Source organism: Marinicella marina (assembly GCF_030065545.1).
In the GTDB taxonomy this organism is placed as follows: Bacteria; Pseudomonadota; Gammaproteobacteria; order Xanthomonadales; family Marinicellaceae; genus Marinicella; species Marinicella marina.
In genome coordinates this window covers 173015-230685 of sequence record NZ_JASJNC010000004.1, presented here as the reverse complement: position 1 = coordinate 230685, position 57671 = coordinate 173015, and the positions used below count along the sequence as shown (strand labels likewise).

52 protein-coding genes (1 of these 52 cut by a window edge) are annotated in these 57671 nt (G+C 42.6%); 28 read left to right on the top strand and 24 right to left on the bottom strand.

Features of this window, described 5'->3' with window-relative positions; genetic code table 11:
• Nucleotides 1-1033 carry the 3' portion of an amidohydrolase gene (locus QNI24_RS08070; RefSeq protein ID WP_267176053.1) on the top strand. The gene continues 602 nt to the left of window position 1, outside the view, so only the last 1033 of its 1635 coding nucleotides appear in the window; its start codon lies off the left edge, out of view; its stop codon occupies nucleotides 1031-1033.
• Here the strand turns inward: QNI24_RS08070 and QNI24_RS08065 are convergent.
• Nucleotides 1011-1367, bottom strand: a complete 357-nt coding sequence (locus tag QNI24_RS08065; RefSeq protein WP_267176052.1) for a YbaN family protein — start codon at nucleotides 1365-1367, stop codon at nucleotides 1011-1013. The two genes, QNI24_RS08070 and QNI24_RS08065, sit on opposite strands and share 23 nt — an antisense overlap.
• A complete protein-coding gene (locus tag QNI24_RS08060) occupies nucleotides 1364-1816 on the bottom strand; it encodes an SRPBCC family protein (RefSeq protein ID WP_267176051.1) in 453 nt (150 codons plus the stop codon). Before QNI24_RS08060 ends, QNI24_RS08065 begins: the two co-directional genes overlap by 4 nt.
• Nucleotides 1817-1896: 80 nt before the next feature.
• Between QNI24_RS08060 and QNI24_RS08055 the strand changes: the two genes are divergently transcribed.
• Nucleotides 1897-3369, top strand: a complete 1473-nt coding sequence (locus QNI24_RS08055; RefSeq protein WP_267176050.1) for a WS/DGAT/MGAT family O-acyltransferase — start codon at nucleotides 1897-1899, stop codon at nucleotides 3367-3369.
• Entirely contained in the window at nucleotides 3366-4145 is a 780-nt protein-coding gene (locus QNI24_RS08050) for an esterase/lipase family protein (protein WP_283708612.1), read from the top strand. The genes QNI24_RS08055 and QNI24_RS08050 overlap by 4 nt, the downstream gene beginning before the upstream one ends.
• A 70-nt stretch (nucleotides 4146-4215) precedes the next feature.
• Here QNI24_RS08050 and QNI24_RS08045 read toward each other — a convergent pair whose 3' ends face one another.
• Both QNI24_RS08045 and QNI24_RS08040 read right to left on the bottom strand, forming a co-directional pair.
• Nucleotides 4216-6402 carry an OsmC domain/YcaO domain-containing protein gene (locus QNI24_RS08045; protein ID WP_267176048.1) on the bottom strand — a complete coding sequence of 729 codons (2187 nt, stop codon included), beginning with the start codon at nucleotides 6400-6402 and terminating at the stop codon, nucleotides 4216-4218.
• 58 nt (nucleotides 6403-6460) lie between these two features.
• Complete coding sequence (locus QNI24_RS08040) at nucleotides 6461-8062, bottom strand: ABC-F family ATPase (protein WP_267176047.1); 1602 nt, start codon at nucleotides 8060-8062, stop codon at nucleotides 6461-6463.
• Between the two features lie 223 nt (nucleotides 8063-8285).
• Here QNI24_RS08040 and QNI24_RS08035 point away from each other — a divergent pair, with 223 nt between their 5' ends.
• Together QNI24_RS08035 and QNI24_RS08030 are read left to right on the top strand one after the other, a co-directional pair.
• Complete coding sequence (locus tag QNI24_RS08035) at nucleotides 8286-8861, top strand: reeler domain-containing protein (RefSeq protein ID WP_267176046.1); 576 nt, start codon at nucleotides 8286-8288, stop codon at nucleotides 8859-8861.
• Between the two features lie 121 nt (nucleotides 8862-8982).
• A complete protein-coding gene (locus tag QNI24_RS08030) occupies nucleotides 8983-9804 on the top strand; it encodes a DUF2189 domain-containing protein (protein ID WP_267176045.1) in 822 nt (273 codons plus the stop codon).
• A 56-nt stretch (nucleotides 9805-9860) separates the two neighbouring features.
• Here the strand turns inward: QNI24_RS08030 and QNI24_RS08025 are convergent, their stop codons facing one another.
• Complete coding sequence (locus QNI24_RS08025; RefSeq protein ID WP_267176044.1) at nucleotides 9861-10631, bottom strand: SDR family NAD(P)-dependent oxidoreductase; 771 nt, start codon at nucleotides 10629-10631, stop codon at nucleotides 9861-9863.
• A gap of 25 nt (nucleotides 10632-10656) precedes the next feature.
• A complete protein-coding gene (locus QNI24_RS08020) occupies nucleotides 10657-11670 on the bottom strand; it encodes a M14 family metallopeptidase (RefSeq protein ID WP_267176043.1) in 1014 nt (337 codons plus the stop codon).
• A gap of 432 nt (nucleotides 11671-12102) precedes the next feature.
• Between QNI24_RS08020 and QNI24_RS08015 the strand changes: the two genes are divergently transcribed.
• The 7 genes from QNI24_RS08015 (at nucleotide 12103) to QNI24_RS07985 (ending at nucleotide 20313) form a co-directional block, all read left to right on the top strand.
• The gene (locus tag QNI24_RS08015) at nucleotides 12103-13044 is read left to right on the top strand and encodes an ABC transporter ATP-binding protein (RefSeq protein ID WP_283708609.1); all 942 of its coding nucleotides are present in this window, start codon (nucleotides 12103-12105) and stop codon (nucleotides 13042-13044) included.
• Nucleotides 13041-13775, top strand: coding sequence for an ABC transporter permease subunit (locus QNI24_RS08010; RefSeq protein ID WP_267176041.1), 735 nt, complete (start codon nucleotides 13041-13043; stop codon nucleotides 13773-13775). The genes QNI24_RS08015 and QNI24_RS08010 overlap by 4 nt, the downstream gene beginning before the upstream one ends.
• Nucleotides 13776-13778: 3 nt before the next feature.
• Nucleotides 13779-15623 carry a GldG family protein gene (locus QNI24_RS08005; protein WP_267176040.1) on the top strand — a complete coding sequence of 615 codons (1845 nt, stop codon included), beginning with the start codon at nucleotides 13779-13781 and terminating at the stop codon, nucleotides 15621-15623.
• Nucleotides 15616-16608, top strand: a complete 993-nt coding sequence (locus QNI24_RS08000; protein ID WP_267176039.1) for a DUF4340 domain-containing protein — start codon at nucleotides 15616-15618, stop codon at nucleotides 16606-16608. Before QNI24_RS08005 ends, QNI24_RS08000 begins: the two co-directional genes overlap by 8 nt.
• Nucleotides 16601-16999 (top strand): DUF423 domain-containing protein, encoded by a 399-nt coding sequence (locus QNI24_RS07995; protein WP_283708606.1) that lies wholly within the window; start codon nucleotides 16601-16603, stop codon nucleotides 16997-16999. Before QNI24_RS08000 ends, QNI24_RS07995 begins: the two co-directional genes overlap by 8 nt.
• A gap of 190 nt (nucleotides 17000-17189) precedes the next feature.
• Nucleotides 17190-19016: a DUF1800 domain-containing protein gene (locus QNI24_RS07990; RefSeq protein ID WP_267176037.1), complete on the top strand. Its 1827-nt coding sequence runs from the start codon at nucleotides 17190-17192 to the stop codon at nucleotides 19014-19016.
• A gap of 13 nt (nucleotides 19017-19029) precedes the next feature.
• A complete protein-coding gene (locus tag QNI24_RS07985) occupies nucleotides 19030-20313 on the top strand; it encodes a DUF1501 domain-containing protein (RefSeq protein ID WP_267176036.1) in 1284 nt (427 codons plus the stop codon).
• Nucleotides 20314-20368: 55 nt separating this feature from the next.
• Here QNI24_RS07985 and kbl read toward each other — a convergent pair whose 3' ends face one another.
• From kbl to QNI24_RS07970, 3 genes are all read right to left on the bottom strand, one after another.
• A complete protein-coding gene (kbl, locus tag QNI24_RS07980) occupies nucleotides 20369-21538 on the bottom strand; it encodes a glycine C-acetyltransferase (protein WP_267176035.1) in 1170 nt (389 codons plus the stop codon).
• 7 nt (nucleotides 21539-21545) lie between these two features.
• Nucleotides 21546-22568: an L-threonine 3-dehydrogenase gene (gene tdh / locus QNI24_RS07975; protein ID WP_267176034.1), complete on the bottom strand. Its 1023-nt coding sequence runs from the start codon at nucleotides 22566-22568 to the stop codon at nucleotides 21546-21548.
• Nucleotides 22569-22667: 99 nt separating this feature from the next.
• The gene (locus QNI24_RS07970; RefSeq protein WP_267176033.1) at nucleotides 22668-24326 is read right to left on the bottom strand and encodes an AMP-binding protein; all 1659 of its coding nucleotides are present in this window, start codon (nucleotides 24324-24326) and stop codon (nucleotides 22668-22670) included.
• Nucleotides 24327-24622: 296 nt separating this feature from the next.
• On the opposite strand from QNI24_RS07970, the gene QNI24_RS07965 reads away from it, so the two are divergent.
• Complete coding sequence (locus tag QNI24_RS07965) at nucleotides 24623-26467, top strand: SLC13 family permease (protein WP_267176032.1); 1845 nt, start codon at nucleotides 24623-24625, stop codon at nucleotides 26465-26467.
• Nucleotides 26468-26490: 23 nt separating this feature from the next.
• Nucleotides 26491-28416 carry a CBS domain-containing protein gene (locus QNI24_RS07960; protein WP_267176031.1) on the top strand — a complete coding sequence of 642 codons (1926 nt, stop codon included), beginning with the start codon at nucleotides 26491-26493 and terminating at the stop codon, nucleotides 28414-28416.
• 8 nt (nucleotides 28417-28424) lie between these two features.
• On the opposite strand, the gene QNI24_RS07955 is transcribed toward QNI24_RS07960, so the two are convergent.
• Nucleotides 28425-28886, bottom strand: coding sequence for a GNAT family N-acetyltransferase (locus QNI24_RS07955; RefSeq protein ID WP_267176030.1), 462 nt, complete (start codon nucleotides 28884-28886; stop codon nucleotides 28425-28427).
• Between the two features lie 58 nt (nucleotides 28887-28944).
• Here QNI24_RS07955 and QNI24_RS07950 point away from each other — a divergent pair, with 58 nt between their 5' ends.
• From QNI24_RS07950 to QNI24_RS07935, 4 genes are all read left to right on the top strand, one after another.
• The gene (locus QNI24_RS07950) at nucleotides 28945-30054 is read left to right on the top strand and encodes an SPFH domain-containing protein (RefSeq protein WP_267176029.1); all 1110 of its coding nucleotides are present in this window, start codon (nucleotides 28945-28947) and stop codon (nucleotides 30052-30054) included.
• Nucleotides 30055-30069: 15 nt separating this feature from the next.
• Nucleotides 30070-31155, top strand: a complete 1086-nt coding sequence (locus tag QNI24_RS07945; protein ID WP_267176028.1) for a TFIIB-type zinc ribbon-containing protein — start codon at nucleotides 30070-30072, stop codon at nucleotides 31153-31155.
• A 92-nt stretch (nucleotides 31156-31247) separates the two neighbouring features.
• Nucleotides 31248-32093, top strand: coding sequence for a CorC family transporter (locus QNI24_RS07940; RefSeq protein WP_267176027.1), 846 nt, complete (start codon nucleotides 31248-31250; stop codon nucleotides 32091-32093).
• A gap of 4 nt (nucleotides 32094-32097) precedes the next feature.
• Entirely contained in the window at nucleotides 32098-33210 is a 1113-nt protein-coding gene (locus tag QNI24_RS07935; protein ID WP_267176026.1) for a lipoprotein N-acyltransferase Lnb domain-containing protein, read from the top strand.
• Here QNI24_RS07935 and QNI24_RS07930 read toward each other — a convergent pair.
• From QNI24_RS07930 to xseA, 3 genes are read right to left on the bottom strand one after another with little or no spacing between them, the layout of a single operon-like run.
• Complete coding sequence (locus QNI24_RS07930; protein ID WP_267176025.1) at nucleotides 33142-33732, bottom strand: IMPACT family protein; 591 nt, start codon at nucleotides 33730-33732, stop codon at nucleotides 33142-33144. The two genes, QNI24_RS07935 and QNI24_RS07930, sit on opposite strands and share 69 nt — an antisense overlap.
• Nucleotides 33725-34162, bottom strand: a complete 438-nt coding sequence (locus QNI24_RS07925; RefSeq protein ID WP_267176024.1) for a hypothetical protein — start codon at nucleotides 34160-34162, stop codon at nucleotides 33725-33727. Before QNI24_RS07925 ends, QNI24_RS07930 begins: the two co-directional genes overlap by 8 nt.
• A gap of 45 nt (nucleotides 34163-34207) precedes the next feature.
• Nucleotides 34208-35548, bottom strand: coding sequence for an exodeoxyribonuclease VII large subunit (xseA, locus tag QNI24_RS07920; RefSeq protein WP_267176023.1), 1341 nt, complete (start codon nucleotides 35546-35548; stop codon nucleotides 34208-34210).
• A 249-nt stretch (nucleotides 35549-35797) separates the two neighbouring features.
• Here xseA and guaB point away from each other — a divergent pair, with 249 nt between their 5' ends.
• Genes guaB through tadA form a run of 3 tightly spaced genes read left to right on the top strand, consistent with a single transcriptional unit; the run spans nucleotide 35798 to nucleotide 39327 of the window.
• Nucleotides 35798-37258 carry an IMP dehydrogenase gene (guaB, locus tag QNI24_RS07915; RefSeq protein WP_267176022.1) on the top strand — a complete coding sequence of 487 codons (1461 nt, stop codon included), beginning with the start codon at nucleotides 35798-35800 and terminating at the stop codon, nucleotides 37256-37258.
• A gap of 12 nt (nucleotides 37259-37270) precedes the next feature.
• Nucleotides 37271-38824 (top strand): glutamine-hydrolyzing GMP synthase, encoded by a 1554-nt coding sequence (gene guaA, locus QNI24_RS07910; RefSeq protein WP_267176021.1) that lies wholly within the window; start codon nucleotides 37271-37273, stop codon nucleotides 38822-38824.
• Nucleotides 38815-39327, top strand: coding sequence for a tRNA adenosine(34) deaminase TadA (gene tadA, locus QNI24_RS07905; RefSeq protein WP_267176020.1), 513 nt, complete (start codon nucleotides 38815-38817; stop codon nucleotides 39325-39327). Before guaA ends, tadA begins: the two co-directional genes overlap by 10 nt.
• Here tadA and QNI24_RS07900 read toward each other — a convergent pair.
• Complete coding sequence (locus tag QNI24_RS07900; RefSeq protein ID WP_267176019.1) at nucleotides 39295-39849, bottom strand: CPBP family intramembrane glutamic endopeptidase; 555 nt, start codon at nucleotides 39847-39849, stop codon at nucleotides 39295-39297. The two genes, tadA and QNI24_RS07900, sit on opposite strands and share 33 nt — an antisense overlap.
• 117 nt (nucleotides 39850-39966) lie before the next feature.
• Nucleotides 39967-40647: a lytic transglycosylase domain-containing protein gene (locus QNI24_RS07895; RefSeq protein ID WP_267176018.1), complete on the bottom strand. Its 681-nt coding sequence runs from the start codon at nucleotides 40645-40647 to the stop codon at nucleotides 39967-39969.
• A gap of 129 nt (nucleotides 40648-40776) precedes the next feature.
• Between QNI24_RS07895 and QNI24_RS07890 the strand changes: the two genes are divergently transcribed.
• The 4 genes from QNI24_RS07890 (at nucleotide 40777) to QNI24_RS07875 (ending at nucleotide 45426) form a co-directional block, all read left to right on the top strand.
• Nucleotides 40777-41121 (top strand): hypothetical protein, encoded by a 345-nt coding sequence (locus tag QNI24_RS07890; protein WP_267176017.1) that lies wholly within the window; start codon nucleotides 40777-40779, stop codon nucleotides 41119-41121.
• Nucleotides 41118-42086 carry an OmpA family protein gene (locus QNI24_RS07885; protein WP_267176016.1) on the top strand — a complete coding sequence of 323 codons (969 nt, stop codon included), beginning with the start codon at nucleotides 41118-41120 and terminating at the stop codon, nucleotides 42084-42086. Before QNI24_RS07890 ends, QNI24_RS07885 begins: the two co-directional genes overlap by 4 nt.
• Before the next feature lie 43 nt (nucleotides 42087-42129).
• Nucleotides 42130-43506: a pyridoxal-phosphate dependent enzyme gene (locus tag QNI24_RS07880; protein ID WP_267176015.1), complete on the top strand. Its 1377-nt coding sequence runs from the start codon at nucleotides 42130-42132 to the stop codon at nucleotides 43504-43506.
• 186 nt (nucleotides 43507-43692) lie between these two features.
• Entirely contained in the window at nucleotides 43693-45426 is a 1734-nt protein-coding gene (locus tag QNI24_RS07875) for a M28 family metallopeptidase (RefSeq protein WP_267176014.1), read from the top strand.
• Between the two features lie 94 nt (nucleotides 45427-45520).
• Here the strand turns inward: QNI24_RS07875 and uvrC are convergent, their stop codons facing one another.
• Genes uvrC through QNI24_RS07845 form a run of 6 tightly spaced genes read right to left on the bottom strand, consistent with a single transcriptional unit; the run spans nucleotide 45521 to nucleotide 50241 of the window.
• Complete coding sequence (gene uvrC, locus QNI24_RS07870; RefSeq protein ID WP_267176013.1) at nucleotides 45521-47350, bottom strand: excinuclease ABC subunit UvrC; 1830 nt, start codon at nucleotides 47348-47350, stop codon at nucleotides 45521-45523.
• Between the two features lie 6 nt (nucleotides 47351-47356).
• Complete coding sequence (locus QNI24_RS07865; protein ID WP_267176012.1) at nucleotides 47357-47785, bottom strand: molybdenum cofactor biosynthesis protein MoaE; 429 nt, start codon at nucleotides 47783-47785, stop codon at nucleotides 47357-47359.
• The gene (locus QNI24_RS07860) at nucleotides 47786-48031 is read right to left on the bottom strand and encodes a MoaD/ThiS family protein (RefSeq protein ID WP_267176011.1); all 246 of its coding nucleotides are present in this window, start codon (nucleotides 48029-48031) and stop codon (nucleotides 47786-47788) included.
• Entirely contained in the window at nucleotides 48028-48507 is a 480-nt protein-coding gene (gene moaC, locus QNI24_RS07855) for a cyclic pyranopterin monophosphate synthase MoaC (protein WP_267176010.1), read from the bottom strand. The genes QNI24_RS07860 and moaC overlap by 4 nt, the downstream gene beginning before the upstream one ends.
• A gap of 7 nt (nucleotides 48508-48514) precedes the next feature.
• On the bottom strand, nucleotides 48515-49522 hold the full coding sequence (moaA, locus tag QNI24_RS07850; RefSeq protein ID WP_267176009.1) for a GTP 3',8-cyclase MoaA: 1008 nt from the start codon (nucleotides 49520-49522) through the stop codon (nucleotides 48515-48517).
• On the bottom strand, nucleotides 49519-50241 hold the full coding sequence (locus QNI24_RS07845; RefSeq protein ID WP_267176008.1) for a 3-deoxy-D-manno-octulosonic acid kinase: 723 nt from the start codon (nucleotides 50239-50241) through the stop codon (nucleotides 49519-49521). Before QNI24_RS07845 ends, moaA begins: the two co-directional genes overlap by 4 nt.
• Nucleotides 50242-50290: 49 nt before the next feature.
• Here QNI24_RS07845 and QNI24_RS07840 point away from each other — a divergent pair, with 49 nt between their 5' ends.
• On the top strand, nucleotides 50291-51328 hold the full coding sequence (locus QNI24_RS07840) for a glycosyltransferase family 9 protein (protein ID WP_267176007.1): 1038 nt from the start codon (nucleotides 50291-50293) through the stop codon (nucleotides 51326-51328).
• Nucleotides 51329-51367: 39 nt separating this feature from the next.
• Here the strand turns inward: QNI24_RS07840 and QNI24_RS07835 are convergent, their stop codons facing one another.
• Nucleotides 51368-51781, bottom strand: a complete 414-nt coding sequence (locus QNI24_RS07835; protein WP_267176006.1) for a Slp family lipoprotein — start codon at nucleotides 51779-51781, stop codon at nucleotides 51368-51370.
• Between the two features lie 87 nt (nucleotides 51782-51868).
• Nucleotides 51869-52129 carry a hypothetical protein gene (locus QNI24_RS07830; RefSeq protein ID WP_267176005.1) on the bottom strand — a complete coding sequence of 87 codons (261 nt, stop codon included), beginning with the start codon at nucleotides 52127-52129 and terminating at the stop codon, nucleotides 51869-51871.
• Nucleotides 52130-52258: 129 nt separating this feature from the next.
• Here QNI24_RS07830 and recQ point away from each other — a divergent pair, with 129 nt between their 5' ends.
• Together recQ and QNI24_RS07820 are read left to right on the top strand one after the other, a co-directional pair.
• Nucleotides 52259-54373 (top strand): DNA helicase RecQ, encoded by a 2115-nt coding sequence (gene recQ, locus QNI24_RS07825; RefSeq protein WP_267176004.1) that lies wholly within the window; start codon nucleotides 52259-52261, stop codon nucleotides 54371-54373.
• On the top strand, nucleotides 54374-56539 hold the full coding sequence (locus QNI24_RS07820; RefSeq protein ID WP_267176003.1) for a diguanylate cyclase: 2166 nt from the start codon (nucleotides 54374-54376) through the stop codon (nucleotides 56537-56539).
• A 9-nt stretch (nucleotides 56540-56548) separates the two neighbouring features.
• On the opposite strand, the gene QNI24_RS07815 is transcribed toward QNI24_RS07820, so the two are convergent.
• Nucleotides 56549-57397, bottom strand: a complete 849-nt coding sequence (locus QNI24_RS07815) for a DUF1207 domain-containing protein (RefSeq protein WP_267176002.1) — start codon at nucleotides 57395-57397, stop codon at nucleotides 56549-56551.
• Between the last annotated feature and the right edge of the window lie 274 nt (nucleotides 57398-57671).

Below are 57671 nucleotides of genomic sequence, written 5' to 3'. Positions count from 1 at the left end.
GTACAAGGTCAAAAAACACATTCCCAATGTCTCTACCGAAATGAAACGCAAAGCCATGGATTTGGCACTGAAAGACTTGGCATCAGTTGGTTTAACCTTTGTGCATGATGCCGGCATTGGGCAGGACAGTTATGAAATTTTTACCGATCTAGCGACTGATAACAATTTACCTATTCGAGTTTATGCCATGTTGGCCAGTGGTGCTGAAACCTATGAAAAACTGTTGGCAAAAGGTCAACTGAACATAGAAAATCATTTCATCATTCGTTCAGTTAAGTTGATGATTGATGGTGCATTGGGCAGTTATGGTGCGATGATGCATGAGCCTTATTCTGACAAACCAGAAATGCAAGGTGCCTATGTGCAAACGCCAGAACAAATACAAAACAAACTGGATGCTGTGATCAAAGCTGATTTCCAAGCCAATGTTCACGCCATTGGTGACCGAGGCAATACCGAGGTGATTGATTTGTTAATCAGAAATGGCATGCAAACCTCACAATTAAGACACCGTGTTGAACACGCGCAGATTTTACGCTTGGATGATATCATCAAATTCAAACAACATGGTCTAATCGCCTCGATGCAGCCCACACATGCCACCTCGGACATGAACATGGCTGAAGATCGGGTTGGCAGTGAGCGAATCAAAGGAGCCTATGCCTGGCAGAAGTTATTCGATGCCGGGGTGGTGGTGGCTTCTGGTTCAGATTTTCCGGTTGAATTAATTAACCCCTTTCATGGTTTACACGCAGCTGTCACCCGTCAAAACCACCAAAACCAACCACCGGGTGGTTGGTACAAAGATCAAGCCATGTCAGTAGAACAAGCTTTGCAATCCTTCACCATCAATGCGGCCTTTGCAGCGCATGCAGAGGATTTCTCAGGTTCATTGGAAGTGGGAAAACAGGCAGATTTTATTGTGGTTAATCAAGACATTTTTGTAGTTGACCCTGCAGAAATTTGGAAAACTGAAGTTTTAGAAACCTGGGTGGGTGGCGTTAAAATCTTTAAGAGGGACGTGACAGAATAAACACAGCCACCAAAATCAATACCAGCAATTGTGCGCCTATGGCCCAAACAGGCGCACCCAGGGCATAACTCAAAGGTGGCATAGCAGACAAAACAATAACGGCCACAACCTTGCTGCGACGATCGATCCTACCGCCGTCTTGCCAGTTCCTTATTAGTTTGCCAAAATTACGATGATTCAACAGCCAATCATGTAACCTGGGTGAGGATTTTGCAAATGCTGCCGCTGCTAATAGAATAAATGGCGTGGTTGGTAATAATGGTAGAAACACTCCAAGTATACCCAAGGCCAGACTGAAAATTCCCAGTGTGAACCAAGCAGATTTAATTATCATAGTTTGACTTTCGACAGGTTGTTCCGCACGTAATTAAGTCGTTGTAAGAATATTTTTGCGGTTTGTTGTTGTACAAAATACCCAATCATACGTCCTATAATTGGGGTATTGAAAGTGAAGTGAGAGTGCCAATCAACACGGATGTGATCATCTACAGGTGTGAATTCAATCCAGCCATTGTGGTGGGTAAAGTTGACTTTTGGAGCAATGTCTGTAATCAGATAATCATAGCTTTTCAAGTGTTCATAAGCGGTGATTTTTTCAGTTAGGGTGTATTTTTTGGTACGAATTTTGCGGATGGCTCCTTGGCCATTTTTATGGGGTTTCCCATCTTGAGTCAAACGACATGTCAGGCCCCCACCAGATAAAAAGCTGCGGTGATCGACAATGGCATTGAACACGGTTTTTAGATCTTGATTAAAATTGACTGTGACATGGACCTTTTGCATCTGATTCCCCCGAATCTGTTTCCAACAGTGAGAGTTTAACTCAATTTCTGCTATGATGTTTGTTTTTGACCCTAAATATTATGCAACCCCTGAGCGGTCTAGATTCATCTTTTTTATACCTTGAAACTGACACCCAGCCCATGCATGTGGGCAGTGTTAATGTTTATGAGGGTTCTTTGTCTTTTGAGGACTTCAAAAGTTTTTTGCTTGAACGACTGCCATTGGCACCGCGACTTTTCCAGCGTTTGGTTCAAGTCCCTATGAGCATTGATCACCCTTATTGGGTGGATGACCCAAACTTTGACATTGATATGCATCTGCACCATACCGCTCTACCAAGACCTGGTGACTGGCAGGCCTTGCGTAAATTAGCATCGCGTATTTTTGCGCAGAAATTAGACCGCAATAGGCCTTTGTGGGAGTTTGTTTTTGTTGAAGGCTTAGATCAAATTTCTCAGGTACCTAAGGGGTCGGTTGCTGTTATCAGTAAAATTCATCATGCCGCCATTGATGGTGCGTCAGGCGCAGCCATTATGGGCTTGTTATTTGATGTGACTGAAAAGCCGCGTAAAATTCCAGCCATGCCCTTACCAGATGCTGAAGCACTTCCAGGTGACTTCACGCTGATCAGACGCAGTGCGATGAATTACATCAAGCGACCTTTCAAACTGCCAGGACTTTTGCTTGAGACCGCTAAGTCCACTTGGAAAGCAGGGCGGTTGTCGCGGGTTCAATCCAAAGAAATACCCAGGTCTATTCTTAACGCACCACCCAGCATATTGAATCAACCTGTCACCTCTAAACGGCTTTGGAACAGTACGCTGTTGGATTTACAACGGGTCAAAGATTTGAGGGTGGGGGCCAAAGGCGCCACCCTTAATGACGTGGTTTTGACCATATGCACGGGTGCCTTGCGTCGTTACCTGCATGAAAAAGACGCGCTGCCAGAAAAGCCACTGGTAGCCATGATTCCAGTTTCTACCCGAACTGAAGGAGAACAGGATGATATGGGTAACCAAGTGTCAGCCATGCTGGTGCAACTACCAACAACCGAAGCAGATCCGGTCAAACAACTGCAAAAAGTACATCAGCACACGGACCAAGGTAAAGCTTATCAAAATGCTATTGGCGCCAAACAACTGATTGACTATACCGAATTCATTCCATTTGCATTGGGGTCTGCAGCCACCCGCATGTACACTCGCATGAATGTCAGTAACCACCACCGGCCATTTTTTAATCTAATTATTACCAATGTACCTGGACCTCAGATACCGCTGTATATGAATGGTCATAAAATGTTAGCCAATATGGGTATGGCACCAGTGTTTGACGGCATGGGTTTGATTATGCCAGTATTAAGCTACAACGGCACACTGTCAATCAGCCCAACGGTGGCTGCCAATGTAATGCCAGATGTTGATTTGTTTACTCAGTACATCCGTGAATCTGCCAATGAATTAGAGGCAAATTTACAGGCGTTGTCGCTTAAAAAAGGAAGTAAAAGAAGCAAGAAAAAAGCCAAACCAAAGAATAAAAGTCCAAAAAAATGACCTTACCAACTTCGTTCAATTCACATTTACACCGACCTTCACTGTTCAAAATGGCCTTAGAAGTCCGCACCTTTTTCGAAGCGGGCTCATTTGCTTTGAGTTATCCTTGGCTGCAAGCCGCACCCAAAGGTGACGGTCATCCGGTGTTGGTATTACCTGGCTTTTTGGCCTCTGATTTTTCTACCAAACTATTAAGAACATTTCTCAATAGCCGAAACTACAAGGCCTATGGCTGGTCATTGGGCCGCAACATGGGACGTCACAGTGATCCCCTGACTGCCTGTGGTCCTGCCATCATCAGGCGATTGCAAGACATTCACCAATGGCACGCAGAAAAAGTGACTGTGATTGGGTGGTCATTGGGTGGTATTTATGCCCGTGAATTGGCCCGAGTGCATCCAGAAATGGTGCGTCAAGTGGTGAGCATGGGATCACCTTTTTGTAACAACCAAAGGGCAAATCATGCCACCAAGATTTTTGAAAAAACCAGTGGTTATAAATTATCTGATATGTGTCCCAAATTAATTAAGAACATGCCGACTCCGCCACCGGTGCCCAGTACCTCTTTTTATTCCAAATCAGATGGCATCACAGCGTGGCAGTGTTGTTTAGAACAAGAGTCCAAGTTTACCCAGAATATCGAAGTGGTTTGTAGCCATATGGGCTATGGGCATCACCCAGCGGTGATGTGGGCTTTGGCTGATCGTTTGGCTCAAAAGGACGGTGAATGGCAATTATTCAATCCTAAATTCATCGAAAAATTAATTTACAAGTGAAACTGATAGACTCAAAGAAACAGTTATTTTGAATCCCCGTTAATTTGTGTTGGAAGGGTTTCACAGTGAATCAATCAGTGATGTTGTTTTTCCTGGCTAGGTGAATTTTATGGTAACTGTCTAACAACCGCTGGTGTTTGTCCAAGCCATCTAAGTTCATGTTGGTTTCAGTTAAACCATCGAACTTCACTGAGCCCTGAACTGAGCCAATCACACGGCGCATCACAGCATCGCCAAACATGCGAGTAAGATTGTTTTCAAAATCAGCCAATTGCAGATCTTCATCTAAAGTAATTTCAAGCACGGCTTGCATGGCCTGATAAAACAAATTACGTTCTCGTGTGTTGATGTTGTATTGCAGAAACTCTTCAACCAAATCCAAAGCATCCTCGTGTTCACCAAGGGCCAGGTAAATCAGAATTTTTAACTCCAAAACGGTCAATTGTCCCCAGACTGTATTCTCATCAAATTCAATCCCAATCAAAGTGATGATTTCTGTGTGGTTATCAAGTTGGCTGTCCTCTAATCGATCAACCAAATTAACTAAATTGGTGTCATCAAGGCGGTGGATGTTCAATATGTCTTCACGGTAATCCAGTGCTTTATTGGTGTTATCCCAAATCAAATCTTCTATAGGATAGACCTCTGAATAACCCGGTACCAAAATGCGACAGGCATTGGCACCTAATTGGTCAAAAACCGCAACATAAACTTCATGACCCATATCGTGTAGTAAACTCAGCAAAAAATCACGTTCTACTTTGGTGGAACCACTGAAATCCCAATGATTGAAGTCGTATTCACTGTTGGCACTGAAAAAACGCCACGAAATAACCCCAGTGGAATCAATGAAATGTTCGACAAAATTTTCTGGTTCTTGCACTGCCAATGAGTTAAAGGTAGGCAGAGGCACATCATTCAAGCCCTCAAAGCTGCGGCCTTGAAGTAATTCCGTTAAACTGCGCTCTAAAGCCACTTCAAAACTTGGGTGTGCGCCAAACGAAGCAAATACACCGCCGGTTTTGGGATTCATCAAGGTGACACACATCACTGGAAACTTACCGCCTAATGATGCATCTTTGATGACCAGCGGAAACCCCTGAGCCTCAAGTGCTTTAATGCCTGCCAGAATGCTCGGGTATTGCTCAAGCACTGATTCAGGAACATCAGGTAACACAATTTCTTCTTCAATGATTTGTTTTTTTACGGCACGTTCGAAAATTTCAGATAAACATTGAACCTCCGCCTCGGGCAGGGTGTTACCTGCACTCATGCCATTACTGAGGAACACGTTTTCAATTAAGTTCGAGGGAAAGTAGACGGTGGTAGCATCTGATTGCCTGATATAGGGGATACAACAAATACCGCGTTCTTTCATGCCCGAATTGGTGTCTATTAAATGCGAGCCTTTGAGTTCTCCATCTTCATTGTAGATAGCCAGCGTGTGTGAATCCAAGAGGTCTACAGGTAAGCTGTCATCAGCGTTGAGTGGGAACCATTTTTCGTTGGGGTAGTGAACGAATTCGCTGCCAGCAATTTCAGGTCCAAAGTACTGGTCATTGTAAAAGAAATTACAGCTTAAACGCTCAATATACTCGCCCAAAGCAGAGCATAAGGCTGATTCTTTGCTGGCGCCTTTGCCGTTGGTGAAACACATCGGCGATGCGGCATCACGGATATTCAATGACCACACATTGGGTACAATATTGCGCCATGAGGCCACCTCGATTTTAATGCCCAAACCAGCCAGCAGTGAGGTCATATTCGCTATGGTTTGTTCTAGAGGGAGGTCTTTACCCAGTATAAAAGTCTCGTTCGCTTGATCTACATCCACCATCAGCATGGCATCGGTGTCATCTGCTAAAGAGTCAACCAGCTCAACTTGAAAATCCGGACCGCTTTGTACCACTTTTTTAACTGTACAGCGATCAATTGAACGCAGAATGCCTTTGCGGTCTTTATCAGAAATGTCCTCTGGTAATTCAACTTGAATTTTGAAGACTTGATTGTATCGATTCTCAGGATCTACGATGTTGTTTTGTGACAATCGAATGTTATCTGTGGGGATGTCACGGGCGTTACAATAAACCTTAACAAAATAAGCCGCACACAAGGCCGAGGAGGCCAAAAAATAGTCAAATGGCCCAGGTGCTGATCCATCGCCTTTGTATCTGATGGGCTGGTCAGAGACTACATTGAAGTCATCAAATAGAGCTTCTAAGCGCAGGTTGTCGAGGTAGTTGACTTTTATTTCCATAAATACTTGTATTTTTTGGCTGTTGTTACTTTAGCATCAATTCATACATATCGTTTATTTATGAAGCTTCTTTAATGCCTTGTCTTTCCAAGTAATCACTGTAAGTGCCCCTGAAATCAACCACTTCATGAGGCAGTAATTCCATCACACGGGTAGCGATAGATGAAACAAATTGGCGATCATGTGAGACAAATATCAGCGTGCCATCGTAATTTTCCAAGGCCAAATTCAATGACTCAATAGATTCCATGTCTAAGTGGTTGGTGGGTTCATCCATAATAATAACATTGGGTTTTTCCAACATCAATTTGCCAAACATCAAACGGCCTTTCTCACCACCTGATAAGACACTGACTTTCTTCGCTGAGTCTTCTTTTGAGAACAGCATACGACCCATCACCGAGCGTATGGCTTGCTCATCGTCTTCGGGCTTTTTGAATTGTTCCATCCATTGGTAGGCGGTGATGTCTTGTTTGAAAGCACCCATGTTGTCTTGTTTGAAATAAGCGATGTCAACATTTTCTGACCATTTGACTTCACCGGAATCAGGCGAAATGGTATCAGTGATGCAGTTTAAAAATGTGGTTTTGCCGATGCCATTGGCACCTATCACGGCCAAGCGTTCGCCCACCTCTAATAATAAGTCGACATCTTTAAACAAAGTGTTTTTATCAAAAGACTTGCTTAAGCCTTTGATGTTTATTGCATTTCTGAATAATTTTTTCTCTTGTTTGAAGACAATATAAGGGTTCACTCGAGAGGAAGGTTTGATGTGTTCCAATTGGATTTTATCCAATTGTTTTTGTCTTGATGTAGCTTGCTTGGCTTTAGAAGCGTTGGCTGAAAACCTTGAAACAAAGCTTTGTAATTCTGCTATTTGGGCTTTCTTCTTGGCATTTTCTGCATATTGTTTTTCTCTGGCTTGTGTCGCTGCTGTCATGTATTCATCGTAATTGCCTGGGAACATGCGCAACTCACCATAATCAAGGTCTGCCATGTGTGTGCAGACTGAATTTAAAAAGTGTCGATCATGTGAAATGATGATCATGGTCGATTTTCTGGCATTCAGGGTGTCTTCCAACCAACGAATGGTATTGATGTCCAGGTTATTTGTTGGCTCATCTAACAGTAAAATATCGGGATCAGCAAATAAAGCTTGTGCAAGCAATACACGTAATTTCCAGCCTGGTGCTACCTCAGACATGGGGCCAAAATGCTGTTCTTCAGGAATTTCCAGACCCAATAACAATTCGCCGGCACGGGCTTCAGCAGAATAACCATCCATTTCAGCAAAGGTGTTTTCTAATTCACCCACCAGCATGCCTTCTTCATCTGACATTTCTGGTAAGGCGTATATGCGATCGCGTTCTGCTTTGACTTCCCACAGTTCTTTGTGACCCATGATAACGGTATCAATCACTGAGAATTCTTCAAAAGCATATTGGTCCTGACCCAAAACACCGATGCGCTCATCGGGGTCGTAACTGACATTACCTGATGAGGGTGCCAGTTCACCGGTCAGAATTTTCATAAAGGTTGATTTACCACAACCGTTGGCGCCTATTAGGCCATAGCGGTTGCCATTACCAAACTTAATAGAAATGTTTTCAAATAATGGCTTAGAGCCAAACTGCATGGTGATGTTAGCTGTAGAGATCATGTGGTGTTTTTTTTGAAGATAAAAAGCAGGCGCGATTATAGCCGCATGTGGCCAAGAATGCTGATGAATTGTGGTAATAGTTAGAAAATAGGGCTTTAAATTTTCCGCTTAACGGTATTTGTTTTCGAATTGAAAGATATTTGTTGGTTTTATTATGCTGTTATTATTACCCAGCATGAATTATTATGTTTAAAAAATGTATACACTTTAAAAAGAGGGTAGTATGAAAACACAAATAAAAATTTTACTGATTGTCGTGGGTTGTTGGGTTTTGAATTCAGAATCAAGCGCATTCGCTAGTGGTGCTGGTACCTGTGATGTGGTTGCCAATTTTTCAACCATCACTGGCATGCAATCCAGAACCAGAAATCAAAATACCGGAGGCTATGTATTGTCATCGAATGTTTCCGAATATAACGTTTTTGAACACGTCGAGATCACCCTGACCGCAACGGGTGCAGGCAATCAAGCCACTTATACTGGTATTGTGATCTCAGTGGTCGATGGCAAAGGCCAGAAAGTCGGTACTTTTAACTTTGATGATGAAACTGAAGTGAGGGACTGTGGTGGCAGCGCCATGATGGCAGCCACCCATACCAGCAGCCATGGTAATGTGGGCTCAAGAACATTGTTTTGGATTCCACCAACAGAGCCAGTTGGTGAAGTCTATGTTTTAGCCTATGTGCTCTCTGGTGCGAGAGGTAACCAGTCTTCACAAGAGTTTTATCGTTTGGTCCGTAATGATGGCGCCATAATCATTACTGAGAGTGATGTGATTTTCCTCAATAGTTTTGATTGAGGCATTTATAGTTAAATTCAATCCTGTAAAAGTTTGATTTAAATCAAATTACGGCTTAATGGTTGAAAAGCTGTTGCTGGATTTGTGTTATTTTATTTGGTAATTGAATTCAATCTAAGGCATGTCTGAAGCAAATAATCACAGCACTTCCAATGAACCACAAGCCAGCAGTGAGTATGTTCAACCGATTGTTGCTCCATGTCGTAAAGTACCAACAACGGCCCCTTTTGTTTGGTTGAAAAAAGGTTGGAAGGACTTGGTGCAAGTACCAAAGATAAGCTTGGCTTATGGTGTAATTATGATGTTGATCAGCGTTTTTATTACGTGGGTGGCCTATCAAGCACATTCAATTGTGTTGGCCATTGCAATCACCGCTGGTTTTTTCTTTTTGGGGCCAATCATTGCCATTGGCTTGTATTCACTCAGTCGACAAATCAGTAATCAGGTTGAGCCTCAGTTTTTTAGGTGTTTGCGGGAAGGGCAAAAAAACCTCGGGAATGAGATGGTTTTATCATTCATGTTTTTGATTGTGTTTTTAATATGGGCCAGGGCAGCGAGCATGCTGCACATTTTCTTTCCCAGTTCCATGCAATTTGAAGACTGGGTGATGTTTTTGAGTGTTGGCAGTGCTGTTGGGGCGATATTTGCAGGAATTATTTTTTGTGTGGGGGCTTTTTCTATTCCCATGCTGATGGACCGCAAAGTGGATACAGTAACCGCGGTAGTAACATCCATCAATGCCGTGTTGAAAAATAAATTGACCATGCTGGTTTGGGGTTTATTGATTGTGGTTCTGGTGGTGATAGGAATTTTAACTTTTTATTTGGGATTCATTGTTTTATTGCCGCTGGTGGGACATGCCACTTGGCATGCTTATAAAGAAACCATTGATGCTGACGCTTGGGAATTAGGACCAGGCTTGGGTGGGCCCAAGCAAAAATAAAGGGGATTAAAAAAACCAGCTTTTTAGCTGGTTTTTTTATTTGATTGTTTACTTATTTATTTGGGTTCTAACCTGACTGCACCATCTAATCTGATGGTTGAACCATTTAAGTATGTATTCTCGATGATATGCTCTGCCATACGAGCAAATTCAGATGGCTCACCCAGTCTCGATGGGAAAGGCACTGAAGCACCCAAAGCGGCTTTGATTTCATCTGGTAGGCCAGCCACCATTGGGGTCAAAAACACCCCAGGTGCAATGGTCATGACTCGTATGCCAAAACGAGTTAATTCACGCGCCATAGGCAAAGTCATACCGACAATGCCACCCTTACTGGCAGAATAGGCTGCTTGGCCAATTTGGCCTTCATAGGCAGCAACCGATGCGGTGTTGATGATCACACCCCTTTGCCCATCTTGATCTGCATCGTTATGTTGCATCAAAAAAGCCGCGGCTTTCGATAAATTAAAACTGCCAACTAAGTTGACCTGGATGGCCTTGTTGAAATGGCTTAAGGCCATAGGCTCTTCACGGCCCAATACCCGACCACCTGCCAAAACACCAGCACAATTAATAACCACATTTAAACCGTCAGAGAATGCCTTTGCGGCGTCACATGCGGTTTTAATTTCGGCTTCGTTGCTGACATCAGCTTTAACAAAGTGGGCATGTTCTTTACCCAAATTAGCGACTGCCTCATCGCCAGCTTGTTGATTGATGTCGATCAAGGTGACTTGACCACCATGATTGACAATGTGTTCGGCACAGGCAAACCCGAGGCCTGATGCGCCACCTGATATGATTGCTTTGGTATCTGATAGATTCATGTTTAATTGATTATTTTGGTTAAAGTTAATGGCTCAGTGGATGCATAAAATAGCACAAACAATCAAGCCTTATGGCGTGGATGCTTTGAGTGATCATCGCTGGCACCACTTTTTGTTTGAGCCTGATTTCATTTTCTGTTTGTTCGAAATACCGGTCAGTGATGTCATGTCCTATTTGATCAGTCACGGTGAACGGCATGGGTACTTGCTTGTTGTTGGTTTTGCCAAACACAGTGCCTGCCTCAATCAAATGAAAATTGAGGTAGTCGAGATCATCATTGATTAAGAAATCAACCTCATCAACAGTTTCACCGGCTATGCCAATACTGACTTCTGGTTTGATTTTTACGGTTGAAAAAATATTCAAAACTTGTTGGTGTTCCGCAACACCAGGTATGGTTTTTAAGGAAGAAAGTTGAATTAGGTTCTCTAAAAAAGTATGTGTTTGTTCTATGCCATCAGCCGTTCCTGACATGCCACATTCAATGGTAACTGATGGGCAAAACTGAGCAAAGGCGCCAGACTGGATGCCATCTGGGCTGGTGAAGTGAATGATCGTTTCAGAAAATAATGATGCCAAATTTACAAACTCACCATTGAGGGAATTGATGCCTGCATAATGTGGGTTCCGTCCTGAATTATTATGGATATCAATACTGGCGAAAGGTTTAATTCCCGCCATCATGTCAGTGATGAAAGCCATTTTTTCTGCTGTGGCGTTTTTTTGTCGGTGTAAACCAGGCCAGCAGCGATTAAAGTCGGGCTGGTCGTCCAGTTGGCGTAAGTTTTTAGCAGCAGCTTCAACATTACCGAACAATAAATAAATGCTTCTTGGTAGTTGAGATTTATGGTTTTTTATCAATGCTTTCATGGCATCCCAGCCCGTGGTCTCATCTCCATGCTGCAGTATAGAGACAAACAATGGCCGTTCGATGCGTCCATTGATACGAACCAAAGTGTGATTGTCTAAAAATTGATGTAAATCTTTAGCATCAACATCCAGAATACCAGTCGGTAATTGGTCAAGAATATTTATCATCTTTATTGATTACAAGTCTTTGTTGTGTGTCGTGAAATTTCAGCTGATAGTCAACCCAACTAACAGGGAAGCCCTGGTAAGGGGTTGTTGAACATGGTTGGATTTGGTTTTATGGCAATGAAATCAGATGAAGCCCCTCAGCATCCTTTAATAATCAATGTTCAAAACAGCTAAGCGATGATAGACAAGGTCTTGTGGTAAGTCAATGAATATTGAATATTGGTCCACTAATCACCCGAGAATGGCTTAATGGCATCGTAGTTCAGATTGATTAAAAAAATGACTTGAAATTTAGTTCGTTAGCCTCCAACATTCTCATGGTTTAATCGGTCGCTCATTGTAATGGGTGGTCACAATGCGTGCGCAGCTTAATTCATTTTATTATGTATTGTTGTTGCTGTTTGTTTATCAATAGAGATGAGACGGAAAGACATGATTGAATGTTTGAATTTAACTAAAAAATTTGGTCATTTTACTGCAGTCAATGATTTGTCATTTACTGCAAATAAAGGCCAAGTTTTGGGCTTTTTGGGCCCTAATGGAGCGGGGAAATCAACCACCATGAAAATGGTGACAGGTTTTCTAGAACCCACAGCAGGTCACATAAAAGTTTGTGGTACTGACATCAAACAAGATCCAATAGCTGTTAAACAAAAGATTGGTTACTTGCCTGAAGGCGCCCCCAGTTATGGTGAAATGGAGGTAGGACAATTCCTACATTTCGTTGCTAACCTGAGGAACATCAAAGCCAACTTGCTTAAATCATCTGTGGATTCTGTGGTTCAGCGGGTGAATTTGGAAAAGGTGTTTTACCAAAAAATTGAAACCTTATCTAAAGGTTTCAAAAGACGGGTTGGTTTGGCTCAAGCCATCATTCATGACCCAGAAGTTTTGATCATGGATGAGCCCACCGATGGCCTTGATCCCAATCAAAAACACCAAGTGCGTGCGCTCATCACCAACATGTCAAAAGATAAAACCATTATTTTATCAACACATATTTTAGAAGAAGTTCACGCAGTCTGTGATCGAGCGATCATCATTGCAGGCGGGGAGATAGTGGCAGATAACTCGCCAAGTGAAATGGAGAAAATGTCTCGTTATCACCATGCCGTGAGTTTTGTGTCAGATTTAGATACTGGCTTGTTGAATAAAATCAAGAATATGAATTGTGTGTTAGATGTCGATTATGATGCCAGATTAAAAGAGACAACGGTATTTCCAACACAAGGTTTGTTTATCTTTGATGAAATCAGTGACTTCCTTCGTAAAGAAGCCATACAAGTAAAGAGTTTAAAAATGGAAGCTGGTCGACTTGATGAAGTGTTCAGAAACATCACCCAGACAGTTGGTGAGCGGGAGGTGTTGAAATGAGTGCGATCAGTTCAATCATGAAACGAGAACTGCAAAGTTATTTTGCTACCCCAATTGCATATGTATTCATTGTGATATTTTTAATCATGAGCGGTGTTTTTGGTTTTTATTTTGGTAACTTGTATGAACGAGGGCAAGCTGATTTGATTCCGTTTTTTAATTTCCATCCCTGGCTGTATTTGTTTTTAGTCCCAGCGGTGGCCATGCGGTTGTGGTCCGAGGAACGTAACAGTGGTAACATCGAACTGCTGATGACGCTACCGGTGAGGAAAATGGATTGGGTGCTGGGTAAATTTTTTGCAGCATGGATTTTTATCGGCATAGCACTGTTGTTGACTTTTCCAATGGTTATATCAATCAATTATTTAGGCAACCCAGATAATGGATTGATTGTGGCCAGTTACATGGGCAGTTTATTACTTGCCGGTGGTTTCTTGGCCATTGGTAGCTGTATTTCTGCGGCGACTAAAAATCAAGTCATAGCGTTCATCCTCAGTGTGGTGGTTTGTTTTTTGTTTTTATTATCTGGCTTTCCTATGGTTTTGAACTTTTTCAAAGTGTTCATGCCACAAGTGATTGTAGATGCCATAGCTTCTACCAGTTTCTTGACTCATTTTGACTCAATTACCAAGGGTGTTTTGGACTTGGGGGATATCACCTATTTTGGTATGACCATCGCATTGTGGCTGTATGCGACTTCCTTAATAATTGACATGAAAAAGGCTGATTAAATCATGAAAAATCAAACACATAAAGTACAGTTGTTGATATTGGCAGTGATCTTTTTATTGGTTTCTGTGATCATCAATCAAAGCGGCATATTCTCTAAACTCAGGGTTGATTTAACTGAAAATGATTTGTTCACTCTGAATGAGGGAAGCATTAACATCCTACAAAACATTGATGAGAAAATTCATTTGCGATTGTTTTACTCTGACCAGGCGACAGAAAATATTCCTTTGCTGCGGACATACCACCGTCGTGTGGTAGATTTTTTACAAGAGTTGGCACGATATGGGTCTGGCAAATTGAAAATTACCATGGTAGATCCTGTGAGCTTCTCGGAAGAGGAAGACCAAGCTTCACAATATGGTTTGCAACCCTTGCCTGTGGGTGAGGGGGGGGAAAATGTTTTCTTTGGCATCGCAGCGACCAACGCTTTGGATGACGTTGAAATCATTCCTTTTTTACAACCCGACCGTGAAGCCTTCTTGGAATATGATGTGGCTCAGTTGATTTACAATTTGAATAACCCAGCGAAACGCAAAGTTGGTGTCATGAGTGATTTACCTTTGTTGGGCTCTTTTGATCCTCAAGCAGGCCAAATACCCGGACAGATCATATTTGAACAGCTCAGGGAGATGTATGAAATTGTGCCAATAGAAACCACTGCAACCACATTTGATGACGTGGATTTACTGTTGGTGGTTCATCCGAAAAACTTAACCGAAGGCACGCTGTTTGCCATTGATCAGTTCGTTATGAATGGCGGTCGTTTGCTGGCGTTTGTTGATCCCATGGCACAGGCTGAAGAAATACCGGCTGACCCGCAGAATCCAATGGCGCAAATTCAAGCAGACCGATCATCAGATTTAGCAGTTTTGTTTGCTGCTTGGGGGATTGGCTTTGATAAAAACCAAGTGATTTTAGACAATCAACAAGCAGTGTCTATTCAATCGGGTCAAGGCCAAACCATCAGGCATTTGGGGATCAATTCATGGAATCAAAGTAGCTTTAATCAATCTGACATAGTGACTTCTGATTTGACTTCTTTGAATACCGCTTTGGCTGGTGCGCTGACTGCTGAAGGTGATAAATTATTACCTATTTTGACCAGCTCAACCCAGTCGATGTTGACAGCCAATGATGCCATGTCTTTGTTGTTTAACCCTAATGCCTTGTTTCAGAACTTCAATCCAGATGATCAATCCCATGTCATTGCTGCACGCGTGAATGGTGGCTTGGATACGGCATTTCCATCTGGCATTGAGGGTGAAACTGAATTGATAACCAGAGTCGATCAGGCCAACGTGGTCATTTTCGCCGATGTTGATGTGTTATTTGACCGCATGTGGGTCCGTGCTCAAAACTTTTTTGGTCGCCAAATATATTCAAATTTCGCAGATAACGGTACTTTAATCAATAACTTAATTGATAACATGACAGGCAGTGCCGATTTGATTCAAGTTCGTGCCAGAGGGACTTCTAATCGACCTTTTGATAAGGTTCTAGAAATTCAACGCCGCAGTGAACAAAAGTACCGTGAGACTGAAAACCAGTTGATGCAACAACTGCGTGAAACTGAATCCAAGCTCAATGAGCTACAAAGCATCAAAGGGCAAGAAAATCAGTTAATAATCAGTCAAGAACAGCAGCAAGAAATAGCTAAGTTCAAACAACGTAAGTTGGAAGTGCGCAAATCACTGCGTGAAGTGAAACGAAATTTAAATAAAGACATAGAGGAACTGGGTACTGAGTTGAAATTCATCAATATTGCCCTAGTGCCTATGCTATTGACATTGGTCATTGTGTTTTTGTCCTGGAGAAAATCAAAGCGGAAGGAGCGAGCCTATGTTTAATCACATGAAAGGTCTATTAGGGTTGTTGATTGTTTTGACTGGTTTGGCTTATTGGCTCAGTCAAAAAGACCCCTCTGGCGGACAAGTTGAACAACCGTTGGTGCCTGATTGGCAAGCTGATTTGAGTCAGCTCAGTGTGGTTGATCAAGTGTCGTTGAGCAAAGCTGGAGAAACAATTAATTTAGCTAAAGGTGCTGATGGATGGGTTCTCAATGATGGTTTTTACGCCACTGTGGAGCCCTTGTATGAATTATTACAAGGCATCAGTCGAGCGGTCATTGTGGAAGCGAAAACTGCCAATCCAGAGAACCATGAATTGTTAGAATTATCAGCCCAAGATTTGGTGGTAAAAATATCTGCCGGAGATGAACAGATTTTGGCTTTAAATATTGGCAAAACAACTGCTGCCGGCCATGTCTTTGTCAGGCGAGTTGATGAAGATCAAACTTACACTGTCAGTGGCCTCAAGCCAGTGAGGTTTAATACAGATTCATGGCAATTGAAAACCGTTCTTGATGTCGATGCCAGTGATATACAAGCAGTTAAACTGACACCACACACTGAAGATTCAATATCTGTGCTTCGAGAAGCAGCAACTGGTGAATGGCAAATAGAAAATATGCCTGAAGGGTACCAGCTCAAAGCCAATGCCTACTTGGAGCAATTGAGTGCTTCACTCAGTCGATTCATCGTGGATGATGCTCTGGTCAAAGATACCGATGAATTGAATGAAATGATGTCGGCGGAATATGTCCTGAGTAATGGTGATATTATTAAGTTGCAAGTTTACCAAGGTGATGAAGAATATTTTGTTACCATACATTCAGATGCTTACCCACAATATCAGAATTGGATGATGAAAATTGCCGAATATAAATTCACTTCTTTGAATCGCAGTTTGACAGAATTCATCGAACCTTCACCATCAGTGGGGGCTACTGGTGTCAGCCAGTCTCCAGAATCAAGCGGGTTACCGCTTGAATAGGTCTGCATTATTTATGGTTGTGGCAGCAGTCTATGGTTTGACTGCTGTCATTTTAGGTGCTTTGGGCACCCATGCATTTGGTTTGGTTCTTGGAAGCCGGGAAGCGGCTTTGTTTCAACATGCTTTTATTTATCAACTGGTGCATGCTTTGTTGTTGTTTGGGGTTGGCACTCAGTTGCATCACGGTCCCTGGGTTAGGTATGCTGCTTGGTCATTGACTTTAGGTGTTCTGGGCTTTTGTGGCGGCCTGTATCTGTTGGTTTTCGTCGGCAAAACCAACTTTTCGTGGATTACACCTGTGGGCGGCAGCCTGATTATTCTGGCATGGCTGAATTTAGTGATTCATGGAATTTTGAAGTTTAAAAGCAGTGGCAATGAATACAAACCCTAGAGCTTGATTGAATTACTTTGTAAAAGTCACACTTATTGATGAGGTCTCATGTGGCGCATTGATTTTCATTAAATTTTCGTTAAAAAATGGCAGTTCAAAGGCTTTATAGCTGTTGATTTGCGAACATTGTCACAATTAACCAGCTGATTGATCTTAAAATGTTATCCATAATCATAAAAGTTGGGTTCTAATGAAAATCAAAAAAATACACAGAAGGCAGTTAGTCGCTGGTGGTGCAGCTTCTGCATTATTAGCCGCTTTGCCATTGACCGGTACAAGCGCAAAAACAAACACATTCAATGCTACAAAGTTCAAATATAAAAACAAGTTAACTGCTGCCATTAAAGCAGCCAATCTGCCAAATCAATACTTTTCTCACGTGGTATATTCTAGGCTGGGATATGGTATTACTCCTGGTATATTTGATCAGGTCAGATGGGCGGCATTAGGTAGCTCTGATTCAGAGCGACTGGCCAACTTTGTTGACCAACAGTTGGCAGGTGGTAATGATACCAATCTTGACAACAGAATCAATCAAGCTGGTAATTACGTGACATTGAATAAAGGTCTCGGTCAGATGTGGCAAGATCACCACGTCAATTCAGGTTCAGGTTTAAGAAGTTCATCCCGGCCTATATATGAAATGGAACGCCTTAAATTTTTACGCGCCACCTATACCTTATTTCCTTTACAAGAACGAATTGCTGATTTCTGGCATGATCATTTCAGTCTGAATGGCAGAAGCTTCTATGCTCGGTCAACCATGACCAGCTGGGACAGGGACGTAATCAGAACACACATGCTGGGTAATTTCCAATCGTTCCTTACAGCTACGGCTCGACATCCAGCCATGCTATATTACTTAGATAATTACAACAATTCAGTATCTGAACCCAATGAGAATTACGCCAGAGAGTTGATTGAGTTACACACTTTAGGTGTGGAGAATTATTTCGGTCTGGCTGAACAAGATGAAGTGCCTATGATTTCAGTGCCAGAGAGGGGAGGTCCGTGGCCCAGTGATGGCATGATTCAAGAATATTATGTCGATAATGATGTCTACGAGGCAACCCGTTGTTTAACTGGCTGGCGTGTCAATGATTCCAGCAGCAACGGTGACACTGGCTTTTTCATGTACGATGATGAGCGCCATGACAGGTTTCAAAAATCTGTTTTGACCGGCGGCCAAATCAATATTCCTGCCAACCAAGGGCAGACAGATGGTGACAATGTTTTGGCATTGCTTGCCAGACACCCAGGCACCGCGAAGCATATTGCAGGCAAATTAGCCAGATTCTTTATTTCAGATAATCCACCACAATCACTGATAGATGATGTGGCTGATGTTTTCTATGAGAACCGCAATGCTGCAGATCAGCTTAAACAGGTGTTTGTAGCATTGTTTAATCACCCTGAATTCAGCAACCCTGCTAATTGGCAAGCCAAGTTGAAACGACCATTTGATACTGTAGTCTCTGCGATGCGCGCCTTGAGAACCAACTTCACTGTCAAGCCAGATGATGATAACAGCAATAATTTGGAGTATCGCATGGATGATACGGGGCATTATCCGTTCGAATGGCAAGCGCCTGATGGTTATCCCACTAAATCCAGCTATTGGATGAGTTCAACGGCTTTGATACAAACTTGGAAAACGGTTGATTGGCTGATTGATAGAAGTAACTCAGGTACTTACATCACACCTGTACGGGTCACTACGTTAAATAATTTTACTGCTAACCCTGAAGATATGTCACCTGAAAATGTGGTTGCTTGGTGGATGCAAAGAATCCTTAACACCACACCAGTTCAAGGCTGGAGCGGTGATCCGGTATTCGAATCAGCAGTTAACTTTTTGAGACAAAGACCCTCTGATGAGTCATACCCTAGCTGGCCCAGAGACAAAGCCATTCCCAGAGAGGATTTGGAAGAAAATTCATGGCCTTATCGCTGGCACGAAAGGCTTCGAGGCACTTTGAGCCTGCTGCTCGCTTCACCTTACTTTATGCAACGATAACTGGAGAAGAATAATGAAAAAAATGAATAGAAGAGCCTTCTTACAGTCAAGTGCTGCGGTAGGTGCTTTATCAGGAATAAAAGTAGCTCGTGCCGGTGGCTCATCACCAAGCAATCAACCCATCATCATAGATTTATTTATGCGTGGAGGGATGGATGGTTTGAATGTGGTGCCACCCTTTTCAGGTCCAAACAGAAATTTTTATGAACAACTCAGGCCAGATATTCAAGTGCCATTAACTGGTACCAATAGGGTTTTAGATATTGGAGAGGCGATGGGCTTTCACCCTGCAGCCAGTGGCTTAAGAGACATGTATTTGGGCGGTGACTTAGCCATCATACATGGTACTGGTTTACCACAAGAAAATACAAGTCGAAGTCACTTCGATGCGATGAAATTACGTGAGTTGGGAACCCCAAGTAATATTTCAACCTCTGACGGCTGGCTGACCAGGCATTTGAACTCAACCCCACATATTACCGGTTCTGAAATCATCCCTGTATTGGTGTCGAACGGCTCAAATCCCATCAGTCTTCAGGCTTACTATAATGCCTTAACAGTTGATCAAGTGGGCGGCTACAACCCGAATTCTGGGGATTTTGCTGAAAGTCATGCCAGCGCCATTGGAGAAATGTACCAGGGCAACAGTGCACTGGATCAGTCAGTGGGCAGTGCCATGGATACCTTGGGCATCATTTCAGCCTTAGACTTAGATAATTACACCCCAGCAGGCGGTGCCAACTATCCAGACAGCACTTTTGGTCGACAATTGTCGTTGATTGCGCAGCTAGTCAAAGAAGATTTAGACATCAATGTTGCAACTGCTGATTTGGGAGGATGGGATACCCACAACGGCCAAGGTGATGGCGGTGGTGGTAGTTTCTATGGCAAAGTTGATAACATGTCTGAATCAGTCAGGGCTTTGTGGCAGGACTTAAAGGCTTCTGGTCTAGGCGATCAAGTAACAATTGTGGTTCACAGTGAATTTGGTAGACGTGCACGACAAAATGGTCAAGGTAACAGTGGTACTGATCATGGTTCTGGAAATGTTATGTTTTTGATTGGTGGAAAAATTAACGGTGGCTATTCATACGGTCAATTCATTGGTTTAGCTAACGATGAATTGTTTGGAGGTGAAGACATTGCTCCTGTGGTTGATTTCAGACGTGTGTTTTCAACCATCTTACAAGAGATTATGGGTAACTCTAACATCAGTTATGTATTTCCTGGATACGAAAACCATGTCAGTATGAATTTTACCGCTCAGGAAGTGATCTTTAAGTCAGGTTTTGAGTAACACTTTATATTTGGATTGAATCAGGCGGTGATTGAGTTGAATCACCGCCTTTTTTTTAGGATAAAAATTCTTTGTGTACTTGAGCAAAAGCTTTAAGGGCATCATCCAAATCTTGTCGCGAATGTGCCGCAGATATTTGTAGTCTGATCCTGGCTTTGCCTTTGGGCACCACCGGGAAACTGAAACCAATACAATAGATGCCCAGCTCCAATAATCTGTCTGCCATGTCTTTGGCCAGATTGGCATCACCCAACATAATGGGCGTTATGGGATGAGTTTCTCCAGAAACTTCAAACCCTAATTGAACAATTTTCTCACGGAAATACTGGGTATTTTCTGCCAATTTGTCACGCAAGTCTGTGGCATTAAAAATCATATCAAATACCTTGTTACTGGCTGCAACCAAAGGCGGAGGTAAAGTATTCGAGAATAGATAAGGGCGTGAGCGCTGCCTAAGTAAATCAATGATTTCTTGCTTGCCAGTAGTGAAGCCACCTGAACCGCCGCCCAATGCTTTACCAAGAGTGGAAGTGAACAAATCTACTTTGTCTTGAACTCCTGCCAATTCTGCTGAACCGCGGCCGGTTTTTCCAATAAAGCCCGTTGCATGTGAATCATCAACTACTAGCATGGCATCATATTTATCTGCTAAGTCCGTGATTGATTTCAAATCAGCAATGGTGCCATCCATACTGAATACGCCATCAGTAACAATCAATCGTTGCTTACAGTCTTGAGTGGCTTGCAGTGCTTGCTCAAGTTCTTGCATGTTGTTATTTTTATAGCGATGTCTCTGGGCCTTGCACAAGCGCACGCCATCAATGATTGAGGCATGATTCAATTCATCACTGATCACTGCATCTTCTTGATCTAAAATGGTTTCAAACAATCCGCCATTGGCATCAAAGCAAGAGGTGTATAGGATGGTGTCATCGGTGCCGAAATAGTCACTGATTTTCTGCTCTAATTGTTTGTGTAAATCTTGGGTGCCACAAATAAAACGCACTGAAGCCATGCCAAATCCATGGGAATCTAATGCATCTTTTGCGGCTTTGATGATTTCTGGGTGATCGGCTAGACCGAGGTAGTTATTGGCACAGAAATTGATGACTTTTTTGCCACCAGGTAGTTTAATGTGTGCTGCTTGTGGACTGGTAATGACACGTTCATTTTTGTAAAGCCCGTCGGCTTTGATTTCGTCCAGAATATTTTTATAATTTTTCATGCTAATCTCAATTCCACGAACAGACCACTTTGCCACATTGGCCAGATGCCATTAAGTCAAATCCTGTTTGGAAGTCGTCTATGTGGATTTCATGTGTCAATGCGATATCCAAAGGGAAGCCAGTCAATAACATTTGAGTCATTTTGTACCATGTCTCATACATTTTTCTGCCAGTTACACCTTTGACTGATAGTCCTTTGAATATGATGTTGTCCCAGTTGATTTGTGTGCTGTCAGGTAACATACCAAGCAGCGTGACTTTACCACCGTTGTACATGTTTTCAAGCATGTCGTTAAATGCCGTTGGGTTGCCTGACATTTCCATGCCCAAATCAAACCCTGTGATGTTCATCTCTGACATCACATCATCTAATTTTTCATTCATCACATTGACACAACGGGTGGCTCCCATTTGCTTCGCCAATTGCAACCGGTAATCATTGACGTCAGTAATAACAACATTTCTGGCGCCAACGTGCTTGCAGATGCCAGTGGCGATGATGCCAATGGGGCCTGCGCCTGTGATCAGTACGTCTTCGCCTACCATATCGTATTCAAGGGCACAGTGTGCTGCATTGCCAAAGGGATCGAAAAATGCCGCCAAGTTGGAAGGGATTTTATCAGGTACTGGCCATAAATTTTGCACTGGCATGGTAATGTATTCGGCGAATGCTCCATTGCGATTAACGCCTATGCCTTGGGTATTAGGACATAGGTGCGGTGTTCCGGCACGACAGTTTCTGCAAACGCCACAAACAATGTGACCTTCTGCACTGACCCTTTGACCTATTTCATAACCTTTGACTTCGGTGCCTTTATCAACGATTTCACCAACAAATTCGTGTCCAATAACCAAGGGAGGCTTGATGGTTTTTTGTGACCATTCATCCCATTTGTAGATGTGCAGATCAGTGCCGCAAATGGCAGTTTTTTCCACTTTGATTAAAACGTCATTGTGACCCATATCAGGTGAGTTGACATCTTCCATCCATATGCCTTCTTCCGGCTTTGCTTTTACCAATGCTTTCATAATTTTTTAGGTGTTCAGGATCTGACTTTAAAACAGGGCTGTATTATAAGGATTTAAAGTGATAGGTGTGCACTTTGTGGTTAAGTGCACACCAGAAATTCACGACTCTCTGAGGTCTTTATGAAGAATTTTGCCGACATTTGATTTAGGCAATTCGTCACGGAACTCAATCAGCTTAGGTACTTTGTAGCCAGTTAAGTTTTCTCGACAGTGTGCAATCACATCTTTTTCGTTCAGTGAATCGTTGCTTTTAACCACGAACAATTTAACAATTTCGCCAGATTTTTCATCTGGAATGCCAATGGCTGCACATTCAACAATGTCATCATGTAAGCAGGCCGCATCTTCAATTTCGTTCGGGAATACGTTAAAACCAGAAACCAAAATCATGTTTTTCTTGCGATCAACAATTTTAAAGTAGCCTTTCTCGTCCATAACTGCAACATCACCTGTTTTCAACCAGCCATCTACGATGGTTTTGGCGGTTTCTTCAGGGCGCTTTAAGTATCCCAACATGACTTGCGGCCCTCGGATGCAAAGCTCACCTGGTTCGCCAACTGGTAAAGGATTGCCATCGTCATCTTGAATTTGACAATCTGTGCCTGGGATGGGTAATCCAATGGTGCCATTATAGGCTTCCATAGGTACCACATTCATACAGGCAGCTGGTGAAGTCTCGGTTAAGCCATATGCCTCCGCCAAGGTCACACCTGTAACTTCTTTCCATTGAGTTGCTGTGCTTTTCTGCACGGCCATACCACCACCTAATGCAAATTTAAAGCTTGAAAAATCGATGTCCGCAAACCCTGGCGTGTTCAACAAGCCGTTGAAAAGTGTGTTCACACCTGTCAGAACTGTGAACTTTTGGCTGGCCAGTTCTTTAACAAAGCCGGGCATGTCTCTTGGATTGGTGATTAAAATGTTCTTGGCACCATATAAACAGAATGTCAGGCAGTTAGCCGTCAATGCGAATATGTGGTAAAGGGGCAACGCAGTGATGATTATTTCTTGGCCTTGATCAATTTCACTGGAAATCCAATGTCTGGTTTGGGTCACGTTTGAGACCATGTTTTTATTGGTCAACATAGCACCTTTAGATACGCCAGTTGTGCCTCCGGTATATTGCAAAAAGGCGATGTCTTCTAATTCCCTTTTGACATCTTTGTATGGCAGTGATTGACCCGCTTTAAGTACTGATTTGAAAGTAACTGATCCAGGTAAATCGAAAGGTGGTACCATTTTTTTGACTCGTTTAATCATGAAGTCCATGATGGTGCCTTTCAGTCCACCAATCATTTCGCCAATGGTGGCTGTGATGACTTGTTCAACCCCCGTTTCTTTAACGACTTCAGCCAATGTGCAAGCCGTGTTTTCGATCACAATGATGGCTTTGGCTTCGGCATCATTCAATTGGTGTTTGAGTTCTCTGGGTGTATACAGTGGATTGACATTTGTAACGACCATGCCTGCTCTTAAAATACCCATCACCGCAATCGGATACTGTAAAACATTGGGCATCATGATGGCAATTGAGTCACCGGTGTTGAATTTAGATTGTAAATAAGCTGCTAAATGCTTACTGTGTTGATCCAATTCGCGGTAGGTCATTGCCTTGCCAAAGTTCACAAAGGCATCATTATCAGCAAATTTCTTACATGAATCCATTAACATCTCAGCCACAGAATCGTAAGGTAATGGTCCCACTTCGGCCGGAACACCGGGTTTGTATTGGTCTAGCCAAGGTCTTGCAATTGTCATAGCACTCCTAATGGTTAATTTAATTGTCAGGAGACATGACAGAACAACACCTATTCATTTGGCTGTGTTATTCCTAATCCCCACTAAAAATCTGCGTTCTTTTTTCTCGATTTACAGACGATTTCGTCGCAATGATCTGACTTATGGTGTTTGCTAAAATCGTGAAATCATCAAATTTATAACAAAATACCTCAAGAGTTGTGTAAACCAAGTGAATTCCAATTCATGATAAATGTTTTTCAGTTTTTTTTCTACCAATTTGATAGACTATAAATTCCTATTTATATGAAGTGTATATGGAATCTGAACTTTTGGCTAACTCATTGCAGCCACATGCCTTGGCAGTCTTATTATTGACCTTGTTGGCACTGATATTGTTCGCTAACGACAGGATACCGCTGCAAACATCCAGTTTGTTTGTTATTTGTGCCTTGGTGTTGGGGTTTCATATATTCCCTTACCAACAAACAGATGGCAGTGTATTCCCAATTAAAACATTTTTTCTGGGTTTTGGGAATGAGGCATTGATTGCTGTGTGCGCGCTGATGGTGGCTGGTCAAGCTTTGGTCAGAACCGGCGCGATGGAGCCCATCGGTCGGTATTTAGCAAAAATTTGGAAGGTGAGCCCATCCTTGTCCTTGCTGTTGACCTTGATTACCGGCGCAATATTAAGCGCGTTTGTGAACAACACGCCGATAGTGGTTTTATTACTGCCAGTTTTAATCAGTGTTTCACTGCGAACCGGACAATCAACTGCCGGCACATTGATGCCTATGGGATTGGCAACGTTGTTGGGTGGCATGGCAACCACCATAGGCACATCAACCAATCTATTGGTGGTTAAGGTGGCTGAAGGATTAGGTGTGCCTGAATTTGGTATGTTTGATTTTGTTTTTCCAGTTTCTATTGCGGCGGTGGTAGCCATTTTGTATTTGTGGTTAATCGCACCATTGATATTACCCGATCGTACACCACCTTTGAAAGACACTTCTCCTAGGGTGTTCTCTGCTGAAATTAAAGTCGATGAAGGCGCTTTTGCCGACGGCAAAACATTGGCTGAAATTCGCAATAAAGTCGATGGAAAAATTAATATACAAAGGATTGTCAGAGGTGACTCTTTATCTATTGCCACGTTACCTGATGTAATCATCAAAGCCAATGATCGCCTGATCGTTTCAGACACGGCTGATAATCTGCGTGAGTATGAAATTGAGTTGGGTGGCTCACTGTTCACTGGTGATCATCAAGTGGATGAATCTCACCCATTGTCAGCCGGTGACCAATCTATTGCAGAGCTGGTCATCACTTCAGGTTCGTTGTTGGATCGAGTGCGGGTTGGTGATTCTAGATTGACCAGTAAATACGGATTGACCCTATTGGCAGTTCATTCTCAAGGTAAGGAGACAGCCGCAACTGCCAAGGGCATGGATGATGTGATTTTCAGACCGGGTGATGTGTTGTTGGTGCAAGGTACCCATGAAGCCATTCAAGAAGTGAAACGCGCGGGTTCATTGTTGGTATTGGATGGTGGTGAGGAATTGCCACACACCAAAAAAGCACCATTGGCTTTGGCTGTAATGGCTGGAGTGGTTGGCTTGGCGGCTTTTAATGTGATGCCGATATCAATCAGTGCCATCATTGGTTGTTTTGTCTTGATTGCTACCGGCTGTTTGCGCTGGCGTGATGCGACTCATGCTTTGAGTGCCCAAGTGATATTTATTATCGTGGCCTCACTGGCTTTGGGGGCCGCATTGATGGCCACTGGTGGTGCCGATTATTTGGCCAATTTATTCGTGGCCAGTACCGATGGTTTTGCACCTGGGGTGGTGTTAGGCATATTGATGTTCTCGATGGCCATAATGACCAATGTGATATCAAATAATGCAGCGGCTGTGATTGGCACACCAATTTCAGTCAGTATAGCCCAAAGTTTGGGCATGCCAGTTGAACCATTTGTGTTGGCGGTGTTGTTTGGTGCCAACCTCAGTTATGCCACGCCTATGGCTTATCAGACCAATTTATTGGTGATGAACGCCGGTGGTTATAAATTTGCTGACTTTGTTAAAGTAGGTGTGCCGTTAACAATAATTGTTTGGGCCATGTTGACAGGTATGTTGACTTGGATATATAAGTTGTATTGATGAGTGATAAAGGAGCGCGATAAATGGGTGAACAAAATATTTCAAGAGGTGGTGATAACGAGACCAAGCGACTCTTTACGCGTGCCGTCTTAAATGACTTGAAAGCACTTGAACTGATGATTGAAAAAGGCTTGATAGAGTCAGGTGCCAGGCGCATAGGTGCAGAACAAGAAATGTTTATCACCGACAATGATTACAGTCCCAATTTAACCGCGTTAGATTTACTTAACGACATTGGTGATGAACGCTTCACCAATGAAATTGCTTTGTTTAACATCGAAGCCAACCTGACGCCAAGAAGGTTCAAAGGCAAATGTTTACATGAAATGGAAGAGGAAATCAAAGAAGTCCTGTCTATTGCGCACAAACATGCCAATCATCACGATTCAAAAATCATTTTGGCTGGTATATTACCCACGCTCAGACAAATGCATTTGACCATGGACAGCATCACCCCAGTAGACCGTTACTACGAACTGAATGACCGATTGAAAGAAATTCGTGGTTCTGATTTCAGGTTAGATATTCGAGGTGTGGATGAATTATCTGTAACCCATGATAATTTTTTATTGGAAGCCATGAACACCAGTTTTCAAGTTCATTTTCAGGTCAGTGGAAATGAGTTTGTCAATATGTACAACATGTCTCAAGCAGTCACAGCGCCGCTGATGGCGGTGGCTGTTAATTCAGGCTTGATTCACCATTTAAGGTTATGGCATGAGTCTCGAATTGCGGTGTTTCAAAACTCAATCGATACACGCTCAACCGCCCATCAAAATCGAGGCACCCAACCCAGGGTTCATTTTGGTAATGAGTGGATAGAGAGTATTGTCGATGTATTCAGAGATGATATTTCAAGGTTCTCAGTGGTCTTGACCTCCGATTTTGAAGAAGACCCAGTGGGCATGGTCAATGCTGGCCTGATGCCGAAATTGAAAGCTTTGATGTTACATAATGGCACGGTCTATCGATGGAACCGTCCATGTTATGGTGTCAAAGATAACATCCCTCATTTGCGTATTGAGAATAGGGTATTGCCCTCCGGACCTTCAGTGATTGATGAAGTGGCCAACTCAGCGTTTTATTTTGGTTTGATGTCTGGCATGGGAGACAAAGTCAAAGACATCACTGAGGTGTTGCGTTTTTCGCATGCCAGAAATAATTTTTTACAAGCCTGTCGAACTGGTCTGGAATGTCATTTTACCTGGATCAATGGCGAGAGTATTTCAGCGACTGATCTAATTAAAAATGAGTTATTGCCAATTGCTGAAGCTGGATTGAAGTCATCAGGCATTGATAAAGATGACATAGAACATTATCTAACTACCATTGAGCAACGGGTAGACAGCAAACAAACTGGTGCAAAATGGGCCATTAAATCCATCACTGAAATGAACAAAGACTTGCACCCTGATGAGAAAGTCAGAGCCATTGTGGCTGAAATGCATGATCAGCAAGCGATAGATACACCCATACATGAGTGGCCATTGGCTCAAGCTGAACACCGCACAGATTGGCGTGCCGGGTATTTATTGGTGGGTCAGTTTATGGTCACCAAACTGTTGACGGTGAGACCCGATGATTCAATGGATTTGGCGGCCAGCATCATGGACTGGAAAAGGGTTAGGCATGTCCCGGTAGAGAACGATGAAGGTGAACTTGTGGGCTTGGTGTCTAATCGTTCAATAATCAAGAAAATTGTTGATGGCGATGATTACAAACACGGCACAGCAATCAGAGAGATCATGAATGACAATCCCATCTTTGCTGAGCCCAAAACAACCACCGTTGAAGCCATACAGATCATGCGTGAAAAACGCATCAGTTGTTTACCAGTTGTTGAAAATGGCAAGTTAGTTGGAGTAATTACTGAATATGACTTGATTAAAATAGCCAGTCATGTTCTTGAGGCTGATTTAAAAGCTTATAAAAAGAAACAAATAGATTGATGTAAGTTTCATTTTATATATTCCATGTAAAAATCACTTCTTTGGTAGTCAGATTCAAAGGGTGTCGGCATGGCCACAAATCCAAACCTTTGGTACAGTTTTATGGCTGGCTTCAGCGACGAATGTGACTCTAAATAGAGTTTTTTACCATTTATGGTTTGATAGTAATCAATACATGATTGCATCAGTTGCGTGCCAATGCCATGGGCTTGGTGGGATTGTGTCACCGCCATCTTAGTCAATTCAAATGTGCCTTGGCCATGGTGTTTTAATGCGACGCAACCAACCACCATTCCGTCAATGCTGGCATAAAGAATCTGTCCTCCTTCGTTGATTAGTTTTGTTGGTTGGGACAGCACCTTTTGATCAATGGGTTCAATCACAAAAAAACGTTTTAACCACTCTTCGTTAAGGCTTTTAAAGTAGGGGGCAAGGTGTTCCTTATGAGTTTCTATGGTTACTTTTTTCACAATGAATCTGAAATTAAATAAGCTATAATAATTGTTTTTATTCAACAGGACAAAGTGAATGAGCATTTGGGATAAAATTTTTGGCGAATTGGTTGATGTCATTGAATGGACAGATCATACGCAACATACCATGGTGTACCGTTTTCCTCGCTATGGCAACGAAATAAAGAATGGTGCAATGTTGACCGTTCGAGAAGGACAAACTGCTGTGTTGGTCAATGAAGGCGAAGTGGCAGATGTATTTGAACCTGGTTTGTATGAGCTGAGCACCGCCAACGTACCCATTTTGTCCTCACTGCAAGGTTGGAAACATGGGTTTGAAAGCCCTTTCAAGGCTGAAGTATATTTTTTCAACACCAAAGTGTTTACTGACATGAAATGGGGTTTGCGTAATCCATTGATTTTGCGTGACCGTGAATTCGGTGTTATCCGGGTGCGGGCCTTCGGTAGTTATGCATTCAGAATCAATGACCCACATAAAATGATCAGTGAAATAGTTGGTACTGATGGGCATTTTGTGCTGGAGGAAATTGTCGGCCAGTTGAAAAACTTGGTGGTCACAGGATTTGCCAAAGTAATCAGCGAATCAGGAATCCCAATTCTTGATATCGCAGCCAACTATGATGATTTGGGCCAATTCTTGACAGCGCAGATTCAACCGATGTTTGCTGCTTATGGTTTGTCTCTTGAAACCATGCTGGTTGAGAACGTTTCGGTACCTGAGTCAGTTGAAAAAGCTTTGGATGAACGAGCCAGTTCAATTGCTGTGGGTGACTTGAATCGATTTACCCGTTACCAACAAGCACAATCAATGCGCGATGCAGCCAATAACGAAAGTGGAGCTGCCGGTGGTGGTATGGCTATGGGTATGGGTTTTGGTATGGCGCAGTCATTTGGACAAGCTCTGGCCAAAGGTGATGATACCGACCCACTCAAACCGCCACCGATGCCCGAATCAGTCAAAGAGGTGAAGCAATATTTTGCTGTGCTTGATGGCAAACGAGTCGGTCCGATGACTTTGCCAGAAGTGGCATCACGCATATTGAACGCTGAAATCAACGGAGAAACCTTGATGTGGACAGCTGGTTTAGATGATTGGGTCGATGCCACTGCTTTGATTGAGGTACAGCGTCACCTGGATAGCATGCCACCGGATTTACCTGAGTAAAGCTGATAAAATTCAATGATTTCCTACACACACTTCAAGTGTAACCAGTGTGGTTCAGACTTGGATTATGCCATTGGCTTGCACTCACTGAGGTGCGTAAGCTGTGGTGAAGTTGATCCGATTGAGGCTTCACCGCTGGACATGTATTTGGCCCATGATTATAAGTCGGCAATCAGTCAAATTGATTACTTTGACCCACAAAACGTCAATCATGAACTGAAGTGTGAGAATTGTGGTGCACAATTCATGTTGCCAACCAATGTGCATGCGGAAGAATGTCCTTATTGTGACCTGAATGTGGTGGTGCCTGTTGCTTTATCGAGGAAGTTGGAACCGGATGGCGTAATACCTTTCGAAATTCATCAGCACCAAGCTGAAACAGCTTTCAGTCAATGGTTGGGCGGCTTGTGGTTTGCACCTTCGTCATTGAAAAGAAAAGCCATCCAAGCCCAATCCATCCTAGGTTCCTACATGCCGATGTGGGCATTTGATGCACAAGTTTACAGCACTTATTCCGGACAACGTGGCGATAATTACACCACCACCATCCGCGTGCCAACCAAGGTCAACGGCAGAACTGTCATGAAAAGACAAACAGTGGTAAAAATCAGGTGGCGAAACAGGTCGGGTAAAGTACATAATAGTTTTGATGATGTCATGACCATGGGCACACAATCATTGCCGGTCAAGTTTCAAAATTTCTTATCAGAATGGGATTTGTATAAAACCCAAGAATACAACAACAAATACCTCAGTGGGTTCCGATCTGAACTCTATCAAATAGGCTTGCCAGAGGCCTTTAATATGGCCAAGGAGGTCATGCACAGGACCATCAGAACAACAGTGCGGCGTGACATTGGCGGTGATCACCAGCGGATCCACCACATAGATTCTATCTACCAACAAGTGGGCTTTAAACTTTTGTTGGCTCCCATGTGGATTTCAGCATTCAGCTACAAAGGGAAAACCTATAGGTATGTCATCAATGGACAAAACGGCAAAGCACATGGTGAACGGCCTTATAGCATGTTTAAAATCATAGGTGCTGTTTTGGCTGTGGCTTTGGCGGCAGGTTTGATTTATTTGTTATCCAATCAGTGAATATAAATCAATCCTTTTATATTGGACAAGTTCAACGGCAGGCATTAAACTTAGCTCATGTTAAACAATTCAAGGTGTATTAAAAAACCTTAATGACAGAAGACCAGAGTAGGAAAGATTCTGATGCGGATAATCAGAAGTCTTGGCTCAGCAAATTAGCCAACATATTTACGGATGAACCACAAAATCGCGACGATCTGTTGCACATCCTGCAAGAAGCATACAACAACCATTTACTTGATGCCGATGCCTTGAACATGATGAAAGGTGCACTGAAAGTATCTGAATTACAAGTCCGTCAAGTGATGGTGCCTCGGGCACAAATGGTAGTGATTCCTCTGACATCCAGCATTGAAGATGTTTTACCCATCATCGTTGAATCGGGCCACTCGCGTTTTCCAGTGGTTGGTGAGGATAAAGATGAATTGGAAGGTATCTTATTGGCCAAAGATGTTTTGAAGTCATTTGTGAAAACTGAGAAAGACTTTAACTTAAGAGATTTTATCAGGCCTGCGGTGGTGATTCCCGAGTCAAAACAGGTCAATATCTTATTGAATGAATTCAGAACTTCACGCAACCACATGGCCATCATCATTGATGAATACGGCGGTGTTGCTGGCCTGGTTACCATTGAAGATATTTTGGAAGAGATAGTTGGTGAAATTGATGATGAGTACGATGATCGTGAAGACCCTTACATCATGCATGTCAGTGAGCAGCTTTATCGCATCAATGCATTGACCACCATCACAGAGTTCAATGAACGATTTAATTTTGGTTTTGATGATGCTGAGTTTGATACCATCGGTGGTTTGGTTGCCAGTGAAGCCGGCCGCTTACCTGAAACCGGAGAGCTGATCGAAGTCGCTGATTTGAATTTCAAGGTTATCAAAGCTGATAAGCGAAGAATAGAGTTTGTTGAAGTGGATTTGAGCTGATCAATTGAAAACTGATTGGCGCATACTTCTTTGTTTGATTTTGTTGGCTGCTGGTCAAATGGCTCATGCAAAATCAGTCAAGTTAATCACTATCGGTCCTGGAGCAGCTTATTGGTCGGCATTTGGTCACACGGCCATTGCTGTTGGTGATGATGTTTATGGTTTTGGGTACTTCAGCTTTGATGATGACATTTTCACTGAGTTTATCTCCAATCAAATGCAGTATGAGGTGGGATTAAGTGACATCAACACGGAATTTCGTTTAGCCCAAAGACAACAACGGGACTTCAGCATCATTGATTTGATCATGACTGAAGCTGAAGTAGAACAGCTAGAGAGTTATTTAAAGTGGCACAACTTACCTGAGAACAGGTCCTATCAGTATGATTATTTTTTAAATAATTGTGCCACCAAAATTCGCGACATCCTTGATCAAGTCTGGCAAGGCCAGCTGGCTGCTGAAGCCGCATCTGATGCACAAAGTAACTATTATAAACAGTCGTTTCCAGCCAAAAAGCAAGGTTGGATGAATTTTGGTTTGGCTGTAGGCTATGGTTGGATGGCTTACGATGACAGAACTGATTGGGAGTTGATGGCTTTTCCAGTTTTTCTCGAGAAAAGTATTTTGGAATTGATGCCTGATAAAGTACGTGCCAATCAGTCAATAACTGCCACGAAGGCTGAAAATACTGTTTATTTGCTGTTCAGAAGTCATTGGTTAATGATTGCCTATGTGATATTTTGGACTGTGCTGCTGTTTTTGCCACAGACCAAGCGGATGTTTGCCAATGCTTGGTTTAAATGGCACGCCCTGATAGGTTTGGTTATGTTGTTGTTGTGGTTTTTGACCCCACATGCTGCTTTGGCTTGGAATTTTAATGTGCTGCTATTTTCACCGCTGGGATTTTTTGTTAAAGCAAGTCAAACCATGGTTAAAGTTATATTTTTGAGCATTTTACTGTGGCTGGTAATGGTCTGCTTTGCCCATGCTTGGTATTTATTGCCTTTGTTGTTGCCAGCTTTGATGGCCTTGAAATCAGTGCTTAATTCACTCAACTCCAATAAAACGCGCCTGTCCTTTGCTGGCATCAGTGAGTGTTACTCGAAATTTATTTAATTCAATGACGGCCAATTCAATCACAGCTACCAGACCTGATTCATTGAATTTTTGCGTGCTGACCTTGGCGTTAAATTCCGCCACGTATTTAAATAACAACTGACTGGATTCAAAAGGCACTTCAACCTGTAATGAAGTGGTTGGAACAAAAGTCTTGTGTGCAGCGTTTTGCAAGTTTTTCGCGATGGTGCCGCCATAGGCTCTGGCCAGCCCACCGGTACCGAGTTTGATGCCGCCATAATGGCGAATGACCAGTGCCGCCGTGTAATCGAATCCAGCGCCCTCAATGGCAGCCAAAATGGGCTTGCCTGCAGTACCTGAAGGTTCTCCATCATCATTGAAGCGGTATTCATCACCCACACGATAAGCCCAGCAATTATGCGTGGCATTAAGGTCTTGGTGTTGTTCTAGGAAAGATTGGAAGTCTTGCGGACATTCAATGTGGGCACAAACACCAATGAATAAGCTTTTCTTGATGACTTCTTCATTGGTGTTGGTTTGGGTGATGACTTTTTTAGTCAATTAAATCAGCTGGGATGGATTCGTTGGGAAATTGAGTGTTGATATAAACAATTAATTTTTCTGCCACATCATCATTGCCATTTTCGCGCAAAACTTTCAAGCCCTCTATGGCTCTCTCTACCGTTGGGAATCTCATGCCGAAACCCATGTTGGCACTGGTTTGTTCTCTGATGGCTTGCTGCTCTTCTTCAGTTAGGGTAACCGGTTCAATCAGCGGCGCTGGTTCATCATAATCAACAACTTCAATAACTGGTTGCGGGTTGTTGTTAGTTGTCGCTTTCACCGCAGGTTTGGCTTCAGTTACTGCCACCTCAGTTGTGCTGGTTACTGGTTCATCAGAACCAACCATTTTCCACACCAGAGCCGCCACAAAAATGATGGCTGCAACGACTAAAAATGGTAATAATACTGATTTTGATTGTGTTGTCATAGGTAAAATATCCTCGTTAATTGGTAATTTGAGCGATTAGAGTATTCATTTTTCTAAACGTTCAAAAATTTTGGCGCTTATTCTACCAGATTTTAACTGAGTTACTACCTCATCCCCATCTTTCACTTGAGATATGTCGGTTATGACTTTGTTATCTTGTTTGCGTGAGGTGATGCTGAACCCTCTGGCCAGCACATTCAATGGGTTTTGATGATTCAAATCGTTGATCGACAGTTGCAATGCTTGGTGGCTGTCACTGAGCTGTGATTTGATGTTGTTAGAGAGCTGTTGTCGAAATTGCTTCAGGCGTTGATGTTGGATAATTAAATCAGGTTCATTATTAATCAGGGCAGTATGCAGATGTTGGTAATTGTTTTTCAAAGCCAGCCACTTGCTACTGAAACTGTTATTGAGTTTTTGTTCGGCCGTGCCTAATGCTGCTTCTTGTTGTTTCAATAGATTGCTTGGATGACGTTTTTCAATGGCATGGCCCCTGCTGTCCACTTGTTGTTGAAACAGGCGCAATTTATCCTGAACGAGTAGGGAAAGCAGTTGTTTTTGTTGTGTCAGAAGGTGTTTAGACTGTCTGAAATCACCGCTGATGAGTTGCGCTGCCGCACTGGGTGTGATGCAAGTGACATCCGCCACCAAGTCGCTGATGGATTCATCTGTTTCATGCCCCACGGCACTGATTACCGGTGTTTCAAGTTGTGCGATTTGGTGGGCTAAGAATTCATCGTTAAAAGTCCACAAGTCTTCTTTTGAACCACCACCTCTGGTCAATAATATGGCATCGTGGTTTGCCTCATCTGCGACCCTCAGCGCATGGTTGATTTTTGGGGCGGCATCCTCGCCCTGAACTGGGGTGGGATAAAGTGTAATTTCAATCAAAGGGTTTTGTGATTTGATTATATTAAGGATGTCTTGTAGTGCAGCACCTTTAGGTGAGGTGACGATAGCCAATGAGCCAATCATTGATGGTAGTTGTTGTTTGTTTTTTTGTTCAAACAAACCGGCTTGTTGCAGTTTTTGTTTCAGCAACATAAATTGTTGTGCTAAATCGCCTTTGCCGGCATCCATGATGCGCAAAACATTGACTTGTAAATCGCCCTTAGGTGTATATAAAGATAAATTTCCCAAGATGATTACTTGCGAGCCCTTGGCCAGAGGTGTGTTTTGTTTTTGTTTGAACATCACACATTTGATGCCAGATTGGCTGTCTTTTAAGGTGAAATATTTGTGGCCAGCGGGAGATTGGTAGAGTTCAAAAATCTCACCAGTGAGCCAAAAGCTACCAAACTGTTCATTCAAGTGCTTTTTCAATATTTGATTAAGGGCTGAGGGTGAGAAAGCATTTTGTGTTGTTTGTCCTGGTTGTGTGTTCATGGGTTCAAAGTTATAGTTTGGTAGCGGGTGTTGTTTGCAGTTAGATGTAAATTTTAGATCAGCTTATAACTTCGCTGGCATTAAGGCAAGTGTACAAAACACATCACATAATCAGGCTGTCATGATCAGTACATTACCTTTAAAAAATTAATCAATTATATGTTATTGCTTTGCGGTCCAGTATTGTGCTTTCAACAGTGATAGTGTGTTAGAATACGCCGCTAATTTTTTAGACCAAAGGTGGCCGCCATGAGACTGTTATACGATGCCTTAACCTTCGATGATGTATTGTTGGTTCCTGATTATTCAGACATTCTTCCCAAAGATGTTGATCTGTCTACCCAACTTACTCGCAACATCAAACTTAATATCCCTGTGGTGTCAGCCGCTATGGACACAGTGACTGAAGCCCGTTTGGCCATCGCCATGGCACAACTGGGTGGCATTGGCGTGATTCATAAAAACATGAGCATTGAAGAACAATGTGCTGAGGTCATTAAGGTTAAAAAATTCGAATCAGGTGTCATCAAAGATCCTATCACAGTCAATCCCATGACCACCATCCGTGAAGTATTGGATATCACACGCAAACACCGCATTTCCGGTGTGCCTGTGGTAGATGGTGATGAATTGGTTGGTATAGTGACCAGTCGCGACATGCGTTTTGAGACCGTCTTAGATGATCCGGTGAAAAATATCATGACCCGAAAAAATGATTTGGTGACTGTTGGTGAAGATGCTGAGGCCAAAGAAGTGCTGAAACTTTTTCATGAAAACCGCATTGAAAAGGTTTTGGTGGTCAATGATGCTTTTCAACTCAAGGGCCTGATCACAGTCAAAGACATTCAAAAATCTCAAGATTTTCCTTTGGCTGTTAAAGATGAAAGTGAACAATTAAGGGTGGCTGCTGCGGTAGGTCCAGGCGGCGACTCAGTGGCTCGTGTTGATGCGCTGGTCAAAGCTGGAGTTGATGTGTTGGTGGTTGATACGGCGCATGGACATTCAAAAGGTGTTATAGATCGTGTCAGGACCATCAAACAACAATACCCTGATGTGGACATTATTGCTGGCAACATCACTACTGGTAAAGCGGCTCTGGCGCTGGTAGAGGCCGGTGTGGATGCGGTCAAAGTGGGTGTTGGCCCTGGTTCAATTTGTACCACCAGAATTGTAGCTGGTGTGGGTGTGCCACAAATCTCGGCCATTGATGACGTGGCCAAAGCACTGGCGGGAACAGATGTACCTTTGATTGCTGATGGCGGTGTCAGGTATTCAGGTGATTTGGCTAAAGCTGTTGTTGCTGGTGCATCTACTATCATGATGGGAGGTATGTTTGCTGGTACTGAAGAATCTCCTGGAGAAGTTGAACTGTATCAAGGCAGAACCTTCAAATCATACCGCGGAATGGGTTCTTTGGGCGCTATGGATAAAGGCTCTAAAGACCGTTATTTTCAAGATGAAGTGGATGCCGAAAAATTAGTCCCTGAAGGTATTGAAGGTCGCGTGGCGTTCAAAGGTGCTTTGGCACCAGTGGTACATCAATTGATGGGTGGTTTGCGTGCCTCAATGGGCTATGTGGGTTGTAAGAACATCGAAGAAATGAAAACCAAACCGCAAATGGTCAGAATCACTAATTCGGGTGTCAAAGAATCGCATGTGCATGATGTTCACATCACCAAAGAAGCACCCAATTACCGCACCAGAACATAACTCACAGGACATATGATGGATATCAAGCAAAGCAAAATACTGATTTTAGACTATGGTTCGCAGTACACCCAATTGATTGCCCGTCGCGTCAGGGAACTGGATGTTTACTGTGAAATATACGCCTGGGACGCAGCCACTGCTGACATTAAAGCCTTTGACCCTGAAGGCATCATTCTTTCCGGTGGTCCCGAATCAGTGCATATGGAAAATGCCCCGACATTGAATGAGGTGGTGATTGAATTGGGTGTCCCCGTTTTGGGAATCTGCTACGGCATGCAACTTTTGAACCAATACTATGGTGGGGTGGTTGAGGGCTCAGAAGACAAAGAGTTCGGCTATGCTCAAGTCAATGTAACTGGATCGTCTGACTTGTTTTCACAAGTCAATAAAACAACCATGGATGTGTGGATGAGTCATGGTGATAAGGTCAAGTCTTTGGCTGATTCATTCCATCCCATTGCGCATACTTCATCGACACCTTTTGCTGCCTGTCAGCACCAGGAGTTGCCGATTTATGGCGTACAATTTCACCCAGAAGTGGAGCATACCGCTGATGGTCGTGAAATTTTATCCCAGTTTGTTCATGCCATTTGTGGCTGTGAAAATCTGTGGAAAACCGATAACATCATTGATACTCATGTAGAAAACATCAAACAATTAGTTGGCGATGAAAAAGTCTTGCTGGGACTGTCTGGAGGAGTGGATTCATCTGTAGTGGCTGCTTTGTTACACAAAGCCATAGGCAAGCAGTTGGTTTGTGTGTTTGTTGATACCGGTTTGCTGCGTTTTGAAGAAGGAGATCAGGTGATGCAAACCATGGCTGATAAAATGGACATCAATGTTATCCGTGTTAACGCCCAAGACATGTACTTCAAGGCCTTGGCAGGTGAATCAGATCCTGAGAAAAAGCGTAAAATTATTGGTGAACTATTTATCCGTATTTTTGAACAGCAAGCCAAAGAACTGGATGACATTCAATGGCTGGCACAGGGTACCATTTACCCAGATGTAATCGAATCAGCAGCGTCCAGCACAGGCAAAGCACACGTCATTAAATCGCATCATAATGTGGGTGGCCTGCCAGCAGACTTGGCATTAAAGCTGATCGAGCCCTTGAAAGACTTATTTAAAGATGAAGTGCGTAAATTGGGAGTCAATTTAGGTTTGGCACCTGAAATGGTTTATCGCCACCCGTTCCCAGGACCAGGTTTGGGCGTACGCATCCTGGGTGAGGTTAAAGCAGAATACGCCGATGTTTTGGCCCGCGCTGATCACATATTTATTGAAGAACTGCGGAATCATAACCTCTATGACAAAACCAGTCAGGCATTCGCGGTGTTTTTACCAGTTAAATCAGTAGGGGTTGTCGGTGACGCTCGTCGATATGAATACGTGATTGCATTACGAGCGGTGGAAACCATTGATTTCATGACCGCGCGATGGGCGCATTTACCGTATGAATTCATTGATTTAGTATCACGCAGGATTATCAATGAGATAGATAAGGTTTCTCGAGTGGTTTATGATGTTTCAAGTAAGCCGCCTGCCACCATTGAATGGGAATAAGCAACCCTCAAAGTGATGAACAGTTCATGCTTGCTGCATTGGCACAAGCGAAAGCCGCTGCGCAAGCGGATGAGGTGCCTGTGGGTGCAGTGGTGGTTCATGACAATCAGATCATTGCCCGAGCTCACAACCAAGTCATTACTTTGAATGATCCTACAGCTCACGCAGAAGTATTGGCCTTGCGTCAAGCCGCAAAAGCAATTGGCAATTACCGATTAATCGATTGTGAGTTATTTGTTACCCTTGAACCTTGTAGCATGTGCGCTGGCGCTTGTGTTCATGCTCGATTGAAAAGGTTGGTTTATGGTGCCAGTGATACTAAAACTGGGGTGATAGAGAGTGTTGAATCGCATCTGCTTAAACCTTTCAATAACCACATAATCAATGCCACCGGAGGTGTGTTAGCTGCAGCGTGTGGAGAGATTATCAGTGACTTCTTTAGCCAGAAAAGAAGCGAAAAGAAGGCCGCTTCATTGACCAATAAAAACCAAATAAGTCATTAAGTTATGAACCACATGTGCCAGCATGGGGATCCACAAGCTTTTGGCACGAGCCAACAACCAGGCATAGAGCAGTCCAGCAAAAAAAAGGCTGATGAATGCTGGCCAACTCCAATGTATCAAAGCAAAAAAGCCGGCGGAAAACGATGCGGCAATAACGGAATTAAGACGCATATTGAGCTGGTTAAACACAACTCCTCTGAACAGTATTTCTTCAAAAGCCGGCGCTAACAAAACTGTACTGATCAATACACTCAGCGGCAGGTAGTCCATGTTGTTGCTTTGCCAAGTTTTGATTGCAACACTGGAATCTATTTGCCAAAGTTCATGCATCATCCAATGATCGAATCCCCAATACAAGACAGCTACAGCAACAGCAATAAGTACCCAAGTCCAGTCTGGCGCTTTTAGAAGCAGCGGATTTTTGATCTGGTTGGTGAATTTTTTAACTAACAAAACAACCAGCAACAGGGAGCTGCCATGAATCAAAAGATTGGGTGTCACAGTGCTATCTAAGGGATACATGCCCAACAGAGCTAGCCATAGAACCAGCCAAATCATTGGCGCGCCAATAACCAAACACAGTTGTGTACCACTTAATCGGAATGCGTTTCCGGTGGGTATTTCAGACAAGTTCAAATATTAACGGCTGCTTGCGCCGATATAGGGTTGGGTGTTTGGATTGTTGGCGGCACTGAGGTTGCGTTGGTAGCGGGCATATAAAATTTTGACCCGCCGCACGTATTCTTGGGTTTCAGGAAAAGGTGGAATGGTTCGACCATACCTTTCAACCGCGGTTTCACCCGAATTGTAGGCCGCTAAATATACATCCATGGTGCTGTAGGTATTCTTTAAATGACGCAAATAAGCAGCGCCACCATTGATGTTCTGTGCTGGGTTATAAGGATTAGTTACTTGATAGGTTTTTTGGGTCAGTGGCATCAATTGCATCAGTCCTTGGGCGCCAGCAGAGGAAACGGCTTGTGGTTTAAATGCCGATTCAGCATGAATGACGGCTTTCAATAAAGCTGGATTCAAATCATGTTTTTCTGCTGCGGTATAAATTTCTTGAGTAAATTTGCCTAAAATTAATGGTGTGGTCTGCCAATTGACGGCGTTTCGCCAAGCCGAACATTCAGGGCATCTGACATTCATGATTGAATAGGATTTACCGGCAGGCTTTTTAGATGAATAGTGTATAATTCCATCTTTATCAACATGCTTATAGACTTTTAAGTTTTTGGCGGCAAAAGTGTCACTGACTGAAAATAAAAAGACTGCGGCAACAAAAAAATAAAAACTGAATCGGCAAAGCATTGTCATTAATGGTTGTGTAATAAATTTATGATGAATCAAATTATAGTTAAATCAAAGGCTTTAAACAAACTGATAAAGCGAAATATAAGGACAGAACCAACAAAAACACTGGTTTTAGCCTGCCAATTGCTGCTTTTGACCCTTCTTTCTGGTTGTGGTTCACCTGGTGGGACAAAAATTGACGATGATTCATTCTTTAAATTAGAGAGTGATGTGGCAGCTGTGGTTAACTCACCTGTGGCAGATGCGGCACCTTTGGAAATAAAATTCATCAAAGAAAAGTTACAACTGGCGAAAAAGGCCAAAGCCGACCGCAAGCGAAAATTAGAGGCACAATACACCGCTCAAATATATGCCGATATTGAGGTTGCCAAACTCAGAGCAACTTTGAATCGCAAAAATAATGAACTGTTAGATAAACGTGATCAAGTTTCAGCCGCACAAGTCTACTTACTGGAATTGCAGGAGCGCTTACAATGAGAATAATATTTTTTGTGGTGATTTTTTTCAGTTTGATTCAGCCAACTATGGCTGCTAAGAAGAACCTCGAACTAGAAGCATTGCGCATTGAGTTTGATAATTTCATCACTGATGAGAAGTACAAACCTTATGCCAAAGGCGAAAAATCGACAGCCAAAACCGCCATAGAGGCACTTTACAATCAACGCGGAAAAGTTAAGGAACATGCTGTATACATGGCCAGAAATTCATTGATCAAAGCCCGCATGGTGGCTGAGTCTGAATATCTGGATGAACAACTCAGCACGGAAGATAAAAAGCTCAACGAGCTGAATATCGAGACCCTTAAAACTGAAGCAGCTGTGGCCAGGTTAGAAGCCGATCGTGCTCAATTGCAGTTGAGTTTAAGGGCGGAGGAAATAGAGCGAGAAAGGCTTGAAAAACAACGGGCTTTAGAATTAGCAGATCAAATAGCCAGTGAAAAGGAATTGACACAAGCAGAATTGGCTGCAGCACAAGAATATGCGCAAGCGCAGAAAAAAGTGGCAGACTTGGCCAAACAAGAGGCTGATTTGGCTTTTGAAGAAATTGATGCTTTGAGACGACAACTGGAATCTTTGGCTGCCAGAGAGACGGTAGATGGGTTGGTCATGACTTTGGGTGACTTTGTATTTGACTCAGCATCGGCCAACATCAAACAAGGTGCAGTGGATAATTTTACCAAAGTTTTGGATTTCATTGATGGATATCCAGAGCGCAACATTCGCATCGAAGGTCACACAGACTCATCTGGCAGTGATGCTTTTAATCTCAATCTATCACAGCAAAGGGCAGATGCGGTCAAGTCACTGTTGGTGGATTATGGTATCAATTCATCAAGGATAGAAGCCATCGGTATGGGCGAATCTTTACCTGTGGCAGATAACAACACCGAAGCAGGCAAAGCCAAAAATCGCCGGGTAGATATCATTATTTTGAATCAGTAAGGCTCATAACCTTATCTAAAATCACAATTATCGTGGGACATATATGCAAGTAGTTAATTCCGTGCTGGACCTCATTGGTCGCACCCCTATGGTCAAAGTCAATCATTTAGACACCGGCCTGTGTCATTTATACCTCAAGCTTGAGAACATGAATCCAGGTGGTTCAATCAAGGACCGCATCGGCATGTCGATGATCGATGAAGCTGAGAAAGCAGGGCACATCAAACCAGGAGATACCTTGGTTGAGGGCACTGCAGGAAACACAGGCATTGGCTTGGCTTTGGTTGCTGCTCAGAAAGGCTACAAGCTGATTCTGGTTATTCCAGATAAAATGAGTAAAGAGAAAATCTTTAATTTGAAGGCCATGGGTGCTGAAATTGTGCTGACGCGTTCAGATGTGGCCAAAGGACACCCACAATACTACCAGGATTTGGCTGCCACCATTGCTGAACAAACCCCAGGTGCCTATTTTATCAATCAATTTGCTAACCCCAACAACCCCAAGGCCCATTATCAAACCACCGCGCCTGAAATCTTTGAACAACTAGATGGTGATGTGGATGCCATTGTGTTCGGTGTGGGTTCAAGTGGTACGGTCACGGGCTTAAGTCAGTACGTGAAGGAGCACCATCCTGAGACAGAACTGATTTTGGCAGACCCGGTTGGTAGTATATTGGCTGAATACATCAATGAAGGCAACCTCAGTGAGGACAGTGGTAGCTGGAAAGTGGAGGGTATTGGAGAAGACTTTTTGCCCAGTATCAGTGATTTTTCTCATGTAACCAAAGCTTATGCCATCAGTGATGCTGAGAGTTTTGCAGCGGGCAGGGAACTGCTGTGCAAAGAAGGCATTTTGGGAGGTTCATCCACCGGTACCCTGATCCAATCTGCCTTGAATTATTGTCAGGAAGCCACAGAGCCCAAGAATGTGGTGGTCTTCGTTTGTGACACCGGCAACAAATACTTGTCTAAAATGTACAATGACTATTGGATGATGGACAACGGTTATATCCAAACTGAACAGCATGGAGATTTGCGTGATTTAATTTCCAGACCGTATCAATCCAACGACACCATCGTTATGCGTCCCAGTGAAAACTTGGCGACCGTGTATCAGCGCATGAAGCTGTACGATGTATCGCAAATGCCGGTGATGGACGGCGATGTGATTGTTGGCATCATCGATGAGTCCGATGTGTTGATGAAAGTTTTTGAAAATGCCGATGCTTTTGATGATACGGTTGAGTCTGCCATGACCAGTAACCTGGAATTTTTGAGCATCGACACACCACTGGAAAAACTGATGCCAATATTTGATGATGGTAAAGTGGCTATAGTCAAAGACAACAACCAATTTTTGGGCTTAATCACACGAATTGATTTGCTGAATTACCTGCGGCGGGTGGATGTGAATCAATAATATATTGAGTGTCTGGGTAAACTACTTATACCTATTTGACCATGTGCTCAGATAGGATTCAAATGAATCGCCCTAGACTTAATTAATCGACTGCAGTTTAAGCAGTTTAGATGGAACCAGTTCAGCGCAATGATTTCAGAAATGTTAAGCAATGTAACTGTATTTATCATTTAATAAGGAAAAATTATGCATAAAATAATTCTGGCTGTTGTTATCTTTTGTTTGACGTTGAGTTTCAACATTTGGGCAGAAGTCACCGATATTTCATTGCTTGAAATCAATAAAATAGGTGCTGAAAAAGTCACCGCAATCAAATCACACCCCAAAGTTGATTGGTGGGTTGAGATGGGCGATAAAATGATCGTTAGTTTCAATGACTCAACTGAAACCATGCCCTCTTATACACAGGTACTAGCAACTACGAAAAGCGTTGACTTGTCAGATCTGATGTTCAAAAGCAATGGGCATTGTTCAAGTAGTGACCCGGATGACACCAAACATGAGAACGCTGTCAAAAATAGCCATGACATACATGCCAAAGTAGAGCCAATCTTCAGAGGTGGTGGTCACCAATTAGTGGCAGCTGCAGGTTTCAGCGATAAAGTGAAGTTGGTCAGCCACAATGAATTTCGAGCATTTAAAAAAAATACTGTACTGAGTTATCAATTTGATAATCGCAACATCACAAAATCACAACAATCGGATACTTTGGCTGCCATGTTGAATCAGGTTGATGAAAACCGTTATTTTTCACAACTTGAGATTTTGGCCTCGCATGATCGCTTAACTGAAATGGGCATGGTAGGTGCTGGCGAATGGCTAGAAGGGCGATTCAATGATTTAGGTTTAAACACTTATAGAATTGATCCACATAATCATATCGGTTTTAATGTGTTAGCTTTTAAGCAAGGCGTAACTAAACCAGATGACTGGTATGTCGTCGGTGCGCACTTAGATTCTAGGAATGAAGATTTTAATTGGAACCGGCCGTCACCAGGTGCTGAAGACAACGCCTCTGGTTGTGCTGGTGTATTAGAAATTGCGAACGTCATCAGTAATTACGATACGGAATCTTCTATTTTGTTTGTTTGTTTCAATGCCGAAGAACGTGGCTTGTGGGGCAGTGCAGATGTGGTTACAGTATTAGGTGAAGCGGGTGATTTAGGTAAAGTGAAATTCATGCAAAACATGGATATGATTGCATCCAGAGCCAACACTGTCAGTTGGATGAATGCCGGAACAGACAAGGCTGAATACGTTCAATACGCAGAAATTCTTGCCGCCAATGGTAATTTATACACTGATATTGATTGGTATATAAATCCTAATGCTTGCTGTACTGATTTCAAAAGTTTCTCTGCGGCGAAAATCCCTTCAATTTCATCAACCATACCCATTGTAATGGACTATGAGCATTATCATACAACCACTGATTTGCCTATCCATCTGGACAAAGTCCAAGGGGCGGGTGTGGTTAAAGCGCACTTAGCAACATTGGTAGATTTGGTAGGCATTGAGCCAGATACTGGTTTCTCTGTTGTGCCGGCACACTCAGGCATGTGGTACAACCCAGATCAGTCTGGCCATGGTTTAACAATAGAGGTGTTGCCAGGGAATCGAATTTTATTGGTTTGGTATGTTTTTGATCAATTAGGTAATCAGATTTGGTTGGTTGGTGCTGGCGAGTATGATGGCAGTGTAGCTACCGTTGATGTCACCATCTCTGAACTGGGTCTGTTTCCACCAGAATTCAATACAGCTGATGTGAACTCAACTTTGTGGGGTACTTTACAAATTGAGTTCGATGGTTGTAACACCGCGATGTTCAGTTGGGCACCTGCCGAGGGTGTGGACTACTCAGCAGGTAGTATGCCTTTGACTCGATTGACTGCGATTGATGGCATGACTTGTAGCGAATAAATTCTTTTTAGTCAGCCTGATAAGTCATCTGGTTTATTGGGCTGGTGTTTATGTTTGCGGCTCCTTCGAGCATTATATGGTCGTGTTAGGTTCTTTATTGAGTTGCTTTTTGATGTAAAAAATCATAAATGGTTTTGGCCATTGTTTCACTGATGCCTTCGACTTTAGTGATGTCTTCCAAACTTGCTTTGTTCAAACCTTGTAAACCACCAAAATGTTTCAAAAGTTGGTTGCGGCGTTTTTCACCGATGCCAGGAATGTCCTCTAAGGTTGAGGTTGTGCGAGATTTCTTGTAGGCCTTGCGGTGTGATTTAATGGCAAAACGATGCGCTTCATCACGGATGAATTGAATCATCAATGACAACAAACCATGGCTTTCTGGTTTGATAAAGGTCTTCGACTCAGGTAGATATATGCGTTCTTCACCAGCAGTGCGGTTGTCATCTTTAGTTACCCCTATGACCCTTATCGAAGTGATCGCATGTTCTTCAAGTATCGCTATGGCTTGATTGACTTGTCCTTTACCACCATCAATGACAAAAGCATCAGGAAAGCCGAGTTTTCGTTTTTTGATTGAGGCCAAGCGTTTTTCAATGACCTGCCGCATTGCTGCATAATCATCGGCTGCTGTGATGTTTTCCATGATGTACTGTCGGTACATTTTTTTAACGGCGCCTTGGTCGTCAAAAACCACGCAAGAGGCACGTGTGTGTTCACCCATTTGGTGACTGATATCAAAACATTCAATTCTTTTCGGTTCGTCTTTGAAGCCCAATTCCTTTTGCCACAATGCCCATTTATTTTGCCAAGTTTGGTATTTGTTGGCCTTGATGATGAGGGCATTTCGCATGTTTTCTTCAGCTTGTTTGAGCAATTTAAGTTTGTTGCCCTTGGGTTTTGCTGTGATGAAAACTTTTTTGCCTTTGATGCTCGATAAGATGTCTGCCAATTCGCTTTTATTGCTGGGTTCTGTGTTACATAAAATGGCATCAGCAGTTATTTGGTTGTCATAAAACAAACCTATGAAAGCATACAAGAACTCATTGATAGACGTGCCCTTGGGCGTGGCTGGAAAGTGATTGCGATAACCCATGAATTGACCGTTGCGGACGGTGCCCACTGTCGCGATGTACATGTTGCCTTGTTGGCCAGCAACAACCATATCAAAATTATCATCAGGCTGCAGTTCGACAGTTTGCTTGGATTGAATCATCCTTATGGCTTTGATTTGGTCGCGAAAACTGGCCGCTTGTTCGTAATCTTGTTGTTCTGCTGCTTGTTCCATTCTTGCCATCAATGAATCAACCACTTGATTGGATTTACCTTCGATAAAATCAAAGGTGTATTTGAGTTGTTGTTGGTATTCTTCTTGAGTGACATAACCAACGCAAGGGGCCGTACAACGATTGATTTGATGTTGTAAGCAGGGTCTTGATCGGTTGTTAAATGTGCTGTTGTTACACTGCCTAACTTTGAATACTTTTTGTAAGAAATGTAGCGAATTTCGGACGTATGCCGCACTTGGGAATGGCCCAAAAAAACGTCCCTTGTTCTGTTTTTTACCCCGCCTGAATTCTAACAGTGGAAACTCATCAACACCCACTGAACAGTAAATATAAGGATAACTCTTACCGTCTTTTAACAGTACGTTGTATCTGGGATTGTGTTTTTTTATCAATTGGTTTTCTAACAACAGCGCTTCAGCCTCAGAACGGGTGATGTGAAAACTCATGTCTTTAATGGCAGCGACCAGGGCCATGGTTTTGTTGTCTTTGGCCTGACCAGTAAAGTAACTACCAACGCGGTTTTTTAATACCCGGGCTTTGCCCACATATATGACTTCATTATTGCCATCAAACATCTGGTAAACACCTGGTAGTTTGGGCAATTCTTTAACAAATTTTTTGTGGTCAAAAGGTTTCATTTTAGCTTATAGATTGGCCTCAACCCAGCCAGACTCCCCATCCTTATAATGTTCATTTTTCCAAATTGGAACACGTGCTTTGGTCTGATTGAGGATGTACTCACAAGCTTCGAAGGCAGCCTGGCGGTGATCAGCTGATACGCCGACCCAGATGGCCATATCACCAATTTTAAGTTGGCCCACGCGATGCGAACAACAGGCATGATTGATGGTAAATTTTTGTGCTGCCTCGGCCATGATTTGCAAACCCACTTCAGTGGCCAGTTTTTCATGAGCTTCATAATGCAATTCAAGCACAGCTTTGTTATTTTTTTTGTTGTCTAAATTGTGGTTTCTGACCCAGCCTTCAAAGCACACAAAGCCACCGCTGCGTGGATCCATAACCTGTTGCTTCAAACCCTCAGGGTCAATCTGTTTTGTGGTGATGCTGAACATTTAACCTCCAGCTGCAGGTGGGAAAAAACCCACAATATCATGTTGTTTCACTTCATCGTCCCAGTCAGCAAAGGTATCATTGAGTATGGGTTTTATACTTTCTGGGTTTATTTTAACTTGATGTAATTCACACAATAAATCAAATACGGTTTGTATGGTCGCAGGGTGGGGTATTGACTCAATTTCTATTGGCTCCGGACTGAATTGCTCTTTCAGTCTGCCGTAAAATTCTGTGGTTATTTTCATCTGCGTATGATGTCTGATTTACCACCACTTTTGGTGATTAATTGAGTGGCTGTGATTGTGATGTCATGACTCAGAGCCTTGCACATGTCGTAAATGGTCAAGGCAGCCACTGATGCACCTGTTAAAGCTTCCATTTCTATCCCTGTTTTGGCCGTCACTTTACATTGGCAGGTGATAAGCAGGTCCTTATCTTCAGTGGTAGTTATATCTATTTTACAACTCTCTAAAGGCAGCGGGTGGCAGAAAGGAATGAGCTCATGGGTTTTTTTGGCAGCCATCACGCCAGCAATGATGGCAGTTTGAAAGACTGGGCCTTTTTTACTGTGAATTTCATTGTCAGTAATGACCGCCTTTATTGCATCAGGCAATAAGACCAATGATTGTGCAGCGGCAGTTCTCATGGTGATTTTTTTATCACTGACATCAACCATGGTTGGGTTGTTATTGTTATCAATGTGACTCAGTTCATCTGTCATGCTGATTTCAGCCTCCGATCATAAACATTTCAATTTTTTTGTGTTTGTTGTTGGTTTTTAATATGTTTTGTCTTTGGACTGAGTATTGGTCAGCACGTCCTTGCCAAATTTGACTGATGGCATCAAGTAATTGATCAGGGGTATTGAGCAAAGGCTTGATGTCATGGCCGCTTGCCGCGAAAAGACAAGTAAATACCTCGCCGCTAGGACTCAGTCGGGCACGATTGCAGTCATGACAGAATGGCTCGCTAATGGATGAAATCATGCCAAATTCTCCTTGACCATCAATAAATTCATAGCGATTTGCCACTTCACCGATTTGACTGGCAGCTTTAGGCTTAATCGGCCACTTTGTAGTGATCTGGTTCAATAAATCAGCTGAGTTTACCACTTGATTTGATTGCCATTGGTTGAGGTTGCCCACGTCCATGAATTCAATGAAACGCACCACCACTCCAGTACCTCTGAAATGGCTCAACAACGGTATCACCTGGTGTTCGTTGATGTTTTTTTGTACCACACAATTTACTTTTACTTGTTTGAGTGCTGAGCCTGCGCACCTATGTATTGATTGTAAAATTTTATCTACCGCAAATTGGGTGCCAGTGATTTGTTCAAATAGGTCTTGTTCGATGGCATCCAGGCTGATGGTGATTCGATCCAAACCAGCATCAATCAGGTCATCAAGAACTGGATCCAGCAGTCCTGCATTGGTGGTCAATGCCACTTCATCGATGCCTTTAATCTTTTTGATTGATTTGATTAAACTATCCACACCTTTTCGCAGCAGCGGCTCACCACCAGTAAGGCGTATTTTGCTGACACCTAACTCAGCAAATGCGGCAGTGACCTTAATGATGTCTGCAAAACTCATGTGGTTCTCAGGCTGACTTTGTTGGCGCATCACATCGACATGTTCAGCAGGCAAACAATAAGTACATCGAAACTGACATCGATCAGTCAGTGAGATGCGTAAATCTTTAACTGGTCTGTTGAGTTGATCAGTCACTGTCATGAGAAATGTTCCTGATAGCTGCTCAGTAAACCATCCCACTGTATGGAAAATTCGCTGTCACAAGATCGTTCACTGATTTTTTCAATTGATCTTCTCAAGCGATTGAGGTTTTCTTGGCGCCAGGTTTTTTTTATGTTTTTGATTGCGCCTTTATCAAAATCAATCAAGTAAACAGGGTGCTCATCGGTTGGTTTGGCTAACAAAATATTGTGTGCATTGAGGTCCGAATGATAGATGCCGTGGTGATGAAACTGTGCAATGGTTTTGCCAATTAACTGCCAAGTTTTTATGGGCTGATTGTTTGCCATCAATAAGTCAGCAAATGTCTGTTGGTGTTTGATATGAGACATGATCAAGTCGTTGTGGTAATAAAGTCCACTTTTTCTGATCAAGGCTGCTATGGGTTTTGCGCTAGGAAGTTGTAATTGATGGATTTTCTGCAGCAGTTGGAATTCTTTGTAAGCGCGGGTATTTTTCAATGAAGTCCAAAAATAACTGTCTTTACTCAGCTTGGCGTAAAGTCCGCCGCGAAAATAATGCCTCAATACCCATTTGCCCCATTCTGATTTAATTACCCATGCTGAACCCCTACCAGAATTAGCGCCCAGCAAACGGCCCTGATTCATCCAGTAAGCTTGGGTGAACCATTGTTCGTCGATATCCTGGAAATCATTGTTTGTGGTCAGAATCCAAGTATTTTTGTTGTTGATTACGTGCAAGGGTAAATTGGGTCAATGGTAGAATGTATCATTTTAAATGATTTCTCAGATGACGACAAACGCCAAGCTCAAATCAATTTGTATCTTTAGGCTATCAGCCATAGGTGATGTGACTCATATGATACCAGTTGTTAAGACATTGCAGCATGAATTTCCCAAGCTTTCAATCACTTGGGTCATTGGCAAGGTTGAACATAAGCTGTTAAGGGGTTTGCCTGGTGTGAAGTTCATTGTGTTTGATAAAAACAGTGGCTATACAGGTTTAATGCAATTGCGTCGGTCATTCGCAGGTCAACGCTTTGACGCCTTATTACAGATGCAGTTGTCACTGCGAGCCAATATCATCTCAAGGTTTATACCAGCGAAACGTCGAATTGGATTTGATAAAAAACGATCAAAAGAGTTACATGGCATGTTTATCAATGAACGCATTCCTTATTTGCGTGATTGTCATGTATTGGATGGTTTCATGCAGTTCGCTGATTATTTAGGCTGTCAACAGCGCATCATGGATTGGCAATTACCATTGAATGAGGGTGACAAACAGTTTGCCAACACGTGTATCCAAAAAAATCAGCCCAATGTGGTAATCAGCCCATGTTCTAGCCATGAGTTAAGAAATTGGTCAAGCCAGAAATATGCCACTCTGGCTGATCAACTGGTGACTGAATATGGTGCTCATGTGATTTTGGTTGGCAGTCCATCGCCGAGTGAGAAAGCGTTTGTTGAGTCAATTGAAAATCAATGTCAACAAGCTGTTTTGAATGTGGCTGGTAAAGACACATTGAAACAATTGTGGCACCTGCTCAGTTGTGCTGATTTGGTGATATCACCCGATTCGGGGCCGCTGCATATGGCTGGTGCTGTAGCCACACCTGTGATTGGGTTGTTGGCAGCCAGTAATTACAGAAGATCTGGGTCTTATCAATACCCTCAACTGACGGTTGATAAATACCCCGAGGCTTGCCACAAGTTTCTCAACAAGTCAGATAAAGCGGTCAAGTGGGGTACCAAAACAGAGTATCCTGGTGCCATGGATTTGATTGAGGTCACTGATGTGATGGCCAAAGTCGATCAAGTTTTATAGCAATTTTATGGATGTTACTGAAATTGAAAACAGGCTTTTCTACCAGACATAGACTACTTCAGCATCGACCAACGGATAATCATATTTAAGTTCATCGATGGTTTTGCTTACTAACCTTTTAACGGTGCCAGTTACCGTAACCGGTTTGTTCATGAAGCTCTCTGGCTCAAAAAAGACGGGTTTACAGGCTATGAATCGGCCTTTATCAACCCGAATTCTGCGCGATGGTTTGGCACGTTCATCAGGCACTTTGGCGATGATGGTCAGACAGCTGTGTTCAGTTTTGTTTTCGACCTCGATAACAAAACCAGTCCATCGGATATTTAAATCTGTTTGCGGGTTTTTTTGATAGGCTTGGGGACTGATGTCGCTGTATTCGCCGCGTAACGGTTTCGGTGGTTGGATGCAAGCGGAAAGAAATAAGCTCAACAGCACAATAACAATACATTTCATAAAAAACAGTCCTCATTGAATAGTTGATGGCTTCATTATGCTAACAAAACTTGAACCAAGCCTGAATCAAAGAAACTTAATTAATGCTCATAGCACATTCAATACATTGTGGGTCAGTACAGCGGTGACAATCAATGCTGTTAACATCATAGCAAAAGCAAAAAATTCTATGATGAAGTGCAAAATCGTTTTAAATAATGGCTTGTGTACCAGGGTGGTGTGAATGATTAAACTCAAACCCCCTGCAGCCAAAGTTAAATAACTGAGCCAGGCTGGTATCGATAATATTAAATAGCCACCGCCAAGCAGGGCCAGTGTTGAAATGAATAGAGATTTGCTGTTTGTCATGATGTTTCTCATTGGTTGCATGGCTTTATTAAACTGTGGCTGATTCGCAAAAATTGAGAAGATGAGGGATATATTTTTTTAAAAATACAGTTGTTGAACTGTCTCAGTCCCTGGTTTAAAATAATTAGAATGTGTGCAGCTCAAAATATTCTGAAGGATGTTTTTGGTTACGATCAATTCCGAGACCAACAACAAGACATAGTTAATTCCATCATTGAAGGCAAAGACGCTTTGGTGCTGATGCCTACTGGCGGCGGTAAGTCGTTGTGCTACCAGATACCCGCCATAGCCAGAAAAGGTGTGGGTGTAGTGGTATCTCCCTTGATTGCTTTGATGCAAGACCAAGTCAATGCCTTGCAACAATTAGGCGTCAATGCCGCATATATCAATTCAACGCTCTCAGCCAGTGAAGTGGCTCAAGTGCAACAAAAAGCCCAAAACAACGAACTGGATTTGTTGTATCTGTCTCCTGAACGCTTGATGGGTGATGAAACGCAAGACTTTTTAAAAGGCATTGATGTGGCACTGTTCGCCATTGATGAAGCGCATTGTGTTTCACAATGGGGACACGACTTCAGGAAAGAGTATCAGCAGCTTTCGATTCTGCATGAAAACTTTCCAGACATTCCAAGGATAGCACTGACCGCTACTGCCGATGAAAAAGTCAGGCTTGAGATGATAGAGCAGTTGAAATTGGATGATGCGAAAGTGTTCGTTTCCAGTTTTGATCGGCCTAACATAACCTATGCGATCGAAGAACAAGATAATGGCAAACAACAATTGTGGCGCTTCATCAATGAAAACCACAGCAAGGATGCCGGCATTGTATACTGCCTTTCGCGACGCAAAGTAGAAGCTGTTGCAGAGTTTCTAAGAGAAAAAGGAAGGGTGGCTCTGCCTTACCATGCTGGACTGTCTGGTCGCATCAGAACCCAAAATCAAGCCAGATTCTTAAGAGATGAAGGGGTTATTATTGTGGCCACTATTGCATTTGGAATGGGTATTGACAAGCCTGATGTCAGATTTGTGGCGCACTTTTCTATGCCTAAAAACATTGAATCTTATTACCAAGAGACGGGTAGGGCTGGCCGTGATGGCCAACCTTCAAACGCTTGGATGGCCTACAACTACAAAGATGTGGTGATGCAAAGGCAGTTTATTCGTGACTCTGATGCGGGTGATGAGCACAAGAATGTGTTGCATAATAAACTGGACTCATTGGTTGATTTATGTGAACAGCTGGATTGTAGGCGCCAGACATTGTTGAAATATTTCGGTGAGACGTTACCTGACCCTTGTGGTAATTGTGACAACTGTTTGAATCCACCAGAACGAATTGATGCATCAAAAGAAGCCCAAATGGCTCTGTCAGCGATTTACAGAACAGAGCAGCAATTTGGCATCATGTATTTAATCGACATTTTATTGGGTAACAACAATGATGAACGGGTTGAGCAATTAAAACATGATCAGTTGAACGTTTTTGGGCTGGGCAAAGATCACGTTAAAACTTGGTGGCGGCGATTGTACCGTCAGCTCATCAGTCAAAGTTATATTGATGTGGATCCTGAATTTGGCTCATTGAAATTAACTGATAAATCTAAGTCAATCCTCAAAGGTAAAGAGTCTTTTTACCTCAGAGATGTGGTCAAAGCACAAAATAAGACCAAAAAAGCTGATGAAGTTGATTTGGGACGGCATGATACCATTCTATGGGAGGCCTTGAAGAAATTACGCATGGATTTGGCCACTGATCAAGGTGTGCCACCATATGTTATATTCAGTGATGCGTCATTGTTAGAAATGGTCAGAAAAAGGCCTGTTGAAGGTGAAAAATTCATGTACATATCTGGTGTTGGTGAATACAAACTGGCTAAATACGGCGAAGTCTTCATCGAAGTCATCAAGGCGAATCCGTTGCCTGATAAGCTCGATAACAGGCTAGATGATGAAGTCAATGTGTCTTTGGATCACTTTCTAGAACATAAATCGGTGGAAAAAGTGGCTGAAGTATTAGGCATCAATGTTAATACAGTATATATGCATTTATCAAAAGCCATAGCGGTTGGCTTGGTTGATAAAAAAGATGTGACCCAATTAGAAGATACTGACATTGATTACATCATTCAAATGGCCGAAATGACTGGTTATTTGGAGGAGAAGAAATTAAAGCCAGTATATGATGCACTTGACGGCATGTACGATTACGGTACTTTGCGTTGTGTTTTGGCAGAGCTAGAATAATTGCAGCCATTTAAACTCACTTCAAAAGATCTTACCCTCATATTTATTGGTGGTGCGCTGGCAGCATTGATTAACTTGTTCAGGTTGCCGCTGTTCTTTGAAGCCGAGTTTGTTTTTGGAGGGGTCATTTTTCTTTTGGTGGCTGTCTTCAGGGGGCCTTGGGTGGCTGTCTTGACCGCCATTATTGGCACCATCCCACTGGTCTTAGCATGGGGTAGTTTTTGGCCACTTTTGACTTTTGGTCTAGAAGCTTTATTAGTGGGTTTGGCGTTTGCTTATAAACGAACTAATGTCATTTTATTGGTGATTGTTTATTGGCTTTTTATAGGCATGCCGATTTCTTGGTATTCTATTTCTCAATATGAATTTTTTCTCGATGCACATCGGCTTACAATATTAATTAAACAGTTAACCAATGCCATTTTGTATGCACATATAGCTGCGATATTGATGTATGTGCCAACGGTTAAAAACTACCTCAAACGCAAAGACTCTGATATTTTACTTTCGATCAGAGAACAGTCATCTCACATCATTTCATCACTGTTAATAACGGCAGGTATTTTGTTCTTTTTTTATGATTTGAATAAAAAAGTCACTGATGCCAATCAACAAATGTACTTAACTCAACAGAAATACCATGACAGTCTGTTTTTTGAGTTAGACTGCTTACTACAAGTTAAAATCAATGCCTTGAATGAATTTAAATTTACCTTGGCCGCGATATGGAATGACCCCCCAAAGCGCAAGGAGGGATTGTTGGCTTTTAATCGCAGACACCATGAATTCATGACCATGATCATCACAGATGAGAAAGGACGATTAATTCATTCTTCACCTGCTGAATTGGTTGAAAACATCAATAAAACAGGTGAAACCATCAGTGTTTCTGATCGCCATTATTTCATCAATGCAATCGATTCTGATCAAGTTTATGTTTCTCCTGGATTTTTTGGCAGAGGTTTTGGAACTAATTTGATTGCAGCAATCAGTGCAGGCGTTCCAAGTAATTCTTCGTTGACCAATCAGGGTGTGGTAGAAGGGACTTTTGCATTGAAATCTCTGAATAAAATTCGTCAGATTGTAAATGAATTGAATCCAGAACTGAGTGCTGTGGTTTTAGATCAAAACAATAAAGTGGTTAGTTTTTCAGAGGCATTAGAATTGGAATTGTTTCAAACCTTGAATATAGAAACAGTCAAGGACAATCACCACAACCACATCCATTCCAATGATATTTTCATCACTGACTCACTGGGTTCTGAGAGCTACTACTATCAGGATACTGAGTTCTCTTTTGGTTGGAAACTGGTGTCATTACAAAGCGAATCTCAATTTGCTGCAGTGGTTGAAAGGACATTGATTCTTTTCTCCTTGTCGATGTTGATCCTGGTTTTTGTGGCTAAGCTATTGGCACAAATCATCAGTCACTATTGGACTTATTCAATGCATCGCTTGAATAAAATGATTGAGCGAGGTGCAGGATTTGAGCATGATGTTGCTTTTGATAAAAACATTGAACTGCCTATTGAAATTCAAAACCTTTATCAAGAGATCAAACAAAAACGGTTAGAGGTTTTTGCCATGAATCAGAAACTGCAAAACACAGTGGCTGAAAGGACTGATAAACTCCAGTCAGCCAATAAACAATTGTATGAATTAGCCAGAAAGGATGCTTTGACTCAGTTGGATAACCGCCATGTGTTCAATGAGATGATGCAGGAGATTTGGCAGCGCTGCCAAAAAGACATATCAATGATGACCATGCTATTGATTGATATTGACCACTTCAAAAAAATCAACGATTCATATGGCCATCCAGTTGGTGATGATGTTTTGCGTCAACTGGCTCGTGAACTTGAGTGTTTCAAAGATCATGAAATTGCGTGTTTGGCCAGAATTGGCGGCGAAGAATTTTGTTTTTTACTCAGTGACAGCAAACATGATAAAGCCATCAAACTGGCGGAGGATATCAGAAAACACATTGAAAATCATGTGTTTGAAATCAGCCAAAATAAATCAGTCAGGATCACTGTCTCAGTCGGTGTAGCAACCATTGATACCACGAAATTCACCCCAACCAAGCTCTATCAATTAGCCGACAATGCTCTGTATCAATCCAAACATGCTGGTCGCAACCAAGTCAACGCAGAACTCAGTAACTGAGTGTAAGCCTTACCAGTGTTTCAACAAGGTGATGCCGCTGTAACTGAAGTCATCGGTAAAAAATTGGCCATAGGGTGATTGTCCTTCTTGGTACTCAAACATCAGCTGAAAAGGTGTGTGAGTAAAATTTCTGATTTCTATGCCGGCTCTCATGGTGGCGTTGATATTCCAGTCGTAGGCACCCCAGGAGCTCAAATCAACGGCCCAGATTGGTTTGATGTTGTGCCAATGATCCCCCACATATTGCCAACCAGCTTGCCACATGAATTTTTCTAAATCACCGGGTTCTGACCGCGTGATGAAACCCAAACCAGCATACCAGTCCCAGTGATTGAAGGACTTGGCCGCATCCCATCTGATTGTTTCATAGGACAGGTTGATGCGATTTTCAAGGAATTCGGGGTTATCAATCAGAAATTCATCACCTAAGTGGGTGCTTTTGTGGGTATAACTGAAGCGCCAACTCCAATCTTCCATGGATTTAACTACTTCACCACCTATGATGAAATCTGTGTTGATCAATGCGCCACCGCGGTTATTTCTGGTGTCGATTTCATCCACATCAAACTGTGATCTGATTTGTCCAATGACGTTAAGCGCAAAAGTTTCGCCATTGGGCAGTGCGATGTTTCTGATCAAATGTCTTTTACCTGCGCTGATCAGCGCAGCTTTGAAATCCCTGCCCAATAAGTCCAGTCTACCCAAACTGAGCATCAGATTGGGTTCATTGATGTCAGCAATCAAAATTGGGAATTCATTTTTTATTGTGGCATTTGTTGCTTGTTGCTGTGGGGTGTCTTTGGCACTTTGTTGGAGGGCCTCTGGTGGCGCATTAACAATTTCATCATAGCATTTCAATCTCTGTGTGCTGTTGCTTATCATTTTGCATGCATTCAATTGATTTTTTAGCTCGGAAGCTTGAGAGGCAAAAGGTTTATTGGCCATAAAAAGAGTCAATAGAATAAGGGTAGTGGATTTCATGTTGGTTTGTGGCTTATGTGGTTTTTAATAAATGATTTTGATAAATATGCTCTACTTAACAATGCTTTATAGAGAAAAAACAGGCAAATGAATCTGCATTCATTTGCCTGTGATTGCGTTGCTTGACAGCAACGTTGCATTGGGTCCGTTG

Bases quoted from the DNA above. Each gene is read 5' to 3' on its own strand.
- QNI24_RS08050 (WP_283708612.1), top strand. From the start codon at position 3,366: ATGACCTTACCAACTTCGTTCAATTCACATTTACACCGACCTTCACTG.
- QNI24_RS07965 (WP_267176032.1), top strand. From the start codon at position 24,623: ATGGAATCTGAACTTTTGGCTAACTCATTGCAGCCACATGCCTTGGCA.
- QNI24_RS07970 (WP_267176033.1), bottom strand. From the start codon at position 24,326: ATGACAATTGCAAGACCTTGGCTAGACCAATACAAACCCGGTGTTCCG.
- moaA (WP_267176009.1), bottom strand. From the start codon at position 49,522: ATGACAGTGACTGATCAACTCAACAGACCAGTTAAAGATTTACGCATC.
- QNI24_RS08005 (WP_267176040.1), top strand. From the start codon at position 13,779: ATGAAAAATCAAACACATAAAGTACAGTTGTTGATATTGGCAGTGATC.
- guaA (WP_267176021.1), top strand. From the start codon at position 37,271: ATGATGGATATCAAGCAAAGCAAAATACTGATTTTAGACTATGGTTCG.
- QNI24_RS08060 (WP_267176051.1), bottom strand. From the start codon at position 1,816: ATGCAAAAGGTCCATGTCACAGTCAATTTTAATCAAGATCTAAAAACC.
- QNI24_RS08025 (WP_267176044.1), bottom strand. From the start codon at position 10,631: ATGAATCTATCAGATACCAAAGCAATCATATCAGGTGGCGCATCAGGC.
- QNI24_RS07900 (WP_267176019.1), bottom strand. From the start codon at position 39,849: ATGTATCCCTTAGATAGCACTGTGACACCCAATCTTTTGATTCATGGC.
- QNI24_RS08045 (WP_267176048.1), bottom strand. From the start codon at position 6,402: ATGGAAATAAAAGTCAACTACCTCGACAACCTGCGCTTAGAAGCTCTA.
- QNI24_RS08055 (WP_267176050.1), top strand. From the start codon at position 1,897: ATGCAACCCCTGAGCGGTCTAGATTCATCTTTTTTATACCTTGAAACT.
- QNI24_RS07830 (WP_267176005.1), bottom strand. From the start codon at position 52,129: ATGACAAACAGCAAATCTCTATTCATTTCAACACTGGCCCTGCTTGGC.
- QNI24_RS07985 (WP_267176036.1), top strand. From the start codon at position 19,030: ATGAAAAAAATGAATAGAAGAGCCTTCTTACAGTCAAGTGCTGCGGTA.
- QNI24_RS07925 (WP_267176024.1), bottom strand. From the start codon at position 34,162: ATGACAACACAATCAAAATCAGTATTATTACCATTTTTAGTCGTTGCA.
- QNI24_RS08040 (WP_267176047.1), bottom strand. From the start codon at position 8,062: ATGATCTCTACAGCTAACATCACCATGCAGTTTGGCTCTAAGCCATTA.
- QNI24_RS07990 (WP_267176037.1), top strand. From the start codon at position 17,190: ATGAAAATCAAAAAAATACACAGAAGGCAGTTAGTCGCTGGTGGTGCA.
- QNI24_RS08035 (WP_267176046.1), top strand. From the start codon at position 8,286: ATGAAAACACAAATAAAAATTTTACTGATTGTCGTGGGTTGTTGGGTT.
- QNI24_RS08020 (WP_267176043.1), bottom strand. From the start codon at position 11,670: ATGATAAATATTCTTGACCAATTACCGACTGGTATTCTGGATGTTGAT.
- kbl (WP_267176035.1), bottom strand. From the start codon at position 21,538: ATGAAAAATTATAAAAATATTCTGGACGAAATCAAAGCCGACGGGCTT.
- QNI24_RS07860 (WP_267176011.1), bottom strand. From the start codon at position 48,031: ATGAAAATAACCACAGAATTTTACGGCAGACTGAAAGAGCAATTCAGT.
- QNI24_RS08030 (WP_267176045.1), top strand. From the start codon at position 8,983: ATGTCTGAAGCAAATAATCACAGCACTTCCAATGAACCACAAGCCAGC.
- QNI24_RS07875 (WP_267176014.1), top strand. From the start codon at position 43,693: ATGCATAAAATAATTCTGGCTGTTGTTATCTTTTGTTTGACGTTGAGT.
- QNI24_RS07950 (WP_267176029.1), top strand. From the start codon at position 28,945: ATGAGCATTTGGGATAAAATTTTTGGCGAATTGGTTGATGTCATTGAA.
- QNI24_RS07835 (WP_267176006.1), bottom strand. From the start codon at position 51,781: ATGAAATGTATTGTTATTGTGCTGTTGAGCTTATTTCTTTCCGCTTGC.
- QNI24_RS08065 (WP_267176052.1), bottom strand. From the start codon at position 1,367: ATGATAATTAAATCTGCTTGGTTCACACTGGGAATTTTCAGTCTGGCC.
- moaC (WP_267176010.1), bottom strand. From the start codon at position 48,507: ATGACAGATGAACTGAGTCACATTGATAACAATAACAACCCAACCATG.
- recQ (WP_267176004.1), top strand. From the start codon at position 52,259: ATGTGTGCAGCTCAAAATATTCTGAAGGATGTTTTTGGTTACGATCAA.
- QNI24_RS07840 (WP_267176007.1), top strand. From the start codon at position 50,291: ATGACGACAAACGCCAAGCTCAAATCAATTTGTATCTTTAGGCTATCA.
- tadA (WP_267176020.1), top strand. From the start codon at position 38,815: ATGGGAATAAGCAACCCTCAAAGTGATGAACAGTTCATGCTTGCTGCA.
- QNI24_RS07945 (WP_267176028.1), top strand. From the start codon at position 30,070: ATGATTTCCTACACACACTTCAAGTGTAACCAGTGTGGTTCAGACTTG.
- QNI24_RS07885 (WP_267176016.1), top strand. From the start codon at position 41,118: ATGAGAATAATATTTTTTGTGGTGATTTTTTTCAGTTTGATTCAGCCA.
- xseA (WP_267176023.1), bottom strand. From the start codon at position 35,548: ATGAACACACAACCAGGACAAACAACACAAAATGCTTTCTCACCCTCA.
- QNI24_RS07865 (WP_267176012.1), bottom strand. From the start codon at position 47,785: ATGTTCAGCATCACCACAAAACAGATTGACCCTGAGGGTTTGAAGCAA.
- QNI24_RS08010 (WP_267176041.1), top strand. From the start codon at position 13,041: ATGAGTGCGATCAGTTCAATCATGAAACGAGAACTGCAAAGTTATTTT.
- QNI24_RS07960 (WP_267176031.1), top strand. From the start codon at position 26,491: ATGGGTGAACAAAATATTTCAAGAGGTGGTGATAACGAGACCAAGCGA.
- tdh (WP_267176034.1), bottom strand. From the start codon at position 22,568: ATGAAAGCATTGGTAAAAGCAAAGCCGGAAGAAGGCATATGGATGGAA.
- QNI24_RS07895 (WP_267176018.1), bottom strand. From the start codon at position 40,647: ATGACAATGCTTTGCCGATTCAGTTTTTATTTTTTTGTTGCCGCAGTC.
- QNI24_RS08015 (WP_283708609.1), top strand. From the start codon at position 12,103: ATGATTGAATGTTTGAATTTAACTAAAAAATTTGGTCATTTTACTGCA.
- guaB (WP_267176022.1), top strand. From the start codon at position 35,798: ATGAGACTGTTATACGATGCCTTAACCTTCGATGATGTATTGTTGGTT.
- QNI24_RS07940 (WP_267176027.1), top strand. From the start codon at position 31,248: ATGACAGAAGACCAGAGTAGGAAAGATTCTGATGCGGATAATCAGAAG.
- QNI24_RS08000 (WP_267176039.1), top strand. From the start codon at position 15,616: ATGTTTAATCACATGAAAGGTCTATTAGGGTTGTTGATTGTTTTGACT.
- QNI24_RS07880 (WP_267176015.1), top strand. From the start codon at position 42,130: ATGCAAGTAGTTAATTCCGTGCTGGACCTCATTGGTCGCACCCCTATG.
- uvrC (WP_267176013.1), bottom strand. From the start codon at position 47,350: ATGAAACCTTTTGACCACAAAAAATTTGTTAAAGAATTGCCCAAACTA.